The 56,658-nt window shown below is 63.6% G+C and carries 51 protein-coding genes and 2 riboswitches (1 of these 53 only partly in view); of the genes, 25 read left to right on the forward strand and 26 right to left on the reverse strand.

All coding sequences use genetic code 11. The annotated features are described in order from the left end of the window. Positions 1-361: 361 nt before the first annotated feature. Positions 362-721 carry a hypothetical protein gene (locus tag ACNFCH_RS12170; RefSeq protein ID WP_337158352.1) on the forward strand — a complete coding sequence of 120 codons (360 nt, stop codon included), beginning with the start codon at positions 362-364 and terminating at the stop codon, positions 719-721. 262 nt (positions 722-983) lie between these two features. Here ACNFCH_RS12170 and ACNFCH_RS12175 read toward each other — a convergent pair whose 3' ends face one another. Then, positions 984-1,436, reverse strand: a complete 453-nt coding sequence (locus ACNFCH_RS12175) for a PACE efflux transporter (protein ID WP_337158351.1) — start codon at positions 1,434-1,436, stop codon at positions 984-986. A gap of 112 nt (positions 1,437-1,548) precedes the next feature. On the opposite strand from ACNFCH_RS12175, the gene ACNFCH_RS12180 reads away from it, so the two are divergent. After that, a complete protein-coding gene (locus tag ACNFCH_RS12180; protein WP_416742869.1) occupies positions 1,549-2,442 on the forward strand; it encodes a LysR substrate-binding domain-containing protein in 894 nt (297 codons plus the stop codon). Between the two features lie 50 nt (positions 2,443-2,492). On the opposite strand, the gene ACNFCH_RS12185 is transcribed toward ACNFCH_RS12180, so the two are convergent. The 5 genes from ACNFCH_RS12185 to ACNFCH_RS12205 form a co-directional block, all read right to left on the reverse strand. Then, complete coding sequence (locus ACNFCH_RS12185; RefSeq protein ID WP_416742870.1) at positions 2,493-2,783, reverse strand: hypothetical protein; 291 nt, start codon at positions 2,781-2,783, stop codon at positions 2,493-2,495. A gap of 181 nt (positions 2,784-2,964) precedes the next feature. After that, positions 2,965-3,702, reverse strand: a complete 738-nt coding sequence (locus ACNFCH_RS12190) for a DNA-binding domain-containing protein (RefSeq protein WP_416742871.1) — start codon at positions 3,700-3,702, stop codon at positions 2,965-2,967. Continuing rightward, on the reverse strand, positions 3,695-4,540 hold the full coding sequence (locus ACNFCH_RS12195) for a DUF692 domain-containing protein (RefSeq protein WP_337158347.1): 846 nt from the start codon (positions 4,538-4,540) through the stop codon (positions 3,695-3,697). Before ACNFCH_RS12195 ends, ACNFCH_RS12190 begins: the two co-directional genes overlap by 8 nt. Before the next feature lie 65 nt (positions 4,541-4,605). Then, positions 4,606-5,196: a hypothetical protein gene (locus ACNFCH_RS12200; RefSeq protein ID WP_337158346.1), complete on the reverse strand. Its 591-nt coding sequence runs from the start codon at positions 5,194-5,196 to the stop codon at positions 4,606-4,608. Positions 5,197-5,414: 218 nt separating this feature from the next. Beyond that, entirely contained in the window at positions 5,415-8,264 is a 2,850-nt protein-coding gene (locus tag ACNFCH_RS12205; RefSeq protein ID WP_416742872.1) for an HD domain-containing phosphohydrolase, read from the reverse strand. A 336-nt stretch (positions 8,265-8,600) separates the two neighbouring features. Here ACNFCH_RS12205 and ACNFCH_RS12210 point away from each other — a divergent pair, with 336 nt between their 5' ends. Genes ACNFCH_RS12210 through ACNFCH_RS12220 form a run of 3 tightly spaced genes read left to right on the forward strand, consistent with a single transcriptional unit; the run spans position 8,601 to position 12,532 of the window. Then, the gene (locus ACNFCH_RS12210; protein ID WP_337158344.1) at positions 8,601-9,098 is read left to right on the forward strand and encodes an RNA polymerase sigma factor; all 498 of its coding nucleotides are present in this window, start codon (positions 8,601-8,603) and stop codon (positions 9,096-9,098) included. Between the two features lie 5 nt (positions 9,099-9,103). Next, positions 9,104-10,096: a FecR family protein gene (locus ACNFCH_RS12215; protein ID WP_416742924.1), complete on the forward strand. Its 993-nt coding sequence runs from the start codon at positions 9,104-9,106 to the stop codon at positions 10,094-10,096. A gap of 36 nt (positions 10,097-10,132) precedes the next feature. Next, entirely contained in the window at positions 10,133-12,532 is a 2,400-nt protein-coding gene (locus ACNFCH_RS12220) for a TonB-dependent siderophore receptor (RefSeq protein WP_416742873.1), read from the forward strand. A gap of 53 nt (positions 12,533-12,585) precedes the next feature. Here ACNFCH_RS12220 and ACNFCH_RS12225 read toward each other — a convergent pair whose 3' ends face one another. The 5 genes from ACNFCH_RS12225 to moaB all read right to left on the reverse strand — a co-directional run bounded on the left by ACNFCH_RS12225 (position 12,586) and on the right by moaB (position 19,500). Next, positions 12,586-13,524 carry a Dyp-type peroxidase gene (locus ACNFCH_RS12225; RefSeq protein ID WP_416742925.1) on the reverse strand — a complete coding sequence of 313 codons (939 nt, stop codon included), beginning with the start codon at positions 13,522-13,524 and terminating at the stop codon, positions 12,586-12,588. A gap of 206 nt (positions 13,525-13,730) precedes the next feature. Beyond that, positions 13,731-14,696: a cytochrome d ubiquinol oxidase subunit II gene (cydB, locus tag ACNFCH_RS12230; RefSeq protein ID WP_416742874.1), complete on the reverse strand. Its 966-nt coding sequence runs from the start codon at positions 14,694-14,696 to the stop codon at positions 13,731-13,733. 14 nt (positions 14,697-14,710) lie between these two features. Further along, on the reverse strand, positions 14,711-16,102 hold the full coding sequence (locus ACNFCH_RS12235; RefSeq protein WP_337158340.1) for a cytochrome ubiquinol oxidase subunit I: 1,392 nt from the start codon (positions 16,100-16,102) through the stop codon (positions 14,711-14,713). Between the two features lie 66 nt (positions 16,103-16,168). After that, positions 16,169-18,493, reverse strand: coding sequence for an FdhF/YdeP family oxidoreductase (locus ACNFCH_RS12240; RefSeq protein WP_416742875.1), 2,325 nt, complete (start codon positions 18,491-18,493; stop codon positions 16,169-16,171). A gap of 467 nt (positions 18,494-18,960) precedes the next feature. After that, the gene (gene moaB, locus ACNFCH_RS12245; RefSeq protein ID WP_337158338.1) at positions 18,961-19,500 is read right to left on the reverse strand and encodes a molybdenum cofactor biosynthesis protein B; all 540 of its coding nucleotides are present in this window, start codon (positions 19,498-19,500) and stop codon (positions 18,961-18,963) included. A gap of 296 nt (positions 19,501-19,796) precedes the next feature. Here moaB and ACNFCH_RS12250 point away from each other — a divergent pair, with 296 nt between their 5' ends. The 3 genes from ACNFCH_RS12250 to ACNFCH_RS12260 all read left to right on the forward strand — a co-directional run bounded on the left by ACNFCH_RS12250 (position 19,797) and on the right by ACNFCH_RS12260 (position 21,529). Next, positions 19,797-20,711, forward strand: coding sequence for a LysR family transcriptional regulator (locus ACNFCH_RS12250; RefSeq protein ID WP_337158337.1), 915 nt, complete (start codon positions 19,797-19,799; stop codon positions 20,709-20,711). Between the two features lie 66 nt (positions 20,712-20,777). Beyond that, on the forward strand, positions 20,778-21,281 hold the full coding sequence (gene moaC, locus ACNFCH_RS12255) for a cyclic pyranopterin monophosphate synthase MoaC (protein WP_196161930.1): 504 nt from the start codon (positions 20,778-20,780) through the stop codon (positions 21,279-21,281). Then, positions 21,278-21,529 (forward strand): MoaD/ThiS family protein, encoded by a 252-nt coding sequence (locus ACNFCH_RS12260; protein ID WP_416742876.1) that lies wholly within the window; start codon positions 21,278-21,280, stop codon positions 21,527-21,529. Before moaC ends, ACNFCH_RS12260 begins: the two co-directional genes overlap by 4 nt. 50 nt (positions 21,530-21,579) lie before the next feature. Here the strand turns inward: ACNFCH_RS12260 and ACNFCH_RS12265 are convergent, their stop codons facing one another. The 3 genes from ACNFCH_RS12265 to ACNFCH_RS12275 form a co-directional block, all read right to left on the reverse strand. Beyond that, positions 21,580-22,806: an NADH:flavin oxidoreductase/NADH oxidase family protein gene (locus tag ACNFCH_RS12265; RefSeq protein WP_416742877.1), complete on the reverse strand. Its 1,227-nt coding sequence runs from the start codon at positions 22,804-22,806 to the stop codon at positions 21,580-21,582. 130 nt (positions 22,807-22,936) lie between these two features. Further along, positions 22,937-23,371, reverse strand: a complete 435-nt coding sequence (locus ACNFCH_RS12270) for a MerR family transcriptional regulator (RefSeq protein ID WP_416742878.1) — start codon at positions 23,369-23,371, stop codon at positions 22,937-22,939. 52 nt (positions 23,372-23,423) lie between these two features. Further along, on the reverse strand, positions 23,424-23,915 hold the full coding sequence (locus ACNFCH_RS12275) for an isochorismatase family protein (RefSeq protein ID WP_416742879.1): 492 nt from the start codon (positions 23,913-23,915) through the stop codon (positions 23,424-23,426). A 285-nt stretch (positions 23,916-24,200) separates the two neighbouring features. On the opposite strand from ACNFCH_RS12275, the gene mrdA reads away from it, so the two are divergent. Continuing rightward, positions 24,201-26,093 (forward strand): penicillin-binding protein 2, encoded by a 1,893-nt coding sequence (gene mrdA, locus ACNFCH_RS12280; RefSeq protein ID WP_416742880.1) that lies wholly within the window; start codon positions 24,201-24,203, stop codon positions 26,091-26,093. A 4-nt stretch (positions 26,094-26,097) separates the two neighbouring features. Here the strand turns inward: mrdA and ACNFCH_RS12285 are convergent, their stop codons facing one another. Beyond that, positions 26,098-27,423: a sigma-54 dependent transcriptional regulator gene (locus ACNFCH_RS12285; protein ID WP_337158332.1), complete on the reverse strand. Its 1,326-nt coding sequence runs from the start codon at positions 27,421-27,423 to the stop codon at positions 26,098-26,100. Between the two features lie 335 nt (positions 27,424-27,758). Between ACNFCH_RS12285 and ACNFCH_RS12290 the strand changes: the two genes are divergently transcribed. Further along, positions 27,759-28,025 carry a hypothetical protein gene (locus ACNFCH_RS12290; RefSeq protein ID WP_013972506.1) on the forward strand — a complete coding sequence of 89 codons (267 nt, stop codon included), beginning with the start codon at positions 27,759-27,761 and terminating at the stop codon, positions 28,023-28,025. 114 nt (positions 28,026-28,139) lie between these two features. Here the strand turns inward: ACNFCH_RS12290 and ACNFCH_RS12295 are convergent, their stop codons facing one another. The 4 genes from ACNFCH_RS12295 to cobW form a co-directional block, all read right to left on the reverse strand. Beyond that, positions 28,140-28,706, reverse strand: coding sequence for a vWA domain-containing protein (locus tag ACNFCH_RS12295; protein WP_337158354.1), 567 nt, complete (start codon positions 28,704-28,706; stop codon positions 28,140-28,142). A gap of 101 nt (positions 28,707-28,807) precedes the next feature. Then, positions 28,808-29,824, reverse strand: a complete 1,017-nt coding sequence (locus ACNFCH_RS12300) for an ATP-binding protein (RefSeq protein WP_416742881.1) — start codon at positions 29,822-29,824, stop codon at positions 28,808-28,810. Between the two features lies 1 nt (position 29,825). Further along, a complete protein-coding gene (cobN, locus tag ACNFCH_RS12305) occupies positions 29,826-33,587 on the reverse strand; it encodes a cobaltochelatase subunit CobN (protein ID WP_416742882.1) in 3,762 nt (1,253 codons plus the stop codon). Positions 33,588-33,590: 3 nt separating this feature from the next. After that, on the reverse strand, positions 33,591-34,658 hold the full coding sequence (cobW, locus tag ACNFCH_RS12310; protein WP_416742883.1) for a cobalamin biosynthesis protein CobW: 1,068 nt from the start codon (positions 34,656-34,658) through the stop codon (positions 33,591-33,593). Positions 34,659-34,757: 99 nt separating this feature from the next. Continuing rightward, positions 34,758-34,957: riboswitch (cobalamin riboswitch) on the reverse strand. Positions 34,958-35,127: 170 nt separating this feature from the next. Continuing rightward, a riboswitch (cobalamin riboswitch) is annotated at positions 35,128-35,326 on the forward strand. Positions 35,327-35,418: 92 nt separating this feature from the next. On the opposite strand from cobW, the gene ACNFCH_RS12315 reads away from it, so the two are divergent. From ACNFCH_RS12315 to ACNFCH_RS12345, 7 genes are all read left to right on the forward strand, one after another. Continuing rightward, positions 35,419-35,604, forward strand: a complete 186-nt coding sequence (locus tag ACNFCH_RS12315; RefSeq protein ID WP_070091085.1) for a CbtB domain-containing protein — start codon at positions 35,419-35,421, stop codon at positions 35,602-35,604. A gap of 10 nt (positions 35,605-35,614) precedes the next feature. Then, on the forward strand, positions 35,615-36,298 hold the full coding sequence (locus ACNFCH_RS12320) for a CbtA family protein (RefSeq protein WP_416742884.1): 684 nt from the start codon (positions 35,615-35,617) through the stop codon (positions 36,296-36,298). Next, on the forward strand, positions 36,298-36,708 hold the full coding sequence (locus ACNFCH_RS12325) for a cobalamin biosynthesis protein (RefSeq protein WP_337158327.1): 411 nt from the start codon (positions 36,298-36,300) through the stop codon (positions 36,706-36,708). Before ACNFCH_RS12320 ends, ACNFCH_RS12325 begins: the two co-directional genes overlap by 1 nt. A gap of 36 nt (positions 36,709-36,744) precedes the next feature. Beyond that, complete coding sequence (cobM, locus tag ACNFCH_RS12330) at positions 36,745-37,497, forward strand: precorrin-4 C(11)-methyltransferase (RefSeq protein WP_337158326.1); 753 nt, start codon at positions 36,745-36,747, stop codon at positions 37,495-37,497. A 34-nt stretch (positions 37,498-37,531) separates the two neighbouring features. Continuing rightward, the gene (locus ACNFCH_RS12335) at positions 37,532-37,774 is read left to right on the forward strand and encodes a DUF1272 domain-containing protein (RefSeq protein WP_337158325.1); all 243 of its coding nucleotides are present in this window, start codon (positions 37,532-37,534) and stop codon (positions 37,772-37,774) included. Between the two features lie 224 nt (positions 37,775-37,998). Beyond that, positions 37,999-38,613 carry a response regulator transcription factor gene (locus ACNFCH_RS12340; protein WP_070091090.1) on the forward strand — a complete coding sequence of 205 codons (615 nt, stop codon included), beginning with the start codon at positions 37,999-38,001 and terminating at the stop codon, positions 38,611-38,613. A 13-nt stretch (positions 38,614-38,626) separates the two neighbouring features. Continuing rightward, a complete protein-coding gene (locus tag ACNFCH_RS12345) occupies positions 38,627-41,923 on the forward strand; it encodes a transporter substrate-binding domain-containing protein (protein ID WP_416742885.1) in 3,297 nt (1,098 codons plus the stop codon). Between the two features lie 26 nt (positions 41,924-41,949). Here ACNFCH_RS12345 and ACNFCH_RS12350 read toward each other — a convergent pair whose 3' ends face one another. Beyond that, complete coding sequence (locus ACNFCH_RS12350; RefSeq protein WP_337158323.1) at positions 41,950-42,969, reverse strand: LacI family DNA-binding transcriptional regulator; 1,020 nt, start codon at positions 42,967-42,969, stop codon at positions 41,950-41,952. 209 nt (positions 42,970-43,178) lie between these two features. Between ACNFCH_RS12350 and ACNFCH_RS12355 the strand changes: the two genes are divergently transcribed. The 3 genes from ACNFCH_RS12355 (at position 43,179) to ACNFCH_RS12365 (ending at position 45,566) form a co-directional block, all read left to right on the forward strand. Continuing rightward, positions 43,179-43,718: a gluconokinase gene (locus ACNFCH_RS12355; RefSeq protein WP_196161948.1), complete on the forward strand. Its 540-nt coding sequence runs from the start codon at positions 43,179-43,181 to the stop codon at positions 43,716-43,718. Positions 43,719-43,816: 98 nt separating this feature from the next. Then, entirely contained in the window at positions 43,817-45,169 is a 1,353-nt protein-coding gene (locus tag ACNFCH_RS12360; protein WP_337158322.1) for a GntP family permease, read from the forward strand. A gap of 88 nt (positions 45,170-45,257) precedes the next feature. After that, positions 45,258-45,566 (forward strand): hypothetical protein, encoded by a 309-nt coding sequence (locus ACNFCH_RS12365; protein WP_416742886.1) that lies wholly within the window; start codon positions 45,258-45,260, stop codon positions 45,564-45,566. Positions 45,567-45,678: 112 nt separating this feature from the next. On the opposite strand, the gene ACNFCH_RS12370 is transcribed toward ACNFCH_RS12365, so the two are convergent. The 4 genes from ACNFCH_RS12370 to ACNFCH_RS12385 form a co-directional block, all read right to left on the reverse strand. Continuing rightward, positions 45,679-47,103, reverse strand: coding sequence for a sigma-54 dependent transcriptional regulator (locus ACNFCH_RS12370; RefSeq protein WP_337158321.1), 1,425 nt, complete (start codon positions 47,101-47,103; stop codon positions 45,679-45,681). Then, positions 47,072-48,565, reverse strand: a complete 1,494-nt coding sequence (locus ACNFCH_RS12375; RefSeq protein WP_337158320.1) for a HAMP domain-containing sensor histidine kinase — start codon at positions 48,563-48,565, stop codon at positions 47,072-47,074. Before ACNFCH_RS12375 ends, ACNFCH_RS12370 begins: the two co-directional genes overlap by 32 nt. Positions 48,566-48,860: 295 nt before the next feature. Continuing rightward, positions 48,861-50,315, reverse strand: coding sequence for an ATP-binding protein (locus ACNFCH_RS12380; protein WP_416742887.1), 1,455 nt, complete (start codon positions 50,313-50,315; stop codon positions 48,861-48,863). Between the two features lie 100 nt (positions 50,316-50,415). Further along, positions 50,416-51,012 carry a lytic transglycosylase domain-containing protein gene (locus ACNFCH_RS12385; protein WP_416742888.1) on the reverse strand — a complete coding sequence of 199 codons (597 nt, stop codon included), beginning with the start codon at positions 51,010-51,012 and terminating at the stop codon, positions 50,416-50,418. 182 nt (positions 51,013-51,194) lie between these two features. Between ACNFCH_RS12385 and gspG the strand changes: the two genes are divergently transcribed. Continuing rightward, positions 51,195-51,620 (forward strand): type II secretion system major pseudopilin GspG, encoded by a 426-nt coding sequence (gspG, locus tag ACNFCH_RS12390; RefSeq protein WP_070091099.1) that lies wholly within the window; start codon positions 51,195-51,197, stop codon positions 51,618-51,620. 11 nt (positions 51,621-51,631) lie between these two features. Continuing rightward, the gene (locus ACNFCH_RS12395) at positions 51,632-52,822 is read left to right on the forward strand and encodes a type II secretion system F family protein (protein ID WP_337158318.1); all 1,191 of its coding nucleotides are present in this window, start codon (positions 51,632-51,634) and stop codon (positions 52,820-52,822) included. An 85-nt stretch (positions 52,823-52,907) separates the two neighbouring features. On the opposite strand, the gene ACNFCH_RS12400 is transcribed toward ACNFCH_RS12395, so the two are convergent. Beyond that, positions 52,908-53,822, reverse strand: a complete 915-nt coding sequence (locus ACNFCH_RS12400; protein WP_337158317.1) for a site-specific integrase — start codon at positions 53,820-53,822, stop codon at positions 52,908-52,910. Between the two features lie 175 nt (positions 53,823-53,997). Between ACNFCH_RS12400 and ACNFCH_RS12405 the strand changes: the two genes are divergently transcribed. From ACNFCH_RS12405 to ACNFCH_RS12415, 3 genes are all read left to right on the forward strand, one after another. Beyond that, entirely contained in the window at positions 53,998-55,179 is a 1,182-nt protein-coding gene (locus tag ACNFCH_RS12405; RefSeq protein WP_337158316.1) for an NnrS family protein, read from the forward strand. Between the two features lie 39 nt (positions 55,180-55,218). Beyond that, positions 55,219-55,866 (forward strand): DUF1345 domain-containing protein, encoded by a 648-nt coding sequence (locus ACNFCH_RS12410; protein WP_416742889.1) that lies wholly within the window; start codon positions 55,219-55,221, stop codon positions 55,864-55,866. A gap of 267 nt (positions 55,867-56,133) precedes the next feature. After that, positions 56,134-56,394 carry a DUF1652 domain-containing protein gene (locus ACNFCH_RS12415; RefSeq protein WP_070091103.1) on the forward strand — a complete coding sequence of 87 codons (261 nt, stop codon included), beginning with the start codon at positions 56,134-56,136 and terminating at the stop codon, positions 56,392-56,394. Here ACNFCH_RS12415 and ACNFCH_RS12420 read toward each other — a convergent pair whose 3' ends face one another. Next, on the reverse strand, positions 56,395-56,658 hold the 3' portion of the coding sequence (locus tag ACNFCH_RS12420) for a putative bifunctional diguanylate cyclase/phosphodiesterase (protein ID WP_416742890.1). The gene runs 1,818 nt beyond the window's last position; only the last 264 of its 2,082 coding nucleotides appear in the window; the start codon falls outside the window, past its right edge — the gene reads right to left on this strand; it ends in the stop codon at positions 56,395-56,397.

The raw sequence follows: 56,658 nt of genomic DNA on the forward strand, positions 1-56,658 counted from the left end.
TCTATAACCCTAAACGCCGACACAGCAGTGCTATGCAGCTGTCTCCAGTAGAGTATGAGAAACGCTATTTCCTGAGCTTGGAGAGTGTCTAGAAAACCAGGGGCGATTCAGAGACTTTCTTGTTCCCTGAAAAAGCTCTCATCCAGCAAGGAACGACCGCCGAGCCTGTGTGAACGCCCTGTCTCCCATACCAACTCACACTTTGCATGAAGCCTTCGATTTTCGACCTTGAACAACCCGCCCCAAGCCTGACCCATATGGAGGAACGCACCGTTGCCCCACTGATCTGGAACATCATCCACGAACACCTTGCTGCCGTATTGAAGGACCTTGGCCCAACTCGGTTGACGGTGCCTGTTGAATGGAAGAAATAGAAATAATAGTCGCCCCAGGCGGCACGTTCGCGGTCAGGGTCTCCGCCTGGGAAGCGCGCAATACCCAATGGGTGTATGTGCCCTCGCTGCTTGAGGTGCGCACTCGGGCGGTAATTTTCGCGTTCGCCGACACTCGTTGGTCCATGGATCAAGTCGCCTGGCGCAGCGAAGCAGTGGTTCACCTCGTGCTTCGGAAATTTCCGGGCGATCACCGCCCTGCGACGCTGGAGCTGGTGGTGAACTGCGCCAACCAAACTGCGGTCGTGGGGTCAGGCAGCGAATGCCCGCTTGCCGAGATCGAGCAAGCACTGGAGGCCGCGTTCGAGAAAAAGCCAAGTGTGTCTTAAGGACAAATTGGCCAGTTGGGGTCGATGTGAGGGAGGTTTGTCGACACCTCGAACCGCCGCAAACAAGCAGCGCGGTGGATGGCACGGGCTTCGCCCGTGTTCGTGGGTGAACCCACAGGGATCGGGACAGCCCTGAAAGTTGAGTAAGACAGCTGCTCACGTTGACCGCTTCGGATTGATAGCCGCCAATCGCCCACGAGCGCTGCCACTCTTGCTAGATGACCGAATTGTCATCCGTCGCACTGACCACCTCAGACGGCTGTCAGGATCCGGAGCACGCATCGACCGGCGCTTCAGCTTGCGCTGACAGGGGCAGATCGAACACGCGATCGAAGACCCACTGGAACACCAAGGCGTAAAAGAAGAAGAACACGAACAATCCCAGGTCGGTCACCAACGCGGCCCACCATGAGATCTGCAGCCACCAGGCCACCAAGGGGACCAACAGCAGCACCAGCCCGCCCTCGAACCCTATGGAGTGAAGCAGGCGCCTGCCGACAGTACGCGGACGGCTCGCCTGACGGCGCTCCCAAAACTCGAACAGGTAGTTGTACACCACGTTCCAGAGCAAGGCACTGGCAGACAGCATCAACGACAGCGCGCCGGCATGCGCCAAACCGTTCCCGTAAACAAAGGCGATGGCGGGTGAGAGAACGGCGACGGCGATGGCCTCATAAAGCACGGCCTGAACGACTTTTCGAAGGGGGCCTTGCATGACAATGCACCTATGATTGAGCGAGTGCCAGTCACGTTAGCGCTCCATGGGAGCCAAGAAAAATGAGATAAATTGACCCGGCCCTAATCCAATTCATCCAGGGAGGTGATGGGTGTTCTCTACCCTTGCGCTCAACGCGCTGCGCAGCTTCGAGGCGGCGGCGCGCCTAGGCAGCTTCAAGACCGCGGCCGAGGAACTCTCGGTCACACCCGCGGCCATTTCCCACCAGGTCAAGGCGCTGGAGGCCAGACTTGGCACGATGTTGTTCGAGCGCTCCGGGCAAGGCGTGGCGCTGACCGAACAGGGCGAACAGCTTTATCGCCAGATCCACCGAGCGTTCCTGGATATCAGCCGCAGCCTGGAACAGTTCCTGCCGAAAACCTCTGCGCAGACCCTGACCCTCACCACGACGCCCGGCCTGGCGGCGACCTGGCTGATTCCCAGGCTGGGCGCTTTCTATCGTGCGTTTCCTCAGCTCAACCTACGGATCGACACCCGTAACGAGCTGGTGGACCTGTTGCGTGACTCCAGCATCGACCTGGCCATCCGAGCGGTCAGCCGTCCGGATGCAAAGCTGTTCAGCCGGACACTGATGAACGAACGCTTCTCGGTCTATGCCGCCCCGCACGTGCTGGCCAGCCTGAATGTGGATGAGCTTCAACTGATCGCCCTGCATTGGCAGATACCGCAAGGCGACACCATCAACTGGCAACGCTGGTGCGCCGCAGCAGGCTGTCCGGACTGGCTGACACGTGCGCGCATGCGCGAGTTCGATGACGAACACTATGCGTTGGGTGCCGCTATCGCGGGACATGGATTGGTGCTTGCGAGCAACGTGCTGGTGGCCGACAGCCTCAAGCGGGGCGAATTGATGGTCTTCAGGCCCGACGTCAGCCTGCCAGGGCCGCGCTACATGGCGGTATGCGTGCCGGGTCGTGAACGACAGGCCGAAATGAAAGCCTTGCTGGCGTGGTTGGAGCAAGCCGCGACAGATACGGTGGCGTGAACCCATTGCGCCGGGGTGGTTTTATCCGCCCCGGCGCAGGTGAAGGCTAATCAGCGGTCTTTGTCCCACTTTTCAGTGTCGCCTTGCGCTTGCTGCCCACCCATGCGGTCTTTCTGAGCAGGGTTCTGTTTGTCGGTCATGTTCTGTCCCGACTGCCCACCTTGGCTTCCCGTATCGCTGGAGCGATCCCAGTCCTTGTTCATTTTGTCCTCAGGCTTGCGGCCAGACTCCTGCCCCCCTTTTTGTTGATTGGGCATTCCCCCTGCCCCCTGGCCACCTTGTTGACCGGCTTCGGTTGTTTTGCCGCCTTGGTCGCCACGGTTGTCTTGATTGTTAGCCATGATCGCTTACCTCAAGTCGAACACAGGAAGATCTGTGTTCAGTTATGAGTAAGCGGCATCGTCCCGGGATGCATTTTTTGCGGCAATTTCGGACCAAACGCCTTAACAGCCACAGGGCCAGCATTTATGGCTCAAAACGCCACGACCCTCTGCCCCCATAGCTTAACGGTCAATGCCAGGCCTAACCGCGAACGGTACCGAGCACCACACCTTGGGCTTTGAGGCCATGCAGCAAGGCAATGCCTTGGCGTTCGAGAGCCCCCCGCTCGACGCCTGCCCTCTGCGCCAGCGCATCGAGGTGTTCACGACCGGTGAGCAACTGCTGCTGCAGCGACACCAACAGGGCGTGGGCCAAGGGCGCCAATCGCGCGAAGTGGATTTTCTGGTCCGCGCCGCGGCGGGCCAGCAGCAGCGTGGGCTCCACAGGAGCCTCCAGCGGCAGCTGATCCGGCCCGATATGGCTGACCGGCCAGGCGTAGGCCAAAGGCATGGCAAGGCTCGACAGCAGCGGCACGCCATCGAGCAGGTCGCCCTCGGGGTCATGGGCCGGGTCGGCATTGTCGCTGAGCAGCAACACGGTCTCGATCCATTCATAGTGGGCAAGCTCAGCCACCCAGCCTGGCAGGTCGCTGCGGGTTTCCAGGTAGCTGACCCACTCGCCGGCCACTTCGGTGAACAACGGTGTCTTGCAGCGGTGGCAGGCGTAGAACTCCGTGGTCAGTGACTGCCACTGGGTCTGGGCCAAGGTGGCGCTCAGTACGGGGAAACTGCCGGCCAGCAGCGACTGCATGTTGCCCAGAAACAACTGTCGGTAAACCGCCAGACGTCGCGCCTCGATGCCGGGCGGCGCCGGGTTGCTGTGTGGGTCGCGAATGAAGCGGCTCAGGCACAGCTGCTGCTCACGCAAGGCTTCAGCCATGACGCACCTGCGGCGCTTGCGCGCGGGCCTGCAACGCCCGAATGTAGCCCACCTCGCCGAGCAGCTCGTCAAGGGGCGGGAAATTGAAATCGCGCTCCAGCAAAGTCGGCACCGCCCCGAAATACTGGTAGGTACTGCGCAACAGCTGCCAGACGTCTTGCTGCACCGCAGCACCGTGGGTATCGATCTTCAGGTCAGGCGCTTCATCGTAGTGGCCGGCCACATGCAGGCAAGCCACCCGTTCGGCCGGTACGCGGGCAAGGAACGCGTCAGCGTCGTAGCCGTGGTTGCAGGCATTGACGACCAGGTTGTTGACGTCCAGCAACAGATCGCAGTCGGCCTCGTCCAAGACCGCGCACAAGAAATCGATCTCGCTCATCGCCTGGTACGGCGCCGCGTAGTAGGAAATGTTCTCCACGGCGATGCGTCGGCCAAGCACGTCCTGGACCTCACGGATCCGCCTGGCGGTATGGCGCACCGCTTCGGTGGTGAACGGCATAGGCATCAGGTCATACAAGTGGCCGTCATCGCTGCAGTAGCTCAAATGCTCGCTGAACAGCGGGACATCGTACCGGTCGAGAAACGCGCGGATGCGCCGCAGGAACACATGATCCAGCGGTTCGGGGCCGCCAAGGGACAGCGAAAGGCCGTGACATGACAGCGGGAACCGCTCGGCCAGGCGCGCCAGGCTCTCACCGTAGGCGCCACCGACGCCAATCCAGTTGTCCGGCGCACACTCGAGAAAGTCCACCGCATCGGTATCCATGCTCAGCAGTTCAGGCAATAGCGACCGACGCAGACCCAGCCCGGCACCGTGCAAGGCAAACGAAGTACTCATGGGTGATCTCCTGTGAGTCCTGTTCCCTCCCCCGGCCAAAGACCCGGGGAGGCGATCAGCGAAGGTCAGTTGCTGGCCTGGCTCAACTTGCTGTACAGATCGGCGGGGAATGGCTTGCCGTTGGCGTCGAACTGGTTTTTGCGGAATTGGTACACCTCGCCTTCGGAAAGGAAGCCGTCGTGGTTGGCGTCGATGGCGTCGAACTCGGCATTGGCCTTGGGTGCGACCGCCAGCAGTTCAGCGCGCGAGACACGGCCATCATGGTCAGCGTCGGTACGGGCGAAGGACGCATCGCCACACTTGCCCTCCCCGCACTTGCCTTCGGCCTGGGCTGCCTTGGCCTTGGCACCCTCGGCACCGCATTTGCCCTCGCCGCACTTGCCTTCGGCATGGGTCGCCTTGGCCTTGGCACCCTCGGCACCACACTTGCCCTCGCCGCACTTGCCTTCAGCCTGGGTCGCTTTGGCCTTGGCACCACTGGCGCCGCATTTGCCTTCGCCACATTTGCCCTCGCCGGCCTTTTGCGCGGAAGCAAGCTGGTAACCCTGGGGCAAAGCGTCCACGGCAAAGGCAGCGGACGTCATGTTGATGCCACCCACCAGGGCAATGCTGAGCAGGCCAAGGCGGGTCTTGCTGGGGAACTGGGAACGGGTCATGGAGATTCTCCGAAATGTCTATGCGATTGGGCCGCTAGGGCGAATGAGCCGGGGAACGGTGGCCTAGGGCCTTTTCGTTCAGGCAGGTTCATTTGGCCTGAGGCTTGTATCGCGCACGTATCCGGAGGCCGTGGCATTTGTAAGCGAAGCCGTGCAAACGGGCGTTGTGATACACAGGGATACATTCAACCCTGGGACAGCCGACCGCTTCGGCGCAGCTAAAGCTGCCCCACCCAGTACGCAACATCCACCTCGTCGATCTGCTCGGGCCGCAAGAACCGCTGTGCATAGTCGCGATACACCCCACTGCTTAGGAACAACCGCAGCAGTTGCCCATCAAGGTGGTTGTCGCGGGCCATCATGACCAGGATCTTCACCGACTCGGACAGGGTCTTGGCCGGTTTGTACGGTCGGTCGGCAGCGGTCAAGGCCTCGAAGACATCGGCAATGGCCATGACCCGCTCAGGAATGCCCAGGTCATCCTTGCCCTGCCGACGCGGATAACCCGCACCGTCCATCCGCTCGTGATGGCTGCCGGCGATGGCCGACACACGCTTGAGGTGACGCGGAAACGGCAGTGAGTCGAGCATGATGATGGTCTGCACGATGTGCTCGTTGATCTTGAAGCGCTCCTCCTCATTGAGCGTGCCGCGCCGGATCGACAAGTTGTACAACTCGCCTTCGTTGCTGGCATGGGCCGGCAGGCGCATGTCGAAGCCCCAGATGTTGCGCGGATCATCCTTGGCCACAGGCGGCTTGCGCGCGCCCCAAGGCACCCGATGGTCATCGCGGTCGGCCAGCAGTGTTTCAACGGCGGGCAGCGGCACTGGAGGAACACCCGCCAGCCGCTCCTCCTCATCGCGCGAGAGCCCCAGGCGGTTGTCGAAGTGCCGTTGCCAACGGCGCTGGCCGATACCCTGCAGCCGCTCGATGTCCTGCTCCTGCATGAACTCGCCACCGATGTTGGCCTTGGCAACGAAGGCGAACGCCTCCTGCAGCTCGGCCTGCGCGCGCTCGCGCGTGCGCTGCAGCGCCGACGGGTCCGCGCCGCTGGCAAGGCCCTGCCAGTAGTCGAGCTCGGCATCGCGCCAGAGCACTTCGAAGCGCATACGTATTTCATGGATGCGGTTGTAGAGGGTTTCCAGCTTGGTCGCCTTGTCCACCACATATTCGGGGCTGGTGACCTTGCCACAGTCGTGCAGCCAGGCAGCGACATGAAACTCATAGCGCTCGGCATCGCTCATGGTGAAATCGGCATAGGGGCCACTGTCGGCCTGCACGGCTTTGTCCAGCAGCATCTGGGCCAGCTGCGGCACCCGCTCGCAATGGCCGCCCGTATAAGGGCTCTTGGCGTCGATGGCATCGGCCAGCAGCTTGATCATCGCATCGAGCAGGCGTTGCTGGGCTTCGACCAGTTGGCGCGTCTCGATGGCCACCGCCGCGGCGCCGGAAAGCTCCTCGACGAAGCGCCGGAACGGCTGACCCACCCCTTCGCCCGCCTGCTCAGCCTCCAATTGCAGCACCAGGATGCCAAGCAGCGCCTGGCTGCGGTCATTGAGCACCACCGCCAGGCTGCGCCCGCGCAGTTCAAGAGCGTGGGTGACGACTGCCGCCAAGTCCTGGTGATCGTCCGAGTGAATCTCGAGCTGTGCCGGGTACCCGTCGCGCCCGCAGCAGGTGGCCAGGCGCAATTGTGCGTGGTCTACGTCGAACAGGTACACCGCGCCAGCATGCACCCCTGCGGCATTGACCAAATGGGTCAACACACCCTCGAGCATCCGCTCAAGCTGGCTCTCGCGGCTGAGCGTGAGGGTGATCGCCTGGAAGCTGCGGATCGTCCCGGACATGCGACTGAGCACCTGGCTGAGCTCACTTACCTCCGACACCCGCGACCTGACTCCCACCTCGCGGCTGAAATCAAAACCTGCCAAGCCTCGCACCTGATCGGCCAGCAGGCGCAACGGGCGGCCGATACGCTGACCGAGCAAGCCGCCAAGCACCAGCAGCACGGCCATCAGCGCCGCGGTCCAGAGCAACTGCTCGAACAGTACCTGACGCGCCCCGGCCAACAGTTCATGGCCAGGGACAGCGATCAGCACCTGCAAGTCCTGCCCGGCCAAGGTGGTGAGCGGAACACGCATGCCGTACCAGGCCTCCCCGCCCACCTGGTAACGCTTGGGGCGGGGCCCCTGGGGCAGGTCGGCGTAGAGCTGCGCAAGGCTGGGAATGCCAAGCTCGGTGATGCGCGACAGGCGTACCGTCTCGCCCTCATGCACGATGACCCGCTTGAGGTCTGGATAGGCCACCACGTTGCCTTGATCATCGATCACCGCAAGCTCGGTGCCAGGCGTCATGCGCAGGTCTCGGCTTTCACTGGCCAGATCGTCGACCGAGACATCCATGCCGATCACCGACCCACCCTGGATACTGCGCTGGGCCATGGTCATGCCGACCTCGCGCGTGGTGAAGAACACATACGGGCGAGTCAGCACAGTGGTGCCCTGCCCCGAGGCTTCGACGAACCAGGGGCGCCCGCGCGGATCGAAGCGGTAATCCGGCTTGATCTGGGTCTGGAGCAGGTTGAGTTGGCGGTCATAGAAGCGCCATTGGCCCGACATCGCCCCGCCCGCCTGCTGGCTGACGCTCTGCACCAGGAAGGCCGTGCCAAGTGGCGCCGCAAAACGCTCGAGCAACTGTGGATCCCGAAGCCTGCGCACGAGCAGGAACTCGCCGTTGGCGTAACCAACGTAGGCTGCACTGAGCATCTTATTGGCGTTCAGGCTCTCGACCAGTTGCGGCAGCCGCTCCAGGCGTTGGGCCAGATCGCCGGCGAGCGGATCGGAGGCCAACAACCGGAGACTGCTCTGCACCGGATCAACCAAGCGGCGGGCGCGCTCATCGATCGTCTTGCCCACCTGCAGGGCGGTATCCCCCGCGGCAGCCACCAGGGTCTGTCGGACTGCGCTGTAGCCCTGCCAGGCCAGGCCTGTGCCCAGCACCAACATGCCCAGCATGATCGCCAGCGCCACCAGCAGTTGCAAAGAGATGCCACGTCCGGGGCTGTTCATCGCCGCACGCTCCCTGAGCATCTGGCCGCACAGACCCCGAACACAAGGCTCGCCGACAGGCGAACGACAACGATCAGCACACAGCCCATCCCAGGTACTCCATGTGTGGCGCTTCCAACAGTGTAATCAGCCAACGCAATCGTGCTGGATAGATGTGAACACTTGCCTGAAGGCCCGACGGTCGCGAGCTCAACCACACAAACATAAATAGTAATACTTCTTATTTACATGCCTATGACAAGTATTTAAGCTTGCCGACGCGGCCAACCCCGTCGCCTCACCGAGCAGCCACATCGTGCCGATTGCCTTCCACACCCCAACATCAGGAGCCCGTCGTTGAACTGGCAAGGTATCGACCTGCGCTGGGCCTACAACGACCTGTTGCTCAGCCTCAGTCGCCAGACCCGTTGCGTACAACGCGCCTACGATGTGCTGCACGACGCGCTGCTGCGCTTCGCATTGGCTCAGCACGCCCAGCCGTTGGCCCAGCCCAACGCTTATCTGCGCCAGGTCGCACAGTCGGTGCTGATCGACCATTTCCGCCGCAATGCCCGGTTACAGCCTTTGCCCGAACACCATGAGGAAACGGACGACGAGCACTGTGCGCCCTCCGCCGAACACCTGCTCGACATCCAGCAGCGGCTCATCGCCCTGCAACGCATCCTCGACTGCCTACCACCGCGCTGCCGCGAGGTATTCTGGCTGGCGCGCATCGAAGGCTATGCGCAGAAGGACATCGCCCAGCAGTTGGGCGTTAGCCTGAACATGGTCGAGCGCCACATGGCCCGCGCCCTGGTTACCCTGCGCAACGCCCGCGAGCTGCTGCGCCCGTGAGCGGCGTGCGAGAACAGGCTGCGCTGTGGTTCGCGCGCATGCACGACGCCGAACCCGATCACCCTGACCGCGAGCCGTTCGAACGGTGGCTGGCCGCCGACCCGTCCCACCAGGCCGAATACCAGGCGTTCGCCGAGCTGTGGGGCGACTTTGCCTCCACCCGCCGCACCGAAGCCCTGGCCCAGGCCATGGAACAGCAGCATCGGCGTCCACGGCGCCGCGTGCTGCAGGGCGGTGTGCTGGCCGTGCTGCTGGCGTTGGGCAGCGCATTCGGCTGGCATGCCCATCGCTATGGCCCACAGGAGCTCGACCTGCACACCGGCATCGGCGAACGCCAGTTGCAGCAGCTTCGCGACGGCACCGAACTCACCCTCGATGCCGACACCCACCTGCACCTGCGCTACGACAGCGCCCAACGTCAGGTCGAGCTGCTCCACGGCGAGGCGATCTTTTCCGTCGCACGCCAGCCGCAACGGCCCTTCATCATCGACAGCGGCCTGGCACGGGTACGCGTCTTGGGCACGCGCTTCGTGGTCAATCGGCTGCCGGACCGACTGCGCGTCAGCGTGGATCATGGCCGCGTGCAGGTGGACAGCCTCGTCCACCCCAGCGATCACCTGGTGCTCGAAGCCGGCCAGGTCGCCGAAGTGGGCCTCGATGGGCGCCTGCAGCGCCTGGAGCGCAGTGCCAGCGATGCCTTCGCCTTCCAGTCCGGCAGCCTGGTGTTCGACCAGGCCGATCTGGCGGAGGTCGCTGCGAGCCTGTCGCGCTATCGGCAAGCCCCCGTGCGGGCGGGCCGCGGCAACGGCCCGCGTGTCAGCGCGGTGGTTCAGTTGGCCGACATCGAAGGGTTCCTGCAATCGCTGCCTCAGGTGGTACCGGTGCGCCTGCACGATGAGGCTGGCATCACCGTCCTACAGCCGTACAACTCGGCGCCAGCTCTCATTGAAAATAATTCGCAATCCCAACATCAGGGTAAATCGACCTTCACGCGTTAGTACTGCAGCAACCAAACACCAGAAGGAAACCCTTGCATGTCGATGCAACCGACCCTGCGCGCCTTGTCGGCCGCAGTGGCCCTGACGCTGGCCTCCCAGGCCTTTGCCGCGCCTATCGATCTTCACCTGCCGGCCCAGCCCCTGGGCACCTCGCTGCGCCAGCTCGGCGAAGCCGCCGGCCTGACCATCGCCGTCGACAGCAGCCTTGTCCAGGGCCGCCAGGCGCCTGCGGTGAGCGGCCAGCTGGAGCTCCATGACGCACTGGCGCGGCTGCTGGCCGGCAGCGGTCTGAGCTACCAGCAAAGCGGCAACACCCTGATCATCAGCCAACCGAGCACCGACGCCCTGGAGCTCAGCGCCACCAGCATCAACAGCTACGCCCTGGGCGCCACCACCGAAGGTACCGGCTCCTACACCAGCGGTTCGACCGCCACCGCGACCAAGCTGCCGCTGACGATCCGCGAGACGCCACAGGCGGTCAGCGTGATGACCCAGCAGCGCATGGAAGACCAGAACCTCACCCAGTTGCTGGACGTGATCAAGCAAGCCCCGGGCCTGAGCGTCAACCAAGGCGGCAACGCCGGCTCCGACTCCAGCCAGATCTACTCGCGCGGTTTCGCTGTCGAGAACTATCAAGTCGATGGCCTGCAACGCCTGGACAGCAACTACAAGTCCGTGGCCCAGAGCAACGACATGGCGCTGTATGACCGCGTCGAAATCATCCGCGGCGCCACCGGTCTCACCAACGGCGTGGGCACCCCGGGCGCGACCGTGAACCTGATCCGCAAGCGCCCGACCGCCGACTTCCAGAGCAGTGTGTCGGCCACCACAGGCTCGTGGAACTATCGGCGCACCGAGGTCGATGCCAGCGGCCCGCTGAACGACAGCGGCACCTTGCGTGGCCGGGTGGTCGGCGCCTATCAGGACAACGAGTCGTACATCGACCGCTTCAATGAACGCAAGAAGGTGTTCTACGGCATCATCGAGGCAGATCTTTCGCCCGACACGCTGCTGACCTTCGGCATGGACTCCCAATCCCACGACGCCGACGACCATGCCCGCAGCGGCCTGCCCCTGTTCAACAGCGACGGCTCGCGCGCCAAATGGTCCCGTTCGGATTCGGCCGCTGCCAGCTGGGCCTATTCCAACCGACACTTCACCACCGGCTTCGCCACCCTCGAACACAACCTGACCGAGCGCTGGAAAGCCAAGCTAACGCTCAACCGCGACCGTTACGAGTATGACGAGGTCCTGGGCTATGCCGCCGGCGGCAACCCGGATCCGGCCACCGGAGCCGGGGTCAGCCTGTGGGCCGGGCGCTGGGAGGCCAAGCCTGTGCAAACGAGTGTGGATGTGAACATCGCCGGCAGCTTCGACCTGTGGGGCCTGGAGCACGACGCGGTGCTCGGCTACACCCGCCAGCGCACCCAATACCGCACCAACGGTTACCCGCTGTGGTGGTTCGACGGCTGGAGCAACGCCATCCCCAACATCTACACCTGGAATGGAGACACCCCCGGCAAGCCACCGCTGCCGGCAACCAGCCGCATCGACTACCAGGAAGACCAGAGCGCGACCTATGGCAGCACCCGCCTGCGCCTGACCGAAGACCTGTCGCTGATCCTCGGCGCCCGTGTCAACGACTGGAAGAACACCGTCAAGACCGACTACTACGACGACACGCCAGACACCGACGTTCGCCGCCAGGAGACCGGTGTGGTCACACCGTTTGCCGGCGTGGTCTACGACCTGGACCAGCACTGGTCGGTGTATGCCAGCTACACCAGTATCTTCAAGCCGCAGAGCAACAAGGACATCAGCGGCAAGTACATCGACCCGCTCGAAGGCGATGGCTACGAAGTGGGCACCAAGGCGGCGTTCTTCGAGGATCGCCTGAACTTCGGCCTGGCGCTGTACGAGATCAAACAGGACAACCTGGCCGTGCTCATCCAGCCCAACGTGCCGGTCCCAGGCGGTGGCTTTGCCTACAAGGCCGAATCGGGTACCAAGACCCGCGGTTTCGAAGTGGAACTCTCCGGCGAACTGGCGCCGGACTGGCAAGCCAGTGCCAGCTTCAGCCGCAACATCGTGCAGGATGCCGAGGGCAGCAAGCTCAACACCAATGTGCCGCAGAACACCTTCAAGGTGTTCACCACCTATACCCTGCGCGGCATCGGCAACGGCCTGACCGTGGGCGGTGGCGCGAACTGGCAGAGCGAGATCTACAGCGAAAACCAGGGCCCGAACAAAGTGCGCTTCACCCAGGGCGACTATGCCGTGGTCGACCTGATGGCCCGCTACCCGATCACCCGCCAGCTGAGCGCCACGGTCAACGTCAACAACCTGTTCGACAAGGAGTACTACACCAACACCGCCGGCAGCAGCTACTACGGCACGCCGCGTAATGCCACCGTTGGCTTGAAGTACGACTTCTAAGCAGCCCCGGATACGACAGCGCCCACGTCTTCACGTGGGCGCTGTCGTTTCGGTTAGTCCTCGCAGGCGGCCAGGAAAGTCGCCGACGGCACGTAGAACAACCCGCCCGTCACCGCCCGGCTGTAGTCGAGCAGCCGGTCGTAGTTACCGGGCGGCTTGCCGATGAACATGTTCTCGAGCATTTCCTCGATCGGTGCCGGCGAGCGGGCATACCCGATGAAATAGGTGCCGAACTCCCCTGCCCCGGGACGCCCAAAGGGCATGTTGTCGCGCAGGATCTTCACCTCTTGGCCATTCTTTTCCAGGGTGGTCAGCGAGCTGTGCGAACAACTGGGCTTTACCGACTCGTCCAGTTCGATGTCCGACAGCTTGGTGCGCCCGATGATGTTTTCCTGCTCCGAGGTGGACAGCCCGTTCCAGCCCGTCATGTCGTGCAGGTACTTCTGCACCAGTACGTAGCTTCCCCCCGCGAACGACGGGTCCTCGTCGCCGACGAGGGTGAACTTGCCGACCTCGCGGCCTGTGGGGTTCTCGGTACCATCGACGAAACCGATGATGCTGCGCATGTCGAAGTAACGGAAGCCCTGGACCTCGTCGACCACCGTCACAGCAGCTTCCAGGCGTTTCATGACCTGCGCGGCCAATTCAAAGCACAGGTCCATCTGTTCGGCGCGGATGTGCAGCAGGATGTCTCCTGGGGTGGCCACCGCCAGACGATCGCCACTGCCGATCTCCCGGAAAGGATGCAGCGATGCCGGACGCGGCGCTCCGAACAGCGTCTCCCACACACCGGCGCCAAAGCCCACCACGCAGGAAAGATTGCCCGACGGCACGCGCTTGCCGACTGACCGGACCAGCCCGGCGAGGTCGCCACAGAGCGCACGGACGCTATCGCGGCTGCCCTGCGCAGGCTTCAGCGTGGCCACGATGAAAATGGCGCTGCGGGTAATCGGGGTATCGACAGCCTGGGGCTCGATCTCGGAAATGTTCATGTTCACGGGCTTCGCCTTATAGACAGTCAGCAATTACGAGCCCGCGCCAGCACGCCAGCGGGGCTCGGTTAAAGGGTATAGCACACTGCAAACCCGCGAGCGGGCCGCAGGCGTTGACGCCCAGCCCACACCGGACGTCATCCAGGCAGAGCGCCTCAGTGGTAGGCGTCCCCCGCTTTGACCTTGCCGCGGAACACGTGGTAACTTCAGAAGGTGTAGGCCAGGATTATCGGGATGATGAACAGCGCACCGATCAGGGCGAACAGCTGGCTCGTCAGCGGCGCAGCGGCCTGCCACAGGTCGATCGAGGGCGGCACGATGTTCGGCCAGATGCTGATCGCAAGGCTTAGGTAGCCGAGGAACACCAGCACGACCACCCCCATGAATGGCAAGTGCGAATGGCGCTTGCGCAGGGTCTTCTGGATCACCACCACCGCCAGCACGGCCAACCCGGCAATCAGCGCGGAGCGGATCCAGTGGCTGCCGGCGAACCAACGCTGGGCGATGTCGGCGTGCAGCCAGGCCGTCCAGGCACAGATCACCGCGATCACCACCGCCAACAGGTACAGCAGCGGACGGCTGTAGTGACGCATGCGCGCCTCCAGCATGCCGTCGGTCTTGATCAGCAGCCAGGTGCTGCCCAGCAGCGCATAGGCCAGGATCAACCCCACGCCACAGAACAGCGGAAACGGCGCCAGCCAATCCAGCGCGCCGCCGGCGAACTGGCGATTCTCCACAGGGATGCCCGAGATGTAGGTGCCAATGGCCACACCCTGGAAGAACGTGGCCAGCACCGAGCCGCCGATGAACGCCTTGTCCCAGAGATGGCGCTTGCGCGGGTGGGCCTTGAAGCGGAACTCGAACGCGACGCCACGAAAGATCAGCCCGGCCAACACCAACACCAGCGGCAGGTACAGCGCCTCGAGAATCACCGAATAGGCCAGCGGGAACGCGCCATACAGCGCCGCCGCGCCCAATACCGCCCAGGTCTCGTTGCCATCCCAGACCGGCGCGACGGTGTTCATCATCACATCGCGTTCGCGGGAGTCGCTGATCAGGGGAAACAGGATCCCCAAGCCTAAGTCGAAGCCATCCATGATCACGTACATCATCAGGCCAAAGGCGATGATCACGCCCCAGATGATCGACAAGTCGATACCTTGAATTGCCATGCTTCAGTCCCCTTTCAATCCGCTACCGACAGCGGACGACGCGCTGTCGCAAGTTGGCCCGGTTGCTCAGGCGATACGTGCTCCTCGTGTGCCTTCGGCCCTTTGCGCACCAGGCGCATCATGTAGCCGATACCCACCGTGAACACCGAGAAGTAGATCAGGACGAACAGCGCCAGGGTCACGCTCATCTGCGTCGCACTGTGATTGGACGCCGCCTGCGTGGTGCGCAACATGCCGTAGACCACCCACGGCTGGCGGCCGACCTCGGTGGTGAACCAACCGGCTAGCAAGGCGATCAGCCCCGAGGGCCCCATGAGCAAGGCAAACCACAGGAAGAGTCGGTTGCGGTACAGGGCACCGCCTCGGCGCAATACCAGCGCCAGCAGTGCACAGGCCAGCATCAACATGCCCAGGCCCGCCATGACCCGGAAGCTCCAGAAGATGATCGTGGAGTTGGGCCGGTCCTCTTTGGCGAAGCTCTTGAGCGCCGGGATCTGCTTGTCCAGGCTGTGGGTCAAGATCAAGCTGCCCAGGTAAGGCACCTCCAGGCTGTAGCGGGTCTTCTCCGCGTCCATGTCTGGCAGGCCGAACAGCACCAGCGGCGAGGCCTCGCCAGGCACGTTCTCCCAATGGCCTTCGATGGCCGCGATCTTCGCCGGTTGATGCTCCAGGGTGTTCAAGCCATGGGCATCGCCCACCACGACTTGCACGGGCGTGGCCACCAGAATCATCCACATGGCCATCGACAGCATCTTGCGCACCTGTGGCGTGTTGCGCCCCCGCAGCAAGTGCCAGGCAGCGCAGGCCCCCACGAACAGGGCAGTCGACAGGAACGCGGCCAGCGCCATGTGCGCCAGGCGGTACGGGAACGACGGGTTGAAGACGATCTTGAACCAGTCCATCGGCGCGACACGACCATCGATGATCTCGATACCTTGTGGCGTCTGCATCCAGCTGTTGGACGAGAGGATCCAGAACATCGAGATGAGCGTGCCGATGGCGACCATGATGGTGGCGAAAAAGTGCAGCTTGCGCCCTACCCGGTCCCAGCCGAACAGCATCACGCCCAAGAAGCCTGCTTCCAGGAAGAACGCCGTCAGCACCTCATACGTGAGCAAGGGTCCGGTGACGCTACCGGCGAAATCGGAGAAGCGCGCCCAGTTGGTGCCAAACTCATAGGCCATGACCAGGCCCGAGACGACGCCCATGCCGAAGTTGACGGCGAAGATCTTCGACCAGAAGTGGTACAGGTCCTTGTAGACCGCGTTGCTGGTCTTGAGCCAGCAGCCTTCGAGCACCGCCAGAAAGCTTGCCAGGCCAATGGTGATGGCCGGGAAGATGATGTGAAACGAGACCGTGAAGGCGAACTGAATCCGCGCCAGGTCCAACGCACCTAGATTCGACATGACAATATCCTTGTAGGCCGCAGCCGGTTGCCGGGCCGGGGCCTACCCACAGAGGGGACGAGAGGGTTATTCGGCGACGGTGTGGATCAGGTTGTCCGGTCGTGCCTTTTCCAGCCTGATGGCGACGAACTTCGACGTGGGTGTGTAGGTCCGGTCGCCGTAGCTTTCCAAGGGCACCAGCGGGTTGGTTTCCGGGTAGTACGCTGCGGCCTGGCCCTCAGGCAGGTCGTAGGGCACCAACTGAAAGCCCGATACGCGCCGCTCACGACCGTCTTCCCAGAGCGACACCATGTCCACGTGCTCGCCAGGTTCGAAGCCCAGGCGGCGGATGTCGGCCTCGTTGACGAACACCACCTCGCGCAGACTGAACACGCCCCGGTAGCGGTCGTCCAGGCCGTACAGGGTGGTGTTGTACTGATCGTGCGAGCGCAGGGTCTGCAGGATCAGGTCTGGCCGCTCGCCGCGCTCCAGAACGGTCGCGTTGACCAGTTGCGCAGGCAGCTCGCTGGGCGTGAACTGCGCCTTGCCGGTGGCGGTATTCCATTCGCGCTCGGCCGCGGCATTGCCCAGGTGGAAGCCACCCGGTTGCTGCAGACGGACATTGAAGTTCTCGAAGCCTGCAATGGTATCGGCGATCAGGTCGCGGATGCGCGCATAGTCGCCGATCACCCATTCCCAATCGATGGGATGGTTGCCCAGGGTCGCCTTGGCCATGCCGGCAACGATCGCCGGCTCCGAACGCAGGTGCGGTGAGCGGGGTTTGAGCTGTCCATGAGAGATATGCACCATGCTGAAGGTGTCCTCGACCGTGATACCTTGCGGGCCTTCGGCCTGCAGGTCGATCTCGGTGCGGCCCAGGCACGGCAGGATCAGCGCATCGCGACCGGTCACCAGGTGCGAGCGGTTGAGCTTGGTGGCGATGTGCACGGTCAGTTCACACTTGCGCAGCGCGGCGTGGGTGCGCGGGGTGTCTGGCGTGGCCTGGGCGAAGTTGCCGCCCAGCGCGATGAACACCTTGGCGCGCGCTTCTTCCATGGCCTTGATGGCGAGGACCGCGTTATGCCCATGCTCGCGCGGCACTTCGAACTGGAAGCGCCATTCGAGCGCATCGAGCAGGCGTGCCGGTGGCTGCTCGTCGATGCCCATGGTGCGGTCGCCCTGCACGTTGCTGTGGCCGCGCACCGGCGACAGGCCCGCGCCTGGCTTGCCGACGTTGCCGCGCAGCAGCTGCAGATTGATGATTTCCTGCACGGTCGGCACCGAATGGCGATGCTGGGTCACGCCCATGGCCCAGCACATGATCACCCGCTCGGCCTTGCGGTACATGCGCGCGGCCAGTTCGATCTCGGCCAGGCTCAGGCCGGATTGCTCGACGATATGTTCCCAGGACGTGGCATCCAAGGCCGCCAAGTAGGCCTCAACACCCGAGGTGTGCGCCTTGATGAAGGCATGGTCGAACACCGCCGGCTCGCCTTTGGCTTGGGCCTCGCGTTCCCACTGCAACAGGAACTTGGCGATGCCACGCATGGCCGCCATGTCGCCGCCCAGCGCCGGACGGAAGTACGCGGTATTGGTCGGCTCCGAGCCGTTGCTGAGCATCTCGAACGGATGCTGCGGATGCTGGAAACGCTCCAGGCCACGCTCCTTGAGAGGATTGAAGCAGATCACTTGGGCACCACGCTTGACCGCCTCGCGCAGTGGTTCGAGCATGCGCGGGTGGTTGGTGCCAGGGTTCTGGCCGATGACGAAGATCGCGTCAGCTTCTTCCAGGTCGTGGAAGACCACGGTGCCCTTGCCCACGCCGAGGGATTCGCCCATGCCCACGCCGCTGGCCTCGTGGCACATGTTCGAGCAGTCGGGGAAGTTGTTGGTGCCGAAGGCGCGCACGAACAGCTGGTACAGGAACGCCGCCTCGTTGCTGGCCCGGCCCGAGGTGTAGAACTCGGCTTGGTTGGGCGACTCGAGCGCCTGCAGGTGCTGTGCGATGAGCGCGAAGGCGTCGTCCCAGGAAGTTTCCACGTAATGGTCGGTGGCCGCGTCATAGCGCATGGGGTGGGTCAAGCGGCCCTGGTACTCGAGCCAGTAGTCGCTTTGCTCGGCCAGGGCGCTGACGCTGTACCGGGCGAAGAACGCCGGGTCCACCGAACGCCCGGAGGCTTCCCAGTTGACGGCCTTGGCGCCGTTCTCGCAGAACTTGACCATGTCGCTTTCCGGCGACTCGCCCCAGGCGCAACCGGGGCAGTCGAAGCCGCTGTTCTGGTTGGTCTTGAGCATCATGCGCAGGTTCTTGAAAGCGTTCTCGCTGCCCAGCCAGGCCTTGGTCACGCTCTTGAGCGCGCCCCAGCCGGCGGCCGGGCCATTGTAACTTCTGATATGTTCTTCTTCGCTCATCGGGGTACCCTTTGATTGATACTCGGAGGAAAACCGAATTGAAGTGCCAACTTTCAACTTCCCTTGAGAACATTGAAAAACACACTTCAAACCTTTACAGCGGCAGACTATTTTCGCTGCCACCCTCCGTCAAATCAAAAGTAATGACGACGTGATCGGGATTATCTATCACGCCGCCAAGCCCTTTATTCATGCGCACTTCCCCCTCGTGATCGACGACACTTATCAAGTATTAACAAAAAACAATTGGACAACATGAACCCTTGTCTTTCGTTCAAGAATGACTCATTAATCCCGAGCGCATGGAATCTTGAAAGCACTGATTGCTGTGTTGCTTGTCCGGGCCTATTCGCGGGTAGCGCTACAGTCAAGCCTGTACCCAACCAGTGACCCGCGCACACCGTCGCAACCGGTGACATACACCTTATTGCCCGGTTGGCGGGCAAACCGTTCCTACAGGCTCGAGCTCACTGCCGCGACCCGCAACGCTCAATGGATTTGAGGTGCGGCACGAAATTGCACGGTCGATGCCGTGAATCCAGTTGCTCCACCAAAATGCCCTCCCAGGCCGGGCGACAGGCGCCGGTCGAGCCCGGCAGACAACACACCAGCGTGCCATTGGCCAGTCCTGCCAACGCGCGGCTTTGCACCGTCGAGGTACCGATATCCAGGATGGACAAGGCCCTGAACAGCTCGCCAAAGCCCTCGATATGCTTGTCCAGCAGGCAGGCCACCGCCTCCGGCGTGCTGTCACGCCCGGTGAAGCCAGTGCCACCGGTGATCAGCACCACCTGCACCTCATCATCGGCAATCCAGCCCGCGACCTGGGCCCGAATCCGATAGAGATCGTCCTTGAGCAAGGCGCGAGCCACCAGGCGATGCCCCATTTCCACGGCGCGGGAGGCCAACAACTCGCCCGAGGTGTCTGTTTCGAAAGTCCGGCTATCGCTGACCGTCAACACGGCGACGTTCAGGGGTATGAATTGCGCAGCAGGTTTTGAACTCATCTTGAACGCTCTACATAAACAGGGGCGGTTATTCGCGAGAAACTAAAGCGCCCTGCCCTGACCGTCCAATCAATAATACATACCCCGTTATCGATATCGTCTATCGCGTTTGCCTGATCAGCGAGATCTATCAGGTGTTCGTAAATTCCCATTGGACACTGTTGCTCTTTCACTTTACGTTTCGCCGCCACAGGGTTTCGACTCTTCTCAATACACTTACTGCCGGCGTCAGCATGTAAACGATCGGTTCAATGCAGCACACCTCCGATACGACTCATGTGTTTGCAGGGCGAGCGATGGATATCAAACAACTTAAATTTCTGATTGCGCTGGACCAGACCCGACACTTTGGCCAGGCTGCCGCGTTGTGTCATATCACCCAGCCGACCCTCTCGATGCGTCTGCGCAACCTGGAGGACGAACTTGGCCTGATGCTGGTGACCCGTAGCCAGCGATTCGAAGGGTTCACCGAGGCGGGCGAACGGATCCTGGCCTGGACGCGCACGCTGCTGGCCGCCTATGACGGCCTGCAGACCGAAGCCGCCAATTGCCGCGGCCAGACCGTCGGCAGCTTGCGCATCGGCATGGTGCCGCTGTCGAGCTTCAATGCCATGCAGTTGCTCAAGCCACTGCTCGCGCAGTACACGGAACTCACCGTACAGCTGTCATCGCTCAGTTCCGAACAGGTCATCGACGGCCTGAGCCGCAACCAGCTTGACCTGGGCATCTGCTACCTCGATCGGGTCAACAGCAGCTATTTCGAGATCATCGAGCTGGGCGCCACCCGCATGGGCCTGCTGTACGACACCCGGCACTTTCGCTTCGACGAGGCCGAACTGCCTTGGGAAACGCTCGCCGAGTTGCCGTTGGGCCTGCTCTCCCAAGGCATGCACTATCGCCAGTCGCTGGATCTGAGCCTGCGCAGCCGTGGCCTGCATCCCACACCGGTGCTCGAAAGCGATTCGACCTACCAGTTGATCCAGGCCGTCTGCGCTGGGATGTGCTGCGCCATCATGCCGCTCGACGATGGGCTGGAAGAGCTGAGCGAGCATATCCGCATCCTGCCCATCGCCAGCGCCAACATCCACGCGCCCGTTGGCCTGCTGCTGCGCCGCAACGAGCCACGTTCGGCACTGGCGGAAAAATGCTTCGCCCAAGCCCGCGCCTTGCTCACGCCGGGCCCGCCCCCGGCCGTGGGCCAGACAGCCTGAGCACCCGACAGACAGCGCCCTTTGAACCCGCCCTCAGCCGGCATGACACCATGCCCTGGAGCCCCCATGACCTCCTCCGTCGACTCGCCCTCCCCCTTGACCCACCTGGACACACGCGGCAACGCCCAGATGGTCGATGTCACCGACAAAGCCGAAACACACCGCCAGGCAACCGCCGAAGCCTGGGTGCGGATGAAGCCTGAAACCCTCAACCTGATCGTCACGGCCGGTCATCCCAAGGGCGATGTCTTCGCGGTGTCGCGCATCGCCGGCATCATGGCCGCCAAACGCACCCATGAGCTGATCCCGCTGTGCCACCCACTGCTGTTGACGGCGGTCAACGTGGAGATGAAAGCGGTGACTCCGGACTCGGTACGCATCATCGCCACCTGCAGCCTCAAGGGCGTGACCGGCGTTGAGATGGAAGCCCTGACTGCGGCGAGCGTTGCGGCGCTCACCCTGTATGACATGTGCAAGGCCGTCGATCGCAGCATGCAGATCGACTGGGTGCGCCTGCTCAGGAAATCCGGCGGACGCTCCGGCGCCTATCGCCTGGGGGAACTGCCGTGATCCGCCTTCAGTACTTCGCAAGCTTCAGGGAGCGACTGGGCCTGGACGCCGAATCGCTGCCTTGGACGCCAGCGCTCACCAGCCTGCAGGCAGTGCGGGACCTGCTGGCCGAGCGCGGTGAACCCTGGGCGAGCACGCTAGGCCATTCGGGCCTGATGTGCGCACGCAACGAGGTGCTGTGTGACCTGGACGAGCCGCTGCGTGACGGCGACGATATCGCGTTCTTCCCACCGGTCACTGGAGGCTGACGCCTATGACGGAATGCAACCTGTGCTTGAAATGCCAAGGCTGAGCACGCTTAACGGCCAGCCATTGTGCGCCGGTATTGGCGAGCTCGCAGGGCACTGGCCAGTTGCTGCACGATCAACGCCCAACCTGGCGCCACCGCAGGATCAGGCGCTTTGCCTCGGGCAAGCTTGTTCAGTTGGTACTTGACCACCGCCATGTTGGCCAGCGAGGCGAGCGCTTTGTTCTTCCAGGTGATCGTCGGCAGTTGCGCAGCGCTGAGCTGCCCCGTCTGCCAGCCACGCGGCAGTGCCGGATCGATCGCCAGCGCGGTGCCGATACCGACCATGTCCGCACCACTGTCGATCACCTGCTGGGCCACCGGCAACCGGCGGATACCACCGGTCACCATGACCGGCATGGTCGCCACCTCGCGAATCTCCCGGGCGAACGCCAAGAAATAGGCCTCACGCGCCAATGTACGGCCGTCCCGCGCCTGGCCTTGCATGGCAGGTGCTTCATAGCTGCCGCCGGACAGCTCGACGAGATCGATGCCCAGTGGGTTGAGCAGGCCCACGACCTCTTTGGCGTCGTCGGCACTGAAGCCGCCTCGCTGGAAGTCAGCCGAGTTGAGCTTTACCGCGACGGCAAAGCCTGGCGACACCGCCGCTCGCACAGCCTTGACGATCTCCAGCAACAGGCGCGCGCGGTTCTCCAGGGGGCCACCCCATTGGTCGGTGCGCTGGTTGGTCAACGGTGAAAGGAACTGGCTGAGCAGATAGCCATGGGCTGCATGAATCTGCACGCCGGTAAAGCCCGCCTGCTCTGCCAACTGCGCGCTTCGGGCAAAACGCCGGATGACGTCCTCGATGACCTGCATCGTCATGGCCCGGGGTGTGCTGAAATGCCGGGACATCGAGCCCAGCTCCAGCGCCACGGCCGATGGCGCCCAAGTCGCCTGGCCAAGATTGGCCGGCATCTGTCTGCCGGGGTGGTTGATCTGCAGCCAGAACTGAGCGCCCTGCGCACGTCCGACCTGCGCCCACTGCCGGAACCGCTCCAGGTGCAGGGCATTTTCCAGAACGACACCGCCCGGGCCGGTCATGGCGCGGAAGTCGACCATCACATTACCGCTGATGAGCAGGCCCGCGCCGCCCTGGGCCCACGCGTGGTAAAGGCGCATCAAGCGAGCAGACGGCGCATGGTTGGCGTCGGCCATGTTTTCTTCCATGGCCGCCTTGGCAATGCGGTTTGCGAGGGTGGAGCCGTTAGGCAGTACAAGGGGGGTGAAGGGGTTCATGGCGGCACCTCATTGAACGGTGCCAGCGACGATATCCTTAAAGTCAACTTGAAGGTCAACACCCCCTTCGCGCCATTGCCCGGCCTAGGTACGGTCTGCAGACCTGCAGTTTGCCTGATCCGCCTCGACGCTAGCGGTCGACGCCCGTCTTGTTCGTGGCCATGTCTTCACGTAACTGATTCAGTACGCGTTGCGTGTTGTCCGCGCATGGCATGCCTTCAGGCTTGCTCTGGATGCCATCGATCACCAGCAGCAGTTGTTCCTTGTTGCGCGCCAGGCGTTGCTGCAGCGCCTCGATTTCCTCGACCTTGCGCTTGAGCCCATCGAGCAGTTCATCGTGGCGCCAGCCGTTGGCGTTCACGGGCAGCAGATGGCGGATCTGCTCCAAGGTGAAGCCCGCCGCCTGGGCGCTGGTGATCATCTCCAGTACCCAGACGGCGTCATCGGCGTAGTCACGATAACCGTTGGCCTTGCGCTCGACCGAATGGATCAACCCACTCGCCTCGTAGAAACGAATGCGCGACGGCGCCAGGCCGGTGATCTTCGACAACTCGCCAATTTTCATGAATCACCTTGTGATGAATTGACCTTGAAGCTCACTTTAATCCTGAGGCGGGTCACCGGCCAGGCGTACCTTCGAGGCCAGCGAGCACCTCAGTTGCGGTAATCACCTGACCAAAGTGGTGCTTCCATAGGTCGATGCCTAATTGGCCGGATCTGTCGAGAGAGGAGCCAACGGTCAGATCGGTGATCAAGGTGGGGTTAAGCCCTGCGTCGAACAGCGCGAAGCCTGCGGCCAGCACGCAGGTTTCCGTCTGCAGGCCGCAGACCAGCACCCGGTCGACGCCCAGGCGCTTGAGGTAGTCAATCGTGGCGGGCGTCTGCCCGTAGCCGTGCTTGATGAAAACCTCATCGGCCTCGATCAGGTTTTCATCCTCCGCTGCGGGGTGCCAGCCGAGCTGGCGTTGAAACGGCGTGACCTGCTCGTCATGCAGTTCGATGGAAGCAACCGTGGGAATCTTCGCTGACAGATGCCGGAGGCGGTCGATGAGCCATTCCGGCGGGTTGAAGGTGGACTGGACGTCGACGATGAGCAGCACCTGCTCCATGGGCATTTCCTAGCGCGATGTGAAAGGTGCGGAGTATATCGCCCGGAGGTGCTCGGGGGCTGCCCTGTAGCCATTGGTGCCTGCGTCGATGTATCAGCAGCTGGTTTGGCCAGGGCGCCACTGGTCATGTGAAGGAATCTTCATGTTCCGCGCAGGCGCCTGACACTGGGCCAATCAGCGGTTTCATCGCGGCTCGGCACCCGAGGGTGTCTTGAGCGTCCGGCTTCCCTTTGCGTAGCATCGCCGGCCCTCGGCGCAGCCCTCCCCTCATCACCAGAGCTTCCGATGCCCCAACCGATTCCCTTGAAGGACCACGAAAAGGAAAAACACCTGGTCAATCGCAGACTGCTCGCCTGCGCGGCCCTGGTGATGAGCCTGGTAGTGGTGCTGGTGGGCCGGCTCTATGTGTTGCAGGTGGTGCAACACGAACAGCAGAGCGCGGTGTCGGAAAACAACCGCGTGCACGTGCTGCCCATCCCGCCCGAGCGCGGGCTGATCTACGACCGCAACGGCGTCGTGCTGGCCGACAACAAACCCAGCTTCAACCTCACCATGACCCGCGAGCGCGCCGGCGACAGCGCCCAGGTGCTCGACACCCTGGCCCAGGTGCTGGGCCTGGGCGAGGACGAGCGCAAGCAATTCGACAAGGACCTGCGTCGGGGGCGCAAACCGTTCGAGCCGGTGACGTTGATGTTCGGCCTGTCCGAAGAGCAGATCGCCCTGATCGCGGTCAACCAGTTCCGCCTGCCGGGGCTGGATGTAGAGGCGCAGTTCATCCGCGAATACCCGCTGGGCGAGCATTTCGCCCATTCGGTGGGTTATGTCGGACGCATCAACGAAAAAGAAGCCAAGACCCTCGACAACACCGAGTACCGGGGCACCCAGTCAATTGGCAAGACCGGCATCGAGCGCTTCTACGAAGACCAGCTCCATGGCCATGTGGGCTACGAAGAAGTCGAGACCAACGCCCAGGGCCGGGTCATGCGGGTGCTGCGCCACCAGGACCCGATACCCGGCAAGGACCTGGTGCTGACCTTGGATGCTCATCTGCAGCAAGCTGCCGAAAAAGCACTGGGCGAGCGTCGTGGCGCCGTGGTGGCGCTGGACCCGGCCACGGGCGATGTCCTGGCGATGGTCAGCAACCCCGCCTTCGACCCCAACCTGTTCGTCAAGGGCATCAGCTTCAAGCAGTACGCCGCGCTGCGCGACTCGATCGACCGGCCGCTGTTCAACCGGGTGCTGCGCGGCCTCTATGCGCCAGGCTCCACCGTCAAGCCGGAGGTGGCGATCGCCGGCCTGGACAGTGGGGTCATCACCCCCGGCAGCCGCGTCTTCGACCCGGGCTACTACACGCTGCCCAATTACGACCACAAATACCGCAACTGGAACCGCAGCGGCGATGGCTGGGTGGACATGTACAGCGCGATCATGCGTTCCAACGACACCTACTTCTACGACCTGGCACACAAGCTGGGCATCGAGCGCCTGCACGACTACATGGCCGAGTTCGGCCTAGGCCAGAAGGTCTCCCTGGACATGTTCGAGGAGGCGCCGGGCCTGATGCCCTCCCCGGCCTGGAAGCGCGCCACCCGCCGCCAGGCCTGGTTCCCTGGCGAGACGTTGATCCTCGGTATCGGCCAGGGGTACATGCAGGTCACCCCGCTGCAACTGGCACAGGCCACCAGCCTGCTGGCCAGCAAAGGCGTGTGGCATCGTCCGCATCTGGCGCTGAGCGTGGGTGGCCAGGCGCCCGTGGACCCACATCCGATGCCGGATATCGTATTGCACGACAAGCACGCCTGGGACCAGGTCAACGTCGGCATGCAGATGGTCATGCACGACCCACGCGGAATCGCCCGCGCCGCAGCGGCCGGGGCCCAGTACCGCATCGCGGGCAAAAGCGGCACCGCGCAGGTGGTGGCGATCCGTCAGGGCGAGCGCTACAACCGCGACAAGACTCTCGAACGGCACCGGGACAATGCCTTGTTCGTCGGTTTCGCCCCGGCCGAGCACCCAAGCATCGTGGTGGCGGTGATGATCGAGAACGGCGAAGCCGGTGGCCGAGTGGCCGGGCCTGTGGTGCGCGAAGTCATGGACGCCTGGCTGCTCGACGACCAAGGGCATCTGAAGACGCAATACGCAGGCGGAACAGGCCAGACGGCGGTGCCCCACGCCTGAAGGTTCAGCGGATCTGATGCTTGTGCAGCAAGCGGTAGAACGTAGGCCGGGAAATCCCCAGCACCTTGGCCGCGACACTGAGGTTGTCGCTGTGCCGATCGAGCACATCGGAAAGCGCCTGGCGCTCGGCCCGGTGCTTGTAGTCCTCCAGGGTGCCCAACAGCTGCTCATCCTGCTCGATCATCTGCAGCCCCAGGTCCTGTGCTTCGATCTGTCGGCCTTCGGCCAGCACCAGGCCGCGACGTACCCGGTTGGCCAGTTCCCGGACGTTCCCCGGCCAGTCGTGCCGGCCCATGGCCGCCAGGGCGCGGTCGCTGAACGAGCGAGGCCTGCGCCCAGTCTCCAGGCTGTAGAAATGCGCGAAATGGCTGGCCAGCATCGACAAATCGCCGTGGCGGTCACGCAGGGGCGCAGTGATCACTTGCAGGACGTTGAGCCGGTAATAGAGGTCCTCGCGAAAGCGCCCCTGCACGATGGCCTTTTCCAGGTCCACGTGGGTCGCAGCCAGTACGCGCACGTCCACCGGGATCGGTTGGTCGCCCCCGACCCGCTCGATGTGTTTTTCCTGTAGAAAGCGCAGCAGGTTGGCTTGCAGTTCCAACGGCAGGTCGCCGATTTCGTCGAGGAACAACGTCCCGCCGTTGGCGGCTTCGATACGTCCCACCTTGCGCTGGTGGGCGCCGGTGAAGGCGCCTTTTTCATGGCCGAACAGTTCGGATTGGATCAAGTGCTCGGGGATCGCGCCGCAATTGATGGCGACGAACGGTTTGTCGCAGCGCTGGGACTGCCGGTGCAGGGTACGCGCCACCAGCTCCTTGCCTGTGCCGCTCTCGCCACGGATCAGCACCGGCGACTCGGTGGGCGCCAGCTTGCCCAGCAACTTGCGCAGTTCGCGGATCGGCCGGCTCTCGCCCAACAGCTCATGGGCAGGCTCATCCACCCGCACGGGGCCCTTGCCGCGCAAACGCGCCATGCCGAAGGCCCGCCCGAGCGTGACCTGCACACGGGAGACGTCGAATGGCAAGGTGTGGAAATCGAAGAACCACTCACAGACGAAGTCACCGACGTTCTGCATGCGCAGCTCCTCGGGGCTGAGCACGGCGATCCATTCGGTATTGCTGCGGGCGATCAGATCCTTGACGGCATCGGGATGGCGCAAATGCGTGGCCTGCAAGCGCAACAGGCCGACATCGCACGGATGCTCCAGCGCCGAGGCGAGCAAACAGCTATGCACATCCCAGCCGACGCTGCGCAGGCCCGGTAGTAGACGGTGGCAATCGTCGCAGGGGTCGACGATCAGCAGACGGCGTTGGGTGGTCGGTTCGAGCATGACTGTTCCTTGACGCCAAAAGTTGGTTTTTCATGTAGAAACAGTAAGTTGCAACGTCCGAATTAACAGTAGCAATGAACCTGAATTGGCCCAGTACCGTTTGTCCGCCAATTGCGTTCGACGCGGGGGCACTCGGGAATCTTTCAAAGTTTCCAGCGTCACAGGCCGCACAGGTCGCGGTAATACTTTTTTGCCGACTTGAAAAAAAATTCGACGTCCGTGTGACTTCACCCATGACTTGGAGCATCAGTACGAATAACCCCGCGCTGCGCCTCCTTGAATATGAAGCAACGCGGACATCATTTCGCTGTTTGGGACCATAGAGAGACCGAACCATGAACGCCCCGCTCCGTGTCAACGAAGCACTGCTGATTGCCGACCACGCCTTCGAACCTTTCCAGTGCGTAGCCTGGGATGCACCCAACGGCACTGGTGAGCTAAGCCTGGCAGTGATCGACCGGACCAGTACGCGTATCGGCAGCAAGCAAGTATCCTCGCGTATCTATTCCGACCCTGCGCAATGGGCCAGCTTGATCGAGGAAGTGCGTGCCGAACTTTGCGAAAAAGGTTACGACCTGCAACCCTGGTCGATGCCGAAATAATATCGGCGCCCTGCAAGTGCGTGCCAAGCCACGCACTTGTACAACTTCCTTTTTGCCCTGCTGACAACTTTTGTCATTGCGACATATCGTCGCAGCATGGACTTTCAGCGTTAATCAATTCAATTCCCTGAACTGCTGGATATGCCGATATTCGGCCTGTAGCTGTTCGGCCAATTGCCGCCCACGCCCCAGACGCACCGCCGCCAGCTCCATATCCACCAGAACCGTCGCACAAGGCATCGGACGCAGTGGATTCCAGCGTTGCAGGCGACCATCGGTCATTACCAGGCAGCGCTGTGTTTCATGTGGGTAACGCTTGGCGCGCGCCAGCAACCAGTGCCGCGCCTCTTCGAGCGCCGCGATCAACGGCGTACCACCCCCCGCCCCCAGTGCCTGCAACCAAGGTTGCAGGGCCGCCGATGCCTTGAGCCCGTGGCGTTGCCAACGCGGGGCGCCGCCACTGGCGGTGACCAGCGCCAGGCGGGCGCGTTGGCGATAGGCTTGGTCGAACAATTCCACCAGCAGCCCTTTGGCCTGGGCCAGCGCCTGATGCCGCCGGGTCGAGGCCGAGGCGTCAACGATCACCAGCCATAATTCCGGCGCCTGGGCCTGGCGCTGCTGCCAGCACAGGTCATGGCGATGCCGAGGCCGCCCCTTGAACAATGTCGCGAGCCAGGCCACGCGCGCAGCACCACCCGCTCGCGCGCGACCACGGGGCGTACCGTTCAAGGTGCCGGCCTGGGGCTTGGCATCCGCCGCCAGGGCAGCGGGCTTGCGGATGCTCAGGGCTTTTTTGCCCAGTTCGGCACCTCGCGCCGTGCCCCGGTGGCGACCGATTGCGGGGGCAATGCGCCCCAATCACCCTGCCCGCCTTGGGCGTCGGAGCGTGCTTCGGTTTGAGGCGGGGGTGGCGTGGAGGGGGCGCTGGCCGGAGGCATCTCCCGGCGTCGATGGCGCAGGGCGAACTCGGCCACGGCCTGCACGTCAGCCTCTTCTATCGCATCGCCGCCGCGCCAGGCGGCATGGGCGCGGGCAGCCCGCAACCAGACCAGGTCGGCGCGCATGCCATCGACCCCGGCGCTGAAACAACCCTCGGTGATCCAGGCCAGGGCGCGATCGTCCAGCGGGATGCCCTCCAGGCGCTGACGTGCAGCCTGGCAACGTTCGCGCAAGCGTGCCTGGGCTTCGGCCCACTGGGCACAGAACGCCTGCGGATCGCTGTCGAAGGCCAGGCGCCGGCGAATGATCTGCTGACGCGCCTGCGGCGGCGGCAGCCCTTCAAGCAGCACGTTGAGGCCGAAACGGTCGAGCAATTGCGGACGCAGCTCGCCCTCTTCCGGGTTCATGGTGCCGATCAGTACGAATCGGGCATCGTGGCGGTGGGAAATACCGTCGCGCTCGATGCGGTTGGTGCCACTGGCGGCCACATCCAGCAGCAGGTCCACCAACGGATCGGGCAGCAGGTTGACCTCATCCACATAAAGCACGCCGCCATTGGCCTGGGCCAGTACGCCGGGGGAAAACTGGGCCTTGCCCTGCCCCAGCGCGGCATCCAGGTCGAGGGTACCGACCAGGCGCTCCTCGGTGGCGCCCAGCGGCAGGGTCACGAAAGGTGGTGTATGCCCGGGCGCGCCCAGCAGGTCGGCCAGGCCACGGGCCAAGGTGCTCTTGGCCATGCCTCTCGGGCCTTCGATCAGCACGCCGCCGATCCTCGGGTCGATGGCGGTCAGGCACAAGGCCAGTTTGAGGTCGTCGGCGCCGACCACGGCAGCCAGGGGGAATTGCACGGGTTCGCTCATTTCAGGCCTGTTCCTCGCCGTCGAGCAGTTGCTCTTCAAGGGCTTCCCGATACGTCCCTGGCGACGCCCAGAGGCCGCGCTGCTGCGCCTCCAGCAGGCGTTCGGTAAGGTCGCGCAGGGCTTCGGGGTTGTGCTGTTGCAGGAAGTCTCGGGTCGCCGGGTCGAGCACATAGGCATCGGCCAGTGACTCGTAGTGATGATCGTCGATCAGGTGCGTGGTGGCGTCGAAGGCGAACAGGTTGTCGACCGTCGCCGCCAGCTCGAAGGCACCTTTGTAGCCATGGCGCTTGACCCCCTCGATCCACTTTGGGTTCAGGGCGCGAGCGCGGATCACCCGGTTGAGCTCTTCTTTCAGGGTGCGAATGCGTGGCCGGTCGGTCTGGCTGTGATCGCCGTGATAACTGGCTCGGGTTGTGCCAGCCAGGGTTTCGGCCGCCGCCAGCATGCCACCCTGGAACTGGTAGTAGTCGTTGGAATCGAGCACGTCATGCTCGTGATTGTCCTGATTTTGCAGCACCGCCTGGACCTGGCCCAGGCGCCGGACGAACGCGGCGCGGGCCGGTGTGCCCTCGTCGCTGCCGCCATAGGCATAACCGCCATGGTTGAGGTAGACCTCGGCCAGGTCGTCGCGGCTGTGCCACAAACGCCCGTCGATCGCATTCTGCACCCCGGCCCCGTAGCTCCCGGGCTTGGCCCCGAAGACACGCCAGCCGGCCTGACGCGCCGCCTGGTCCGCGTTCACGCCCTCGGCCAGCAAGGCCTCGCGCTCGGCACGCACGCGGGCGGCCAGCGGGTTGAGGTCGTCGGGCTCGTCCAGGGCCGCCACCGCTTGTACCGCTGCGTCGAACAGTCGAATGAGATTGCCGAAGGCATCGCGGAAAAAACCCGAGACCCGCAAGGTGACGTCGACCCTCGGGCGATCGAGCAGGCTCAAGGGCAGGATCTCGAAATCGTCGACCCGCTGACTGCCGGTGGCCCACACCGGCCGCACGCCCATCAGGGCCATGGCCTGGGCGATGTCGTCGCCACCAGTGCGCATGGTCGCGGTGCCCCAGACCGACAGCCCCAGCTGACGCAGGTGGTCGCCATGGTCCTGCAGGTGACGCTCGAGGATCAGATTGGCCGAGGCGAACCCCAGGCGCCAGGCGGTGGTGGTCGGCAGGTTGCGTACATCCACGGTGTAGAAGTTGCGCCCGGTGGGCAGCACGTCCAGGCGTCCCCGGCTAGGGGCGCCACTGGGGCCGGCCGGAACGAAGCGTCCGGCCAGTGCCGCCAACAGACCGTCCGTTTCAGCCGCGCCGCAGGCGTCCAGGCTCGGGGCGATAGTCTCGACCAACGCCTGCAGCACCATGGCCACCGGTTGCCAGGCGCTCTCCTCGGGTAATGCCAGGCGGCCCGTCAGCGCGTGCTCGATCAGGTCCAATGCCAGGCGCTCCAGGCGCTCGCGGGTATCACCCTGATTGCGCCACGGCGAGGTATCGAGCGCCTGCAGCAGCGCTGGCCGCGGCCCATGCCAAGGCTGGCCGAACTCGCAGTCCAGCGGGTCGAAGCCTAATGCCAGGGCTTTAGCCAAGGCACGGATCAGGCTGGCATTGGCGCCTTTGCCGTCTCCACGCTCCACTCGCAACAAGGCCAGCAAGGTGTCGCTACGCAGGCGCCCTTCGGGGGACTGGCCGAACACATGCAGGCCGTCGCGGATCTGCGACTCTTTGAGGTCGCACAGGTAGGTGTCCAGGCGTGGCAGCCAGATGGCCGCATCGTCCAGCTGGCCTTCGAGCTGCAGTTCACGGTCGATGTGGTTGGCCTTGACCAAGTCGAGAATGTCGCGCTGCAGCTCGCGTGCCCGACGCGGGTCGAGCAGTTGCGCTTCGTAGTACTCGTCGGCCAGGCGCTCCAGGTGACGCAGCGGGCCGTAGGTTTCTGCGCGGGTCAAGGGCGGCATCAGGTGATCGATGATCACCGCCTGTGTGCGACGCTTGGCCTGGGCACCTTCGCCGGGGTCATTGACGATAAAGGGGTAGATATTGGGCAGCGGGCCTAGCAGTGCGTCTGGCCAGCATTGCTCAGACAGCCCGACACCTTTGCCCGGCAGCCATTCGAGGTTGCCGTGCTTGCCCACGTGGATCACCGCGTCGGCGGCAAAGCCGTTGCGCAGCCAGAAGTGAAAGGCCAGATAAGCATGCGGCGGCACCAGGTCCGGGTCGTGATACACCGCACTGGGGTCCACCTGGTACCCCCGGGCCGGCTGGATGCCGACGAAGGTCAGGCCGTAGCGCAGGCCGGCGATCATCATCCGCCCACTGCGGAACATCGGGTCTTGCTCGGGCGCGCCCCAACGTTCGAGTACCGCGCGCTGGTTGGCTTCAGGCAGCGTGGCGAAGGCTTGATGGTAATCGGCCAGGCTTAGGCTCTGGGCGCAGGGGCGCTGATCGAGATGATCCAGGTCGTTGGTCACCCCACCCAGCAGTTGATGGATCAGCACGGTACCGCTATCGGGCAGGCCCTGCACCGGATACCCCTGCCCCTGCAGTGCCCGGAGAATGTTCAGCGCTGCGCTCGGGGTGTCCAGCCCCACACCGTTACCGATACGCCCGTCGCGGGTCGGGTAGTTGGCCAGCACCAGGGCCACACGCTTCTGGGCGTTAGGCAGGCGCGCCAGCTCAACCCAGCGGCGAGCCAGCTCGGCGACGAAATCCATGCGTTCAGGATGGGCGCGATAACAGACCACGTCGGACTGGCTGCGCTCGCTGCGCCAGGCCAAGTCCTTGAAGCTCACGGGCCGAGTGATGATGCGCCCGTCCAGCTCCGGCAGGACGATGTGCATGGCCAGATCCCGGGCGCCCAGACCCTGCTCGTTGGCCTCCCAGGCCGGCTGGTTGTCCTGGGCGCAGATCGCCTGCAACACCGGGATGTCTCGGCGCAGCGGGCGCAGGTTGGGCTGTTCCGGGCTGGACAAGGCAAAACCGGTGGTATTGAGCACCACCTCGGCCTCGACTTCATCCAGCCAGGTCTCGACCTGGGCCAGGCAGGCCGACTCCTTGAGGCTGGCCACGGCGATCGGCAGCGGATTGAGCCCCGCTGCCTGCAAGCGCTGGCAGAAGGTATCGATAAAGGCCGTGTTCGCCGCCTGCAGGTGCGAGCGGTAGAACAGAATGGGGGCCACGGGCCAGTCGGGCTGCCACTGGGGGTACCAGTCCTGCAGCACCGCACTGGGCTTGGCCGGGTGGTACACCGTGGTACGCGGCAAAGGCTGTGGTTCTACCCAAGGGTAATCGCGCCCGAGCCACAGGCTGGCCAGGCAATTGAACAGGTTCGCGGCATTGGCCTTGCCGCCCTGGCGCAGGTAGTGCCAGAGGCGCTCGGCCTGGGCGCCGGTCACCGTGCCCAACTGGGTCAGCTCCGGGTCCGGGCGGTCATCGCCAGGCACCAGGATCAACTGCACACCCCGGGCACTCAGTTCGACCAGTTGCTCAACGCCATAGCGCCAGTAACCGACGCCGCCATGCAAGGACAACAGGATCACCTTGGCGTGGCGCAACACTTGGTCGACGTACAGATCGACCGAGGCGTGGTTCTGCACCTGCATGGGGTTGGCCAGGCGCAGGCTCGGAAAACCTTCTGGCAACTGCTCGGCGGTTTCGGCGAGCAATGCCAGGTGCGAATCACCGCTGCAGAGGATCACCAGCTCGGCGGGGGTTTGGCCGAGGTCGGCAATGCTGTCGTCCGGCACGAAGCCGCCGGGCTGGGTCCGCAGCAGGTGCATGGGTCAAGCGCCCAGGGCTTGGCGCAGGCGCGCTTCGAGCTGGACGGCGTCCAGCGCCTGGCCGATCAGCACCAAGCGAGTGATGCGCGGCTCGTCGGCGCGCCAGGCACGGTCGAAATGCTTGTCGAAACGGGTGCCCACCCCTTGGATCAGCAGACGCATCGGCTTGCCGGGAATGGCGGCGAAGCCCTTGGCGCGCAGGATGCCGAATTCCACCACCAGTTGGGTGAGCGCATCGAGCAGCAGGCTCTCGTCCGCTTCCGGCAGGTCGATGGAAATGGAGTCGAAGGCGTCATGGTCGTGATCGTCGTGGTCATCGCCATCATGGTGCGCATCGTGGTGGGTGCGCCGACCATCGATATGCACCTCGGCCTCGGCGCCCACGCCCAACAATACGTCCAACGGCAGTCGCCCGCTGCAGGCTTCGATCACCTTGACCGCCGGCGGCAGCTCTTCGGTGACTTCGGCGCGGACCTTGGCCAGGCCCTGGGCATCGATCAGGTCAGCTTTGTTCAGCACCACCAGGTCGGCGCTGGCCAGTTGGTCGGCGAACAGCTCGTGCAGGGGCGACTCGTGGTCAAGGTTAGGGTCGAGTTTGCGCTGGGCGTCCACCTGATCCGGGTATGCCGCGAAGGTACCCGCGGCCACGGCCGGGCTGTCGACCACGGTGATGACCGCATCCACGGTGCAGGCATTGCGGATTTCCGGCCACTGGAAGGCCTGCACCAACGGCTTGGGCAGCGCCAGGCCGCTGGTCTCGATGAGGATGTGGTCCAGGTCGCCACGGCGAGCCACCAGCTCGCGCATCACCGGGAAGAACTCTTCCTGCACGGTGCAGCACAGGCAGCCGTTGGCCAGTTCGTAGACGCGGCCACTGGCTTCTTCCTCAGTGCAGCCGATGCTGCACTGCTTGAGGATTTCGCCATCGATGCCCAGTTCGCCGAATTCGTTGACGATTACCGCGATGCGGCGGCCTTGGGCGTTGTCCAGCATGTGGCGTAGCAAGGTGGTTTTACCCGAGCCGAGAAAGCCAGTGACGATGGTGACGGGGAGCTTGGCCAGTGTTTTCATGTCGCGATGCCCTTGGCAGGATGGCGCGGGCATGCAGGACGAGTGCCTCGAGCCTTGCTGCTCGGGCCTGTTCGCCACCGGATCACCCCGCCCGGTTGAAAGTCGAAAACGTCACGAGGCAGGTCTCCTGGCTTGCACCTTACCGGCCGGAGCCGGTGGAGCGACGCCTTCCCGCGCCTGGACGCAGTGGCTGTGTCGATCCTGTTCGGTGCCTACAGTTGCGGGGGCAGCCGTGGCTTGGACCACGTTCCCGTCTTAGCTCCGGCCAACGCCGGAGAACCTCGAAGCGGCAAGGCTACGCAGTGGTTGGCGGGCGGTCAACCGTGGCGCGTCAGTGTTTGGGGGCAGGTTCCTCGAAACGGTCGCTGCGCCTGTCCAAGAGCGCGACCTCGCTGTTCTACCGCCTGTCCTGTTGGAGGAACAGTGCGCCACCACCTTGCAGATTGACGCCACGTCGCCCCCATGCTTTGCTTGCACCTTGCGTTCAGGTGCCCCGCCAAGGGGTGAAACGGGAAATCGGTAACCAAGCCGATGCTGCCCCCGCAACGGTAAGCGAGTGAAGCGTCTTGACCACTGTGCCGCGTCGTATGGCATGGGAAGGTGATGCTTTCCAGGAGCCCTGCTCCTCCTCGTAAGCCCGGAGACCGGCCTGGCGTCCATAGAACACCCCGCGGTGGGCGGGCGCTGTCATCTCTCCTGGGTCAATCGTGCTCGGGATGACGCGCGTGTCCGCCGCCTATAAAAAGCAGAGGAACGCACCATGCCGATTACCAGCGCCAAACACAGCATCGCCACCCCCGTCAGCCTCAGCCAGCGCGTCGTCATTGCCGTCGGCGCCAGCCTGCTGGGTCTGTGCCTGGTCTATTTCGCAGGCTTCTCGCACATCGAGGCGGTGCACAACGCCGCCCACGACACCCGCCACAGCGCCGCCTTCCCCTGCCACTGAGTACGCCTGCATGATCAAGCGCATTGCCCGTACCGCAGGTTTCAGTGGGCTGCTCGCCGCCCTGTTGCTGACCTTGTTGCAAAGTCTGTGGGTCAGCCCATTGATCCTTCAGGCCGAAACTTTCGAGAGCGCCGTCCCCGAGCATCACGAACACGACGGCGCCGTCGCTGCGCACACCCATGACGCAGAGGCCTGGGCACCGGAGGATGGCTGGCAGCGCCTGCTCGCCACCACCGGCGGCAACCTCGTGGTGGCAGTCGGTTTCGCGCTGATCCTCGCGGCGCTGTACAGCCTGCGCGAGCCGAACCGAGTGACGACCGGCGCCTTGTGGGGGCTGGCGGGCTTTGCCGTATTCTGCCTGGCGCCGACACTGGGGCTGCCACCGGAGTTGCCAGGCACGGCCGCCGCCGACCTGGGACAACGCCAGAGTTGGTGGATCGGCACAGCGGCCGCCACGGCCGCAGGCCTGGCCTTGGTGGTGTTTGCCCACCATTGGCTGCTCAAGGTGCTGGGCGTTGCCTTGCTGGTGGTTCCGCACCTGATCGGCGCGCCACAACCAGCGGTGCATGAAAGCCTGGCGCCCGAGGCACTGGTGACCCAGTTCAAGCTCGCCTCCTGGCTTACCAACGCCGCGTTCTGGCTCGCCCTTGGTCTGCTCAGCGCGTGGCTTTACCGTCGCGCCAGCCAGGCCTGATGCGCGACGCCTCCTGCGAGCCGGTGTTCTATGCCGGCTTCGGCTGCCGCAAGGGCTGCCCGGTCGATACCCTGGAGCAGCTGTTGCACAAGACCCTGGCCATACACCACCTGTCCGTCGATCAACTGCGCGGCCTTGCCAGCATCGACCTCAAAATGGATGAGCCGGGGCTGCATCTGCTGGCCGAACGGCTGGGTGTCCCTTTGGTGATGTTCGCGACCACTCACCTGCAAACTTTCGAGCCGCAGCTCAGCCATCGCTCTGCCGTTGCCTATGCGCATAGCGGCTGCTGGGGTGTCGCCGAAAGCGCGGCCCTGGCCCTGGCTGCGCGCGCGCAGGGCGCCTCGCGTTTGCTGGTGACACGCCAGGTGCTCGGTCAGGCTACCCTCGCCCTGGCCCTTGGCCGATAATCGCGACCAATTACTGCCCACCTGCAAGGATTTCCCATGACGGTCTATTTCATCGGTGCCGGCCCCGGCGATCCGGAGCTGATCACAGTCAAGGGCCAACGCCTGATCCGCCAGTGCCCGGTGATCATCTATGCCGGCTCCCTGGTACCACCAGCCGTGCTGGAGGGGCACACCGCCGAGACGGTGATCAACAGCGCCGAACTGAACCTTGAGCAGATCATCGAGGCCCTGCGCAGCGCCCACGAAAACGGCCAGGATGTAGCCCGTGTCCATAGTGGCGATCCCAGCCTTTATGGCGCCATCGGCGAACAGATCCGCCACTTGCGCGAGCTGGGTATCGACTATCAGATCATTCCGGGCGTCACCGCCACCGCCGCCAGTGCGGCCCTGCTCGGTTGCGAGCTGACCCTGCCGGAGCTCGCCCAGACAGTGATCCTTACCCGTTACGGCGACAGCTCGCCCATGCCGGCTGGCGAACAGCTGGCCGACCTGGCCCGCCACCGCAGCACCTTGGCGATCCACCTGGGCGTGAAGCATCTCGAGCGTATCGTCGCCGACCTGTTGCCGCACTATGGGCCTGACTGCCCGGTCGCCGTCATCCATCGCGCCACCTGGCCGGACCAAGACTGGGTGCGCGGCACCTTGCGGGACATCGTCGAACTCACCGCGGCCAAGGACTTCCGGCGCACCGCGCTGATTCTGGTCGGCCACGTGCTGGGCGATGCCCCTTTCGCCGAATCGGCGCTGTACCGGGCCGGACACGCCCATCTCTACCGCCCTGCGAGCTGACTGGGCACTTTCCTACGGAACGAGGAACCGACCGATGCTCGAACTACGCCCCAATTGCGAATGCTGCGACCGCGACCTGCCAGGCGACAGCGCGGATGCGCTGATCTGTTCGTTCGAATGCACTTTCTGTCGTACATGCAATGAGCAGCACTTCCAGGGGCGCTGCCCGAACTGTGGCGGCCAGTTGCTGCCTCGTCCTACACGGGTCGGGGCGGCGCTGAGCCGAAACCCTGCCTCGCACCTGCGCGTCCTCAAACCACACCCAGGGTGTTCCTGAACTATTCTGTGCAGGGCCCGTTCTTGGCGCCTCGGGCGGGCTTTACCACGGATGTTTATTTTGTAGGCCTTTTCAACAATAATCTTCGCTTTTTCAACAAACCTACACATCCCATTACCAAACGAGAGGAATCTACGTAATCTTGCGCGCTGCTGCGCAGGCACCCTTTCACGTATTCCTGCGGGACTTCAGGAAACGGACCAAATTCCTACAGGAGTTATTCAATGACAACCGTTTTAATGGTTGACGACCATCCAACCGTTCGACTAGCTGTGCGCATGCTGCTCGAACGTGAACGCTTTCAGGTCATCGGTGAAGCCGGTGACGGCATCGATGCCGTGCAGCAGGCTCGCCTGCTCCGTCCTGATGTGGTTATCCTCGACATCGGCCTGCCTGGCCTCGATGGCATGGAGGTCATCAAACGTCTGCAACTGTTGGAGCCGGCACCGAAGATCATGGTGCTCACCGGTCAACCCGCCGACCTGTATGTCCGTCGCTGCCTGGACGCCGGTATCGCCGCTTTCGTCAACAAGGACGAGGACCTCGACGCCCTGGTGTTCGCCCTCAAGGCGCTGGTCAAGGGCTACTCCACCTTTCCACAAATGTCGGTCAACAGCAGTTCGCTCGAAAGCGAGTGCAGTCGCCTCGAAAGCCTCTCCAATCGCGAGATGGAAGTATTGCGCCGGCTCACCCGCGGCGAGAACAACAAGTTCATCGGTGAATGCATGAACCTCAGTGCCAAAACAATCAGCACCTACCGCGGACGCATCATGGACAAGCTCAAGACCGAATCGCTGGTCGAAATGGTCGACCTGGCCAAACGCAACAACGTCAGCTGAACACCCCACCGTCATGAGAGGCGCGGTGTTCACTCTCCTGCTGGGCGCGCTCCTGGCCATCAGCGCTGTGGCGCATGCCGACAGCGAAGCCCGGCACCTGCTCGCCCGCTCATTGAGCGCCTCGCCACCCTTGTCGCTCCAACAGGACGACCGGCAATGGCTCGAGCGCCGCAAAGCCCTTGTATTGGGTAGCTCGCGCCCCGACTACCCGCCGTTCGAGATCAACACCAGCCCCACCGACTTCGAAGGCCTCAGCGCAGACTACGCCGGCCTGATCGGCGAACAGCTCGGCATCCCGGTCGAGGTTCGCCGCTTTCCCAACCGCCAGGCGGCCATCGATGCGTTGCACGCCGGCAGCATCGACTTGCTGGGCAGCTCCAACGCCTTCGAGGCTGCTGATGCGCAACTGGTCCTCAGCCAGCCCTATGCGGACGACCTCCCCGTCATTGTCAGTGATCAGGATCGTATGCTCGGCCGCCACGGCAAGGAACTGCCAGGCCTGCGCCTGGCCATGGTCGATCATTACCTGCCCGAAAAGCTGGTGCGCAAGCAGTACCCCGATGCCCAAGTGACCTTGTACCGATCGACGCTGGCCGGGCTGTCGGCGGTGACGATGGGTGAGGCAGACGCCTATCTGGGAGATGCCATCAGTACTGACTACGCGATCGGTAAAAGCTTCCAGGGTCTGGTGAAAATCGATCATTTCAGCCCGTTGCCCGCCGATGTCTTCGCCTTTGCCCTGGCGCGCGACAACCCGCGCCTGCAACGCTTGGTCAACGAGGCCCTGGCCAGGATCAGCGACAGCGAGCGCCTGAACATCCTGCGGCGCTGGAACAGCGGCAATACCAGTTTGCTGATGAAGAATCCGATCGGCGCCCTCACGCCCGAGGAGCGGGACTGGATTACGCAACATCCGAAAGTCCGGGTCTTGGTCAACCCTTCCTTGGCGCCCCTGACCTTCAACGATGCCCAGCAACACCCCACCGGGATCACCCTGGACCTTCTCAAGCGCATCCGCCTGCAGACGGGCCTGCGCTTCGAGATCGTCGAGGTCGGCTCTATCCAGGAGATGGTCGACCAGGTGGCCAAGGGGCAGGCGCAGATGATCGGCGCCCTGGGCTACGGCGCCGAACGTGCGAAGCGCCTTCGCTTTACCCGGCCCTACGTGGTCAGCCCCAGGGTCCTGGTGACGCGCCGTGACACGCCCTGGACCGGCGCGCCAACGACGCTCGACGGGCTACGTGTCGCCTTGCTGCGCGGCTCCCCTCAACGTGAAGCCTTGCAGCGTCAATATCCCCTCGCCCGCCTGGTCGAGGTCGAAACCCATCTGGAGCTGATGGAATCCGTCGCCAATGGCGAGGCCGATGTGGCTTTGAGCAGCCAGATCAATGCCGGTTATTACATCAACCATGTGTTCAACAAGGGCTTGCGTATCGCCGGCCTGCAAAGCGACGACCCTGCCAGTGCTGCCTTTGCGATCGCGCCGGATCTACCGGTGCTGCAGTCGATCCTGGATAAAGCACTGCTCAGCATTCCGCCCGAGGAGCTCGACCAGTTGGTCAACCGCTGGCACACCAGCACGCTGGTCAGCGACAGCCCCTGGCGCAACTACCGCAGCCTCGCGTTGCAGGTCCTGGTGCTGGCCGCCGTGCTGCTGGCCGGTGTCGTGTTCTGGAACACCTACCTACGCAAACTCATCAACCAACGCACCGAGGCCCAGCGTGCCCTGCAGGCCCAGCTGGCGCTCAGCCGCGGGCTGCTGGAGCAGCTGCGCCAGGCCAAGGATGACGCTGAGCAGGCCAGTCAGGCCAAGAGCACCTTCCTGGCGATCATGAGCCATGAGATCCGCACGCCGATGAACGCGGTGATCGGACTGCTGGAGCTGGCCCTGGAGGACAGCCGCCGGGGCCACAGCGACCCGCAGACCCTGCATACCGCCCATGACTCGGCCATCGGCCTGCTCGAGCTGATCGGTGACATCCTCGATATTTCCCGCATCGAATCCGGCCATATGTCCCTGCAACCGGTCCCGATCGACCTGGTCGAACTGGTACGCGCCACCCTTCGCGTGTTCGACGGCAATGCCCGGATCAAGGGCTTGTATCTCCATGCAGATCTGCCCCAGGCACCGGTGTGGGTGCTGGCGGACCCCGTGCGCCTCAAGCAGGTCCTGTCCAATCTGATCAGCAATGCCCTCAAGTTCACCGACCGTGGTGGCGTACAGGTGAACCTGAAACTCGCCCCTCCCAACGCCAGCGGCGATATCCAGGCCTCGCTGTGTGTACAGGACAGCGGCATCGGCATCAGCCCCAGCGACCAGGCCCGGCTCTTCAATACCTTCGCCCAGGTCAACGGCCCTCAGGCCGGGAAAGGTGCCGGCCTGGGCCTGGTGATCAGCCGTACCTTGGCCGAACTGATGGGCGGGTCGCTCGAACTGCAAAGCGTCGAAGGCATGGGCACCAAGGTGAGCGTGGACCTGACCCTACCGGGCACCTCGGCGCCAGCCCAAGCCGAACAGAGCGAGCCGGTCCAAGACAGGACCAGCGGTCCACTGGATATCCTGGTGGTCGATGACTACCCCGCCAACCTGCTGCTGCTGGACAAACAACTGACCACCCTCGGCCACAAAGTGACCCTGGCCGAGCACGGCGAGGCGGCACTGGCACTGTGGCAAGCAGGCCAGTTCAATGTCGTGATCACCGATTGCAGCATGCCGGTGATGGATGGCCACGAACTCACTCGGCGTATCCGAGCCCTGGAGCAGGAGCGCGACCTGCCCGCCTGCCTGATCCTGGGGGTCACGGCCAATGCCCAGGCCGAGGAAAAAGCGCGCTGCCTGGCCAATGGCATGGATGAGTGCCTGTTCAAACCGATCGGTCTGAAGGCCCTCAAGGCCCATCTGCCCAGTGCTCCTCTAGCGGAGCAGGCACCGCCACCCGCGCCGCAGCCGGAGCCTGCCAGCGCCAGTGGTTTCAATCTCAATGAGCTGCGTCACCTGACCCAAGACGACGAGCAGTTGATCCGACGCCTGCTCGAGCAACTCGCACACAGCGCCAGCGAAGACCTTGCCGCCCTGCGCGCGCTCGGCGAGGCGCCCCAAAGCGAGGCAGTGCATGCCTTGGCCCACCGCATCAAGGGGGGCGCGAAGATGTTGAAAGTCCGGGGCGTGGTGCGTGATTGCGAAGCGGTCGAACAGGCCGTCGCCCAGAACCAGCCAACCGCAGACTTGCTCAAATGCCTGGAGGGCAGCTTGGAGACCCTGCAACGCGAACTGCGCGAAGGGCTCGCGGCACTCACCGTCTCCAATTGAGCCCTGCCCCTTGCCTCATGAGGCGTTCATGAACTCTCGCGCACCATCAACTCAAACCCCAAGTCCTGCTGCGCGGTGGCCACATGCTTGCCGTCGAGCAGCGCCAACAGCGCTTGGGCAGCGCCGCGTCCGACAGCGGCTCGGGGGGTACGGATCGAGGTCAAGCGCGGCACCATGTGCGCCGATGCCGGCAGGTCGTTGAAGCCGACCATCGCCACCTGGCGCGGCACCTCGACGCCTTGGCGCAAAGCCTGCAACACCGCGCCCTGGGCCAAGTCATCGTTACAGAAGAACACGCCATCGACATCCGGCGCCTGCGCCAGCAAACGGCTGAACAGCTCGCTGCCCAGGCCGATGGATGATGGTTGTGGCGCCAACAGTTCCAACTCCGGCGCCTGCAGACCGGCCTCGGCCAGCGCCTGGCGGAAGCCCTCGGCGCGCTGCATCACGCGTGGGTCGAGCTGCGCAGCGATGAACGCCAGGCGCCGCCGCCCACGTTCGATCAGATGATGGGCTGCAGCGCGCCCGGCCTGCTGCTGGGAGAATCCGACCGATAACTGTCCCGCCTCCCCTCCCAGTTCCATCATGTGAACACAGGGCACCCCGCTAGCAGCCAACATCTGACGGGACGCCTCGCTGCGCTCGAAACCGGTGAGCAAGATGCCGCAAGGCTGATAGGCCAGGTAGTTGCGGATGAGGTTTTCTTCCTCAGCCAGATCGTAATGGTAGTTGCCGATCAGCACTTCCAGCCCCCTCGGGCGCATCACGTCGTGGATGGCCTCCAGGGTGTCGATGAACAGCTGGTTGGACAACGATGGGATCAACACCACCACCGACTGGCTGCGCGCCGAGGCCAATGCCCGGGCAGCCGGGTTGGCGACGTAGCCCAGGCTCGCCGCGGCGGCCACGACTTTTTCCACCAGTTCCGGGGCCACGGTGCTTACACCGCGCAAGGCGCGGGAAGCGGTAATGGGGGAAACCCCCGAAAGTCTGGCGACTTCAGCCAGGGTGGGACGACCAGTGGTACGCGAGCCTGTACGGGACATGAGTGTTGTAATTTTACTACTTGCCAGAAGAAGGAACGGCCACTAAGGTAGCGCTGTCTCAGGATACAGGCAACGTATCTTTGGTAGCGGCTATGCGCCTAGCGTCCATACTGCGTAAAGACAAGACCAATAACACCCGGGAGGGTGGCGCTCGCAACCGTTTTTCAGCGGCACCGAGACAGCGCTATCTCACCCCGCAGGAGGTACTGATGAACTCTCCCCAGACCGCAATCGTGGTGATGGGCGTGGCAGGCTGCGGCAAGAGCTGCGTGGGCGCTGCCATTGCCAGCACGAGCGGTGGTCGCCTGATCGAAGGCGATGCTTTTCACCCTGCCGAAAACATCCAGAAGATGAGCGCTGGCATTCCTCTGAACGATGACGACCGCGCCGGCTGGCTGGTCCGTCTGGGCCAGGAGTTGCAAGCCGTGCTCAAGGCCGGCGAACGCCCTATCCTCACCTGCTCCGCGCTCAAGCGCCGTTATCGCGAGACCTTGCGCCAGGCCGTGCCGGGCCTTGGCTTCGTGTTTCTCGAACTGAGCCCTGCCGAAGCGGAAAAGCGCGTACTCGCCCGCCCCGGTCATTTCATGCCAGCCAGCCTTATCGACAGCCAGTTTGCCGCGCTGGAGCCGCCCCATGGCGAGCCGCTCACCTTGGCGCTGGATGCCACGCAGCCCATCGAAGCGCTGGCCGTGGCGGTAGATACCTGGCTAAAGCCTCAAGGTGACCGGAGCCTGGCGCGTACCGCCTGAGTCGGCGGTTTTCCGGCTCACCAAAGACAGCGCTATCTCGGCATCCGCAGATGCCGAACGTTACGCCAAAACAATGATAAGACAGAGGCACATGAACCATGTTCGGACTGGCTACTGATACCTACCTGCTACTCGACGCCCTGGTCACCATCGTCGGACTCATCCTGCTGATCACCCATTTCAAGGTCCATCCCTTCGTCGCCCTGACCCTGGCCGCTGGTTTTCTCGGCCTGACCTCCGGCATGCCGGTGGCCAAGGTCATGAAGTCCTTCCAGGACGGCTTTGGCGGCGTGCTCGGCTTCGTCGGCATCGTCCTGGCCTTGGGGACCATGCTGGGCAAGCTGATGGCCGACTCCGGCGGCGCGGACCAGATCGCCCAAACGCTGATCCGCGCCTTCGGCAAACAGAAAGTGCACTGGGCGATGATGTTCGCCGCCTTCCTGGTGGGCATCCCGCTGTTCTTCGAGATCGGCTTCGTGCTGCTGATCCCGCTGGTGTTCATCGTCGCCCGCCGCTCCGGCGTTTCGCTGATCAAGATCGGCATCCCGCTGCTGGCCGGCCTTTCCGTGGTCCACGGCCTGGTGCCACCGCATCCAGGCCCGCTGCTGGCGATCGGTATTTTCCACGCCGACATCGGCAAGACCATCTTCTATGGCCTGCTGGTGGCCCTGCCCACCGCAGTCATCGCCGGTCCGCTGTTCGGTAACTTCATCGCCCGCTACATTCCGGGCAACCCCTCCCAGGAACTGATGGACCAGATTGCCCGGGAGACCAACCAGAACAACCTGCCAAGCTTCGGCATCACTTTGATCACCGTGCTGCTGCCGGTGGTCCTGATGCTGCTCAAGACCTTCGCCGACGTGGTGCTGCCCGCTGAGCACATCGTGCGCCAGTGGATGGACCTGATCGGCCACCCCATCACCGCCCTGCTCGCCGCGCTGCTGCTGGCGTTCTACACCTTCGGTTCGGCCCGCGGCTTCTCGCGCCAGCAAATCATGAAAATGCTGGACCAGAGCCTGGCCCCGACCGCCGCCATCGTGTTGATCGTCGGTGCCGGCGGCGGCTTCAAGCAGATGCTGGTGGACACCGGCGTGGGGAATGTCATCGGCCAGATGGCGGTGCAAGCCGAGATTTCGCCGATCTTGCTGGCATGGCTGGTCGCTGCGGTGATCCGCATCGCGACCGGTTCGGCGACCGTGGCCACGATCACCGGGGCGGGCATCGTCGCGCCAGTGATCGACTTGGTGCCGGGCGTGAACCGCGAACTGCTGGTGTTGGCCACCGGCGCAGGCTCGTTGATTCTGTCCCACGTCAACGACGCCGGCTTCTGGCTGGTCAAACAGTACTTCAACATGACCGTGGCCGAGACGTTCAAGACCTGGAGCATGATGGAAACCATCCTTTCGGTGGTCGGCATCATCTTCATCATGCTGTTGTCGCTGGTAGTCTGACCGTTCGTCGCAGTGGTGGCACCTTGCTTTGCGGGTTGCAGCCCAACCCAGGTACAGGCAACACGCCTTTACCCGCAAGGAGCCACCCATGAAACGATCCCGCACCTGGCTGCTCGTCGCCCTGCTGGCCTCTCCCCTGGCCCTGGCGGTGGGCACCGGCCCAACCCACCCGGACGACCCGCACAACACCGCGCCCAAGCCGGGCACCGACAGCACCCTCAACCCCATCGAGAAGCCCGTGCCCCGGGATACCGACCCGCGCATCCAGGGCAACGATCCGGACAGCCCACCTGCTGAGCAGAACGATAATCGCAACCTGCCAGGAATGGACGGCGGCGGTTCGGAAGGCATGCGCGGGCATGGCGATGGCGGCACCCGCGGCCAGGGGCAGCCCTGAAGTTCCTGGGGCTGCTATGCAGCCCTTCGCAGTTGCGCCAGCTCCCACAACAGGTTTGCCTCCTGCCCGTGTGGGCGAAGCCTGCGATGGGGCGCAAAGCGGGCCCCACGGCTCACCACTGTCGCTTGTCGGGTCGGGTCAGCCCCAGCTTCTCGATGCGATAGCGCAGCATGTCCCGCGACAGGCCAAGCAGGCGCGCCGACTTGGTGACATTCCAGTCCGTGCGGTCCAGGGTCCGGCACACAAGGTCGCGCTCCATGTCCGGCAGGCTGGTCCCAGGCTCCGGCTCATGGCGCGGCGCCTCGAAGGCGACCGGCGTGGGCAGGGTCATGGGTTCGTCGACCAGGGTCAAGCACAGGTTCAACTGATGCGCGGCCACGACATCATTGGGCGCCAGTAGCACTGTCTGCTCGAGCATGTTGCGCAGCTCCCGCACATTGCCCGGCCAGCTGTAGCCCAGCATCAACGCCTCGGCCTCGGCAGAGAAGCGCAGGTTGGGCTTGCCATATCGGCGCCCATGATGGGCCAGGAAGTGCCTGGCCAGCAGCAGGATATCCTGGCCACGCGCATACAGCCGCGGCACCTTCAGCGCGATGATGCGCAGGCGGAAGAACAAATCGCGCCGGAACTTGCCCTGTTGCACCATCTGCTCCAGGTTGCAGTTGGTGGCGCTGATGACCCGCAGGTCCACCTTGCGCTCCTTGACCGCCCCGATCCGACGGATGCTGCGGTCCTCCAGCAGTTTGAGCAGCTTGGCCTGCAGCACCAGGTCCATTTCGCCGATCTCGTCGAGGAACAGCGTCCCGCCATCGGCAGCCTCGACCAGCCCCACCCGGCGCTCCTTGGCGTCGGTGAAGGCGCCCTTCTCGTGACCGAACAGCTCGGCCTCCAGCAAGTTGGCAGGGATCGAGGCGCAGTTGAATTCAATGAACGGCCCCTTGCTGCGTGAGCCGTCGAAATGCAGGGCGCGCGCTACCAGCTCCTTGCCTGTGCCGGTTTCGCCTTCGATCAGCACCGGCGGCAAGTCGTCGCTGGCCATGCGCTGCTCGGCATCGAGCAACTGGCGCAGGGTATGCTTGAGGTTCAGCATCGCCGAAGACTCGCCGATCAGCGCCTGCAAGCCAGACTTCTGCGCCTCACGCTCCTGGTAGAACGACAAGGTGCGCTCCATGCGCTCGGCCGCCAGGGCTTTGTCGAGCATCAGCTTGAGCTCGGCCAGCACCACCGGCTTGGTCAGGTAATGGAATGCGCCTTCCTTCATGGCCAGCACGGCGTCTTCGACATTGCCGTATCCGGTCATCATGATCACCTTGAGCTCCGGCGCCTGGGTGATCAGCGCGCGCAACAGTTCATGGCCGTTCATGCCGGGCAGGGAGTTGTCGGTCAGCACCGCATCGGGCAGGCCTTGCTTGATCTGCTCCAATGCAAGCTCCGCGCTATGGCAGACCGTGACTTCGAACCCCTTCAACCCAAGGTAGGTGCGTATGTTGTCGGCGAGGATCTCGTCATCCTCGACCACCAGAATGCTGGGCCCCATGGTCCCCTCCCGCTGCAATATTGAATACAAGGCTCACGCGGGTTCCTTCCTCTTCGCGACTCGTCAGGCTGACCGAGCCGCCAAAGCGTTCCATGATGCGCTTGACCAGGGCCAGGCCCACACCGAGGCCGCCCTGCTTGGTGGTGAAGAACGGTTTGAACACCATCCGTTCCTGTTGCTGGCTCATGCCCTTGCCCGTATCGCTGAGCACCAGCCGCACCTGTTGACCTTCCAGGCAACTGACCTCGGCACACAACAGACCGCCCTTGGGCATGGCCTCCAGGGCATTGGCGAACAGGCTGTTGAGGATCTGGGTCAGTTGCAGCGGCTGGCTGGCCACCCACTGCTGAGCCGGCCCTTCGAAGCTGAACTGCACGCCGTTGCGCTCGATCTGCTGTACAAACGCCAGCCGGGTATCCTCGATCGCTGCCACCAGATCCACGGCCTCTGCCTCGTCGCTGGTCGGACGCAGCGACACCAGCAAGTCACGCACCCAGCGTGACATCCGGTCGACCTGGCTGATGATGTCGGCAATGTTCTTGCGCGCCGGGTCGCTGGCAATCTCCTGGGCAAGCTCTGCGCTGGAGCGGATGTTGGCCAGTGGGTTGCGCAGGCTATGGGCCACGGCCGAGGACATCTCACCCAGCGCCACGTAGGTCTCGCTGGCCACCAGACGATCCTGCTGGTGGTGCAGCATCCCCGCAGCCCGGCGCACGATCCAGAACAGGCCGAAATAGATCAGTGCCCCGCCCACCAGGGTCGAGCACCAGATCAGCACATAGCCGCGCTGGATGCGCCGCACCAGATCCTGGGGCTCTTTGTAGATCTCGACCATCGACAGCACTTGTTCGCCCTGGCTGTCGAACAGCGGAATGTAGTTTTCGATGAACAGGTAGCGGGGCTCGCGCTGGAACTTCTGCTCCTCCCGATCATCCTCTGCCTTGTGATAACTCGCTGAAACCGGCTTGCGCGAGTGGAAGGCCTCGTCGAGGTCGTCATCTTCGGCAATGCGTTTACCCAATAACTCCGGGTTGGTGGACCAGACAATGGTGCGATCATGGGCGTAGACGTTGGCCAACAACGTGTCAGGCAGATGCGCCACGTGGTCGAGGAATTCTCCGCGGGTCGACTGCACCAGGGCCGGCGCGATCTGCAGGTGCTGGTTGTCCAGACGCGGGTCGAGCAGCTCACCCATGGTGGTGCCCGGTGGCAACTGGGAATGGCGAACCTCCGCCTGGGCCATAGCCTGGATGAACTGGGCGGTGAGCATGGCATCGCGCTCGACGCTGTCACGCACCACGAAACGGGTCGAGAAGTAACCCAGTGCGCCGGCCACTGCCGCAATGATCAGCAGACTGATCACCGAGAACCAGCGCAGCAGGTTGAATTCACGCAATGGCGCAGCGAGCCCGCTGGAGGGGCCGGCAGCCTTGTCCGGAATATCGTGTTCCAGCATCTGCATCGCATCGTTCCCGTTCGAAGGCTTCGGGGGTGACGGCGTACCCAGGCAGTGCTACCGCCTGTAGCAACGTGATAGCACTTTGCCTGAAAAGCTGCCGCAACCATTGGTCGCACTCAGCATGCTGCAAGAACTCAGCCAGTCGCGAATCAAAGATAAATATCGCTTAAATTCAATATGTTATAAAACCATTAAAAACCTGATTCGAGGTTAATGCCCCACAAATGGGTAACATCACCCAAAAATCATGTATTTCTTTTAAAAACAGATAGATACGAAATATTTATCAGGTAAAAAATCAAGACCTAACCAAACGAAAACTCAGCGAAACCTGGGTGCCTTCCCCTTCCCGACTGCTCAACCGAACCGAGCCGCCAAAGCGCTCCATGATCCGCTTGACCAGCACCAGCCCCACCCCCAGGCCACCCTGTTTGGTGGTGAAGAACGGCCGAAAGGCCATGCGTTGCTGCTGATCGCTCATGCCCCGCCCGGTGTCCGACAGGCGCAATGTCAGGCTGCGTCGATCCCGACGTACCACTTCCACCCGCAACTGCCCACCCTGCTCCATGGACTCCAGCGCATTGGCGATCAAGCTGTTGAAGATCTGCCCCAGCAATACCGGATGCCCCACCACCTGCACCGGGGGCAGCGGCTTGACGTCCAGGGTCACGCCGCTTCGCGCCAGCGGCACGGCAAATGCCTGCAGGCTCTCCTGCAGCACCTGGGAAAGGTCCACCGGCACCGCATCATCGTTGAGCGGGCGCAGCGACTGCAGTAGCTGGCGAACCCATTGGGACATGCGGTCCACCTGGCTGATGATGTCACTGATGTTCTTCTGCGCCGGCCCTTCGTCGAACGCCTGGGCCAGCTCGGCACTGGAGCGGATGCTGGCCAAGGGATTGCGCAGGCTGTGGGCGACCGCCGAGGACATCTCCCCCAGAGCCACATAGGTCTCGTTGCTGATCAGCCGTTTCTGCTGCACCGCCATCACCCGTGACGCCCGGCGCATGATGCCGTACAGGCCGAAATACACCAGGCCCGCGCCTACGGCGATGGCCAGCCAGATCAACAGCAGGCCATGCTCTATGCGTACGATCAGATCATGGGGCTCTTTGTAGATCTCCACCATGGCGGTGACCCGCTCACCATCGGCGTCGAACAGGGGAATGTAATTCTCGATGAACAACTGCTGGGGCGGGGTCACGAACTTCTGCTCGCTGCGCGCGTCATCAAAGTCGTGATAGCTGGCCGACACTTGCATCTTGTACTCGAAGGCCTGCTCCAGATCATCGTCCGATTCGATCGACTTGCCGGTCAGCGCCGGGTTGCTCGACCAGATCACCGTACGGTCCGGCGCATAGATATTGGCCAGCAGCATATCGGGCAAGTGGGCAATGTGATCGAGAAACTCGCCGCGAGCCCGGCGCCGGGCATCGGGGTCGACGTCAGGCATGGCCTGGTCGGTGCGCGGGTCGAGCAGTTCACCCATGGTGCGCACATTGGGGATCGACACATGACGTACTTCGGCATCGGCGATGGCCTGGATGAACTGCGCCGAGAGCAAGGCGTCGCGTTCGACACTCTCGTTGATGATGAAGCGGCTGGAGATCAGCCCCAGACCAACCGCGATCGAGACGATGATCGCCAGGCTCACCCAGGCGTACCAACGCAGCAAATTGAATGGCTTACGCGCCGCGCTGCTGTCGCCGCCAACGGGCACGTCGAGTGTGGCGGAACGCGGGGCGAGGTCCATGGTCGACTCCAACGGCTGGGCACCTTCAAAAGGTTATAGCCCAGAGTTGGGGAAGTGAGCACACCCGACGCGACATTGATCTACGACCCTTCGCCGACGGCTACAACGGCGCATCTTCGGCCAGCCCCTGCAACTTGCGGTAGTCGCGCAACACATTGGGCACGTAGCGGCGCGTCTCGGCAAACGGCGGGACCACACCACCGCGGCTGATCACTGCATCGGGCCCGGCGTTGTAGGCCGCCACGGCCAAGGTAATGTCGTTGTCGAACAGCGTCAGCATGCGTTTGAGATAGCGCGCCCCGCCTTGCAGGTTGGACGCGGGATCCAGCACGTCCTTGACGCCCATCTCCTTCGCCGTGTCAGGCATCAGTTGCATCAGGCCGGCCGCCCCACGGGGGGAACGGGCCTTGGGGTTGTAGCCGGACTCGGCCTTGATCAGGGCATGCAGCAATGCCTGGGGAACGCCGTGAGCCTCGGCCGCCTTGGCCACCAGTTCGGCGTAGGGCCGGCCGGTGATCAACTGGGCATCGGCCGGCCCGGCATGGGCCACCGGCTCACTGATGACCCGTTCGTAATGCCGTCCTGGCCGGTGCACGTTGGACAGCACATAGCCGCCCTTGGCATCGATGGAGATGTACATGTCGGCCTCTGCGGCACCCGCCGCCAACCAGATCAATCCCAGGATGATTCCACGCATGTCGGCTGCCTCCCCGTCGTGGCCCCCGATGTGGGGGAAATGCCCCGGAAAACCCGAGGTTTTCAGCTACGACGCAAGCACTGTGCCGCTTGCTGTGCCCCATGGCGCAGGGGCCCGAGCCAGACGTGCACGGCTGTTGCATGGCAAGGCAAACCTGCCCGAACGCACTGGAGGATTTCACCATGCAACGCAGACCCATCACCCAGCGTGGCTTCACCCTGCTCGAACTGTTGGTGGTCCTGGTGGTGCTTGGCCTGTTGGCCGGCATCGTCGCGCCCAAGTACTTCAGCCAGCTCGGCCGCTCAGAAGCGAAAGTGGCACGGGCGCAGATAGAGGGCCTGGGCAAGGCCCTTGACCTGTATCGCCTGGAAGTCGGCCACTACCCCAGCAGCGAGCAAGGCCTTCAGGCGTTGGTGGCGGCCCCCAGCGGCGAGCAGCGATGGTCCGGCCCCTACCTGCAAAAGGCCGTGCCGCAAGACCCTTGGGGCCGCGCCTACATCTATCGCCAGCCCGGTGAAAACGGCGGCGAGTACGACCTGCTGTCGATGGGCAAGGACGGCCAGCCCGGCGGAGACGGGGAAAATGCCGAAATCACCAGCTGGCAATGAGGAGAACGGCCATGCGCTACAGCCTCAAGGCCCTGGGCCAGCAAGGCATCGTCCAGCTGCAGGTCGAGGCCGAGGATGCCGAGCACGCTCGACGACAAGCCGAGAACCAGGGGCTGCGGGTCGTGAGCATTCGTGGCCAGGGCGGCGCCCTGCGTGCCCTGCCCTGGCGGCGAGCGCCGCAGTTCGACCTGGTGCTGTTCAGCCAGGAACTCGGCACCTTGCTCAGCGCGGGCCTGCCATTGATCGATGCTTTGGAGAGCCTGGCCGAAAAAGCGCCCAATGCCTCCTCGCGCAAGGTGCTCGAGGCGCTGGTGCGCCAGCTCTACGAGGGCCGCTCGCTGTCCCAGGCCTTGGGCGAACAGCCACGGGTATTTCCGGCGCTGTACGTGGCCCTGGTGCAATCGAGCGAACGCACCGGCGCCTTGGGGGATGCCCTGGGTCGCTACATCAGTTATCGACAGCGCCTGGATGTGGTTCGGCAGAAGCTGGTCGGCGCTTCGGTCTACCCCCTGCTGCTGCTGTTGGTGGGGGGTGGCGTGGTGCTCTTCCTGCTGGGCTACGTGGTGCCGCGCTTCAGCTTGGTGTTCGAAGGCATGGGCAACGAGCTGCCGTGGCTTTCGCAAGTGCTGATGAAGATCGGCCTGTTCCTCCACGCGCAGCAGCTGCCCCTGGCATTGGCGGCACTGGGCAGCCTTTGCACCTTGGCCTTGATGCGCAGAAACCCCGCCCTGCGCCGCTGGGTCAGCCGCCAGTTGCGCCGCTGGCCGGCACTGCATCAGCGCCTGGTGATGTATGAGCTGGCGCGTTTCTATCGCTCGCTGGGCATCCTCTTGCAGGGCGGCATCCCGATCCTTACCGCGATGAGCATGGCCCGAGGGCTGCTGGGCAGCGCTTCGGCGCAGGGCCTGGAACAGGCCTGTCGCCGGGTGGGGGAAGGCTTGCCACTGTCCGATGCGCTGGAGCTGGGCCAACTGGTGACGCCGGTGTCCCTGCGCCTGCTGCGGGCGGGCGAGCAGTCTGGGAACCTTGGTGAGATGCTCGAGCGCTGCGCCGATTTTCACGACCAGGAAATCGGCCGTTGGGTGGAATGGTTCGTACGCTTGTTCGAGCCGCTGCTGATGACCTTCATCGGCCTGCTGATCGGGCTGATCGTGATCCTGATGTACATGCCGATCTTCGAGCTGGCCTCGAGTATTCACTAGCAATGGAAGGCGCTTTGCGGGCTCCACCGTTTGAGGACTTGGGGCTGTTTTGCAGCCCATCGCAGGCTCCCACCGGCAGGCTCCATCAATAGTCGAACCGATCCACCGCCCGACGCCGCTCGTTGTCGTCACGCCGGTCATAATTGGCGGTGGTCTGGATGTTGGCGTGGTGCGCGAGCTTCTGGGCGATGGACAAGTCATGCTCCTCGATCACCCGGGTGATGAACGCCCGCCGAAAATCATGGGGCATGATCTTCACCCCCACCTGCGCCCCGCGCTGGCGAGCGATGTAGTAGATCGCATGCTTGGTGATGCGGGCACGGGTGATGTGGTTGCCACGGCGAATGCGGTTGAACAGGAACACATCGTCGGCCTCTCCTGCCGGCAAATGCTGGCGGCGTAGCTCCAGCCAGGCCTGCAGCCTCTCGAACGCCCAGACCGGGGCGTATTTGATCAACTGGCGATTGCCCTTGCCCACCACTCGCAGGCTACGGGCCTCGAAATCCACTTGGTCCAGATCGATGTCCACCGACTCGGACTTGCGCATGCCGGTGCCATACAGCAGCGCGATGATCGCCGCGTCGCGTACGCCCTGGGGGCGCGGGTCAGCGGCGCAGACGTCCATCAATTCGCGTATCAGGCTACGCCTTAAGTTGCGCCCCGCTGGCAACCTGCTGCCACCGGCGGGCTTGACCTCGCGGATGTGCAACAGCTTTTCATGGTCGATCAACCCCTGGCGCCACGCTTCGTTCATCACACCGCGTATGGCATTGACGTACAGCGAAGACGTATTGGGGGCATAGCCGTCGGTGCGCAGCGCTGCCACCAAGGCCACCACATGACCTGGCTCGAGCCTGTGCCACGGGACGTCGGCGATGTCGCAGTCGACAAACCCCAGACGGTCGGCGGCGTCCTGGAGGATGTAGCGCATGGTCAGCTGGCTGGAGGGCGCCAGGCGAGCCAGGTACTGCAACAGTGGGTTATGCAAGAGATCGGACAAAACATGAATCCTGAAGCGGGTCATTCAGACTTGCTGGCAAGTCATATCGACAACAAAACAAGGAGGTCATTACGACCCTACACAGTGCCATCATCCTGATATACAAGGCGTTTGCCGCTGGCACGGTTCGTGATAGTACCCGATTACCCCCTCCTGTTCGAACCAAGGACGTCCCATGCTCGTGCAGCCCATCACCTCCCGTCCGCGCCAGGCCATCTGGGCCCTGGGTTTTCGCCCCTTCTTCCTGGGGGGCAGTATTTTCGCTCTAGTTGCAGTGCTGCTCTGGGCCGGCGTGCTGTCCGGCGTGGCCTCTCCGACGCCCAGCGGCGGCATGCTGGCCTGGCATCGCCATGAAATGCTCTTTGGTTTTGCCGCTGCCATCATCGCCGGGTTCCTGCTGACGGCCGTGCAGAACTGGAGCGGCGTCCCGGGTATGAGCGGGCGCCCGTTGCAGGGGCTGTTCGTGCTCTGGTTGCTAGGCCGGGCCGTGTGGTTTCTGCCCCTGCCTGCCGGGCTGACAGTGCTGGTAGAGGGCGCGTTCCTGCCCTGGGTGGCGCTGGCCCTGGCGCGCCCGATCGTTCAGCGTCGCCTGCGCAACAACTATCCGATCATTGGCCTGGTCCTGCTGCTGGCCGCTTGTCACTGGCTGACCCTGGCCGGCTGGCTGCGCCAGGACGAACTCTGGCAGCGCCGTGGCGTCTTCGCAGGCCTCTGGCTGGTGGCGGCGATGATGACCGTGATCGGGGGCCGGGTAATCCCGTTCTTTACCCGGCGCGGCCTGGGCAACATGACCCCGGCACCCGCCCGCCCCTGGCTGGATCGCGTTTGCCTGGCCCTGAGCATTGCTGTACCGCTGTCGTTGGCCAGCGGTCTGGGTGATCGTTCCGAGCCGTTGATGGCCATCCCCTTCGCCGCCCTGGCCCTGCTCCACGGCACGCGCCTGATGCTTTGGCATGAGCGTGGCATCTGGCGGGTACCGCTGCTGTGGTCGTTATATCTGGCCTACGCCTGGTTGCTGGTGGCCTGTCTGGGGATGGCCGCGTGGCACGCCGGGCTCGCTTCGGCACCGAGCCTGGCGACCCACGCCTTGAGCATCGGCGCCATGACCGGTTTGATCGTGGCGATGATGGCGCGGGTGAGTCTGGGCCATACCGGCCGCCCTCTGAACGTGCCCGGCCCCATTGCCTGGGCCTTCGCCTTGATCCAGCTGGCGGCCATCGCACGGGTGGGGCTGACGCCGTTCACCCCGCTGGGGCTGAACCTGGCAGTACTGTGCTGGAGCCTGGCGCTGCTGTTGTTCGCCTGGCATTACCTGCCGATTCTGTTGCGCCCCCGGGTGGATGGCCTGCCAGGCTGAACTAGAGTGTTAGCCATGCCCTTTCACTGACGAGACCGCATGGCTTTCCACCGCCTTACCCGTACCCACCCTCGCCTGAGTATCGCCACACTGGCAGGCTTCATCGGCGCCTGGCTGATCCCCGCCGACGATACCGTGCAGCGCATCCTTGCCGGTTGGAACCTGGGCGTCTGGCTTTACCTGGTGTTGGTGTTCTGGCTGACGTGGCGCGCCAAGGCCGACACCGTGCGCAAAGTAGCCCGTGTGGAAGACGAAAACGCCGGGCTGGTGCTGTTCACCGTGTGCTTCGCGGCCATTGCCAGCCTTGCCGCGGTCACGTTGCAACTGGCCGCCAGTCGCGGCCTGCAGGGAAGCGATCAGGCGTTGCACTATCTGTATACGGGTCTAACCGTGGCCGGCTCATGGCTGCTGATCGGCTGCATCTTCAGCCTGCATTACGCCCGCCTGTTCTACACCGCCGACCACCACGAGCCCCCGCTGCGTTTTCCTGATGGTGAGCGCGCGCCGGACTACTGGGACTTCCACTACTTCTCGTTCACCCTGAGCGTCGCCGTGCAGACTTCCGACATCGGCGTGGCCGGGCGCGGCATGCGCCGGGTGGTCCTGGCCCATTCGCTGGTGTGCTTCGTGTACAACACGGCGATCCTGGGCTTCACCATCAACATCGCCGCCGGCTTGTTGGGCTGATGCGCTGTGCCACCGCTGGTCAGAAAAGCACCGCTCCCCGAACGTCGCCCGGAACCATCCCGGCTGCCCGCTATCGCCCGTGAAAAACGTTTGCCCTGGCCTTTGGACATTACGTAGCAGGCTCCAGCCAGGTGTGATGCGTATCAAGTAACCGTACATTTGTCATGGTTTGCGCAGGACACTGTCGTCACAGGTGCTATGGTTAGGTTCCTACCGGCCGAATGAGCGGCCGATCACCGGGTCCAGGATCAGGACAAGGAGGCTGGCATGAACAAGATGACGTTCCCCAACGCCTGCCAGGTGATGCGCTGGCATTTCCATCCATTGGGCTTCGAAGCCAGCATGGATGCGCCACGCAGCATGGTCGCCCGGCTGTTCGACCGCGCCACCGGCGAAACCTTGCTGGCAATCGCCGGCATCCCCTGCGCAGCCATCATGGCGGCCGCGGATGTAGAGCGGATCATCGAGGCCGTGGAGGCCGAAATGGACGCGTTCGACCCCTCATGCGCCCTGCGCGATGCGGTGTAGTCAGAGCGTCTCGGTCTGCCTCACCGACTTCAGACCCTCCATGAACTGTTCGGCCGGCATGGGCTGGCCGAGCAGATAGCCTTGCAGCGAATCACAACCCAGACGGGTCAGGAATTCCTGCTGGCGGCTGGTTTCTACCCCTTCTGCCACGATCCGCAGGCCCAGGGCCTGGCCCAGGGCAACGATCGCCGAGACGATCGCCGCATCGTCGCTGTCCTGCTCCAGATCACGGACAAAACCTCGGTCGATCTTCAGTTCGTTCGC

It is taken from the genome of Pseudomonas sp. NY15354 (genome assembly GCF_048068075.1).
In the GTDB taxonomy this organism is placed as follows: domain Bacteria; phylum Pseudomonadota; class Gammaproteobacteria; order Pseudomonadales; family Pseudomonadaceae; genus Aquipseudomonas; species Aquipseudomonas guariconensis_C.

Excerpts from the sequence above, each read along its gene's own strand:
- ACNFCH_RS12170 (WP_337158352.1), top strand. The coding sequence starts at position 362 with ATGGAAGAAATAGAAATAATAGTCGCCCCAGGCGGCACGTTCGCGGTC.
- ACNFCH_RS12175 (WP_337158351.1), bottom strand. The coding sequence starts at position 1,436 with ATGCAAGGCCCCCTTCGAAAAGTCGTTCAGGCCGTGCTTTATGAGGCC.
- ACNFCH_RS12185 (WP_416742870.1), bottom strand. The coding sequence starts at position 2,783 with ATGGCTAACAATCAAGACAACCGTGGCGACCAAGGCGGCAAAACAACC.
- ACNFCH_RS12190 (WP_416742871.1), bottom strand. The coding sequence starts at position 3,702 with ATGGCTGAAGCCTTGCGTGAGCAGCAGCTGTGCCTGAGCCGCTTCATT.
- ACNFCH_RS12195 (WP_337158347.1), bottom strand. The coding sequence starts at position 4,540 with ATGAGTACTTCGTTTGCCTTGCACGGTGCCGGGCTGGGTCTGCGTCGG.
- ACNFCH_RS12200 (WP_337158346.1), bottom strand. The coding sequence starts at position 5,196 with ATGACCCGTTCCCAGTTCCCCAGCAAGACCCGCCTTGGCCTGCTCAGC.
- ACNFCH_RS12205 (WP_416742872.1), bottom strand. The coding sequence starts at position 8,264 with ATGAACAGCCCCGGACGTGGCATCTCTTTGCAACTGCTGGTGGCGCTG.
- ACNFCH_RS12220 (WP_416742873.1), top strand. The coding sequence starts at position 10,133 with ATGTCGATGCAACCGACCCTGCGCGCCTTGTCGGCCGCAGTGGCCCTG.
- ACNFCH_RS12225 (WP_416742925.1), bottom strand. The coding sequence starts at position 13,524 with ATGAACATTTCCGAGATCGAGCCCCAGGCTGTCGATACCCCGATTACC.
- cydB (WP_416742874.1), bottom strand. The coding sequence starts at position 14,696 with ATGGCAATTCAAGGTATCGACTTGTCGATCATCTGGGGCGTGATCATC.
- ACNFCH_RS12235 (WP_337158340.1), bottom strand. The coding sequence starts at position 16,102 with ATGTCGAATCTAGGTGCGTTGGACCTGGCGCGGATTCAGTTCGCCTTC.
- ACNFCH_RS12240 (WP_416742875.1), bottom strand. The coding sequence starts at position 18,493 with ATGAGCGAAGAAGAACATATCAGAAGTTACAATGGCCCGGCCGCCGGC.
- moaB (WP_337158338.1), bottom strand. The coding sequence starts at position 19,500 with ATGAGTTCAAAACCTGCTGCGCAATTCATACCCCTGAACGTCGCCGTG.
- ACNFCH_RS12250 (WP_337158337.1), top strand. The coding sequence starts at position 19,797 with ATGGATATCAAACAACTTAAATTTCTGATTGCGCTGGACCAGACCCGA.
- moaC (WP_196161930.1), top strand. The coding sequence starts at position 20,778 with ATGACCTCCTCCGTCGACTCGCCCTCCCCCTTGACCCACCTGGACACA.
- ACNFCH_RS12265 (WP_416742877.1), bottom strand. The coding sequence starts at position 22,806 with ATGAACCCCTTCACCCCCCTTGTACTGCCTAACGGCTCCACCCTCGCA.
- ACNFCH_RS12270 (WP_416742878.1), bottom strand. The coding sequence starts at position 23,371 with ATGAAAATTGGCGAGTTGTCGAAGATCACCGGCCTGGCGCCGTCGCGC.
- ACNFCH_RS12275 (WP_416742879.1), bottom strand. The coding sequence starts at position 23,915 with ATGGAGCAGGTGCTGCTCATCGTCGACGTCCAGTCCACCTTCAACCCG.
- mrdA (WP_416742880.1), top strand. The coding sequence starts at position 24,201 with ATGCCCCAACCGATTCCCTTGAAGGACCACGAAAAGGAAAAACACCTG.
- ACNFCH_RS12285 (WP_337158332.1), bottom strand. The coding sequence starts at position 27,423 with ATGCTCGAACCGACCACCCAACGCCGTCTGCTGATCGTCGACCCCTGC.
- ACNFCH_RS12290 (WP_013972506.1), top strand. The coding sequence starts at position 27,759 with ATGAACGCCCCGCTCCGTGTCAACGAAGCACTGCTGATTGCCGACCAC.
- ACNFCH_RS12300 (WP_416742881.1), bottom strand. The coding sequence starts at position 29,824 with ATGAGCGAACCCGTGCAATTCCCCCTGGCTGCCGTGGTCGGCGCCGAC.
- cobN (WP_416742882.1), bottom strand. The coding sequence starts at position 33,587 with ATGCACCTGCTGCGGACCCAGCCCGGCGGCTTCGTGCCGGACGACAGC.
- cobW (WP_416742883.1), bottom strand. The coding sequence starts at position 34,658 with ATGAAAACACTGGCCAAGCTCCCCGTCACCATCGTCACTGGCTTTCTC.
- ACNFCH_RS12315 (WP_070091085.1), top strand. The coding sequence starts at position 35,419 with ATGCCGATTACCAGCGCCAAACACAGCATCGCCACCCCCGTCAGCCTC.
- ACNFCH_RS12320 (WP_416742884.1), top strand. The coding sequence starts at position 35,615 with ATGATCAAGCGCATTGCCCGTACCGCAGGTTTCAGTGGGCTGCTCGCC.
- ACNFCH_RS12325 (WP_337158327.1), top strand. The coding sequence starts at position 36,298 with ATGCGCGACGCCTCCTGCGAGCCGGTGTTCTATGCCGGCTTCGGCTGC.
- cobM (WP_337158326.1), top strand. The coding sequence starts at position 36,745 with ATGACGGTCTATTTCATCGGTGCCGGCCCCGGCGATCCGGAGCTGATC.
- ACNFCH_RS12335 (WP_337158325.1), top strand. The coding sequence starts at position 37,532 with ATGCTCGAACTACGCCCCAATTGCGAATGCTGCGACCGCGACCTGCCA.
- ACNFCH_RS12340 (WP_070091090.1), top strand. The coding sequence starts at position 37,999 with ATGACAACCGTTTTAATGGTTGACGACCATCCAACCGTTCGACTAGCT.
- ACNFCH_RS12345 (WP_416742885.1), top strand. The coding sequence starts at position 38,627 with ATGAGAGGCGCGGTGTTCACTCTCCTGCTGGGCGCGCTCCTGGCCATC.
- ACNFCH_RS12350 (WP_337158323.1), bottom strand. The coding sequence starts at position 42,969 with ATGTCCCGTACAGGCTCGCGTACCACTGGTCGTCCCACCCTGGCTGAA.
- ACNFCH_RS12355 (WP_196161948.1), top strand. The coding sequence starts at position 43,179 with ATGAACTCTCCCCAGACCGCAATCGTGGTGATGGGCGTGGCAGGCTGC.
- ACNFCH_RS12360 (WP_337158322.1), top strand. The coding sequence starts at position 43,817 with ATGTTCGGACTGGCTACTGATACCTACCTGCTACTCGACGCCCTGGTC.
- ACNFCH_RS12365 (WP_416742886.1), top strand. The coding sequence starts at position 45,258 with ATGAAACGATCCCGCACCTGGCTGCTCGTCGCCCTGCTGGCCTCTCCC.
- ACNFCH_RS12370 (WP_337158321.1), bottom strand. The coding sequence starts at position 47,103 with ATGGGGCCCAGCATTCTGGTGGTCGAGGATGACGAGATCCTCGCCGAC.
- ACNFCH_RS12375 (WP_337158320.1), bottom strand. The coding sequence starts at position 48,565 with ATGCAGATGCTGGAACACGATATTCCGGACAAGGCTGCCGGCCCCTCC.
- ACNFCH_RS12380 (WP_416742887.1), bottom strand. The coding sequence starts at position 50,315 with ATGGACCTCGCCCCGCGTTCCGCCACACTCGACGTGCCCGTTGGCGGC.
- ACNFCH_RS12385 (WP_416742888.1), bottom strand. The coding sequence starts at position 51,012 with ATGCGTGGAATCATCCTGGGATTGATCTGGTTGGCGGCGGGTGCCGCA.
- gspG (WP_070091099.1), top strand. The coding sequence starts at position 51,195 with ATGCAACGCAGACCCATCACCCAGCGTGGCTTCACCCTGCTCGAACTG.
- ACNFCH_RS12395 (WP_337158318.1), top strand. The coding sequence starts at position 51,632 with ATGCGCTACAGCCTCAAGGCCCTGGGCCAGCAAGGCATCGTCCAGCTG.
- ACNFCH_RS12405 (WP_337158316.1), top strand. The coding sequence starts at position 53,998 with ATGCTCGTGCAGCCCATCACCTCCCGTCCGCGCCAGGCCATCTGGGCC.
- ACNFCH_RS12410 (WP_416742889.1), top strand. The coding sequence starts at position 55,219 with ATGGCTTTCCACCGCCTTACCCGTACCCACCCTCGCCTGAGTATCGCC.
- ACNFCH_RS12415 (WP_070091103.1), top strand. The coding sequence starts at position 56,134 with ATGAACAAGATGACGTTCCCCAACGCCTGCCAGGTGATGCGCTGGCAT.